We start from the raw sequence: 57,671 nt of genomic DNA on the forward strand, positions 1-57,671 counted from the left end.
AAATCTGTATCAGACTTTTGCTGTAAGTTTTTATAATTTTTATTATTGTCAGAATTAGTTAAAATCTTATCGAATAATTGTCGGTCTCTAACAATAAAGCCGCTTTTTAATAATTCACTTTCAATTGTGTTGAATAAATAATTATTTTGTTCTCTTTCTGTTACGTTATCGGTAATTAATCTTGAGTTTGTACGTAAAACTATTTTCGGATTTGGATTAGTTGAAAGATATTTTTTTAAGGATGGCGTTGTAGTAATTTCGTCGTTTTTTGGACTAAACTTTATAGTTTTAACTGTGTTGCAAGAAGCTAATAAAAGTGTAATTCCAATTCCTATAAGTATTCTTTTTTTCATTTTTATGGTTGGTTTTTTCTTGTGTTTTGGATAATTTCTATATATCTTCAAATATATACAACTATTTATGTTAAAACAAAAGGGAATAAAAACCCTTAAAAAATAGGCTAAAAATACTTCTGTTAGGGAGCTCTGTTTTTGTTGCTTTTTATAGCTTATAAATAAGTCATTTTTACACCATAATTAAACCATAGCTAAACTAAAATCAGCCCATTTTTTAGTGGACAATTTGTGGTCTCACCCTAGACTAGGTGTGGACTAGGTGTGGACTAGGTATGGCTTTGATAGGGGAAAAACATGACTAAAACTAAAGACTGGTTTTTCTTAAAATAATGGTATAAATAACGCGTAGATTTTATTATCGTTACAGGCTTGTTTTCTTTTAAAAAACAAGGCTCTTTTCGGCTGTTTTTTTAATCATTTTTATGTCAAGACAAAATGAAGAATTAATTAGCTACATTAAAGAGCTAATAAAAACTATAATGCATTGATAAATAGTTATTTATAAACCTAATGTTAATTTAATGTTACGTAAATGTTGATTTAATGTAAATATTAATTATATTTGTGATATATAAAAAAAATAGTTGATATGAAGAAGATCATGTTTGTATTTGCATTGCTAAGCGTAGCCTTAGTAACTGCACAAGAAAATAAGCCTGTTTTTGAAGAACAAGGAGGTTATGTAAAAGGTACATTTTTTTACGATAATGGAAATGTTTTACAAGAAGGAACTTATAAAGATGGGAAGTTAGACGGAAAATGGGTAATGTATGATGTGCAAGGAAACAAAAAAGCCATGGGCTTTTATCGTGCAGGTCAGAAAGTAGGAAAATGGTTTTTTTGGGAAGAAAAAGCTTTAACCGAAATAGATTATACCGATAACCAGATAGCCGCTGTGCTTTCATGGAAAAACGCAGAACCGGTTATTGTAAGTAAACAATGATAATTAGTTGAAAAGTGTTTATTTGTTATGTTATTGTTGCCCCTCGAAATTCGAGGGGTAATTTTTTGTGTAAAATGTTAACTACGTATAGAAATAAGAATATTTCAAGACAATTTGTATTTTTGAAACTTTACCCAGCTTAACGCTAAAATCCAAGCAAATGAGAAAAACAGTTTTATTATTAAGTATTTTATTAAGTGTGCAGTTTATGCAAAGCCAAGAAAAAATGTCGCCAGAGCTACTTTGGAGCCTCAATAGATTAGGCGTAATAGGTGTTGATGAAAACAAAGAAAACCTATATTACAAGCTTACAACCCCAAATGTAGAAGAAAATACATTTGATAAAACCTATTATCAACTTTCCTTAAAAAAAGGAAAACTACAGAAAATAGAAGAAAAAGCAGTAAAGGTTGTCGATAAAAATATTTCGCCTAACGGAGCATTTAAACTTTTCCATAAAGATGTTCAACTAGAAAATATTTTAAGTAAAGATATTTATAAAAACCTTTCAAAATCTGATGCTTATGTTTTTACAGATTTAGATAACCGCCATTGGGATAGCTGGAACACCGGAGCCTTTAGTCATGTTTTTTACAAGAAAACAAACGCTAAAGATGATGCCGGAATAGACATTATGCCTAACGAGCCTTATTACACGCCTCAAAAACCTTTTGGTGGCGATGAAGATTATATTTGGAGTCCAGATAGTGAAAGCATCTATTATGTAAGTAAAAAGCTAAAAGGTGCAGCTTACGCAACAAGCACCAATACCGATATTTATAAATACGACCTTAAAACAAAGCAAACCACCAACATTACAGCAGATAATAAAGGTTATGATGTAAGTCCTGCATTTTCGGCTAACGGAAAATTAGCTTGGTTACAAATGCAAACCGATGGCTATGAAAGCGATAAAAATGATATTATTGTTTTAGAAAACGGTATTAAACAAAACTTAACCGCAAATTGGGACGGGACGGTATTTAGTTTTTTATGGAAAGAAGATGGTAACGGACTCTATTTTACCGCTCCGGTAGATGGAACCATCCAACTGTTTGAGGTAAATCACCCAGGGAGAACGCGTATGATGCCTGTTGTAACGCAATTATCTGAAGGGGTATTTGATATTACAAAAATTATTGCAGAAGTTGACGGGAAGCTTATTGTAACCCGTACCGATATGAACCATGCTGCCGATATTTATAGCTTTGATGTTAAAAAGAAAAAATTTACACAGCTTACTCAAGTAAACAAAAAAGTTTACAATAAGCTAGACATGCCAAAAATAGAAAAACGCTATGTAACCACTACAGATGGGAAAGAAATGTTAGTCTGGGTTATTTTGCCTCCTAATTTTGATGCCACTAAAAAGTACCCAACATTATTATATACACAGGGCGGACCTCAATCGCCACTTTCTCAATTCTATTCCTTCCGTTGGAATTTTCAATTAATGGCATCTCAAGGATATGTTGTAGTAGCACCTAACCGCCGAGGAATGCCAGGTCATGGAGTGGCTTGGAATGAAGAAATAAGCAAAGATTGGGGCGGGCAAGTAATGGACGATTACCTTTCGGCTATCGATGAACTTGCAAAAGAACCTTATGTAGATAATAACAGATTGGCAGCTGTGGGAGCTAGTTTTGGAGGATACTCGGTGTTTTATCTTGCCGGAATCCACGAAAAACGTTTTAAAACTTTTATCTCTCACGATGGGGTTTTTGATTTGCGAACCATGTATGGAACTACCGAGGAGGTGTTTTTTATGAATCATGATATAGGAGGAAATTACTGGGACAAAACAAATAAAGCGGCACAAAAGGCCTATACCGAGTTTAACCCTATAAATTATGTGCAAAATTGGGACACCCCAATGTTTGTAATACAAGGAGGTAAAGATTTTAGAGTGCCAATAGAGCAAGGTCTAAGTGCTTTTCAGGCGGCTAAACTTAGAGGATTAAAAGCAAAATTATTGTATTTGCCAGAAGAAAATCACTGGGTGTTACAACCACAAAACGGACTGGTTTGGCAACATGAGTTTTTTAAATGGCTAAAAGAAACATTGTAAACTGTTACCGTGTTGAATAAAAAAGACTGCTTGCAAGCAGTCTTTTTTATATAGCTACGGGCTAGAATTAACAATAAGTAAGCCTACTTTGCTTGCTTGTAACCTTAAGTGTAGCTTCTGTTCCCAATATAAGTGCTTGGTTGTCCCAAATATGCCCTGCAGGGAAATTAAACGCTACCGGAAAGCTGTATTCGCTAATGCTCGATAAGATAATTTCTGTAGCAGTTTTTCCAAACGGAATTGTATTGTCGTTCATATCCGTCATCCCGCCAACAATTAAACCCGCCAAATTTTCTAGCATTCCATTTCTTTTTAGGTTTTGCATCATTCGGTCAATATGGTAAAGGTATTCATCTAGGTCTTCTAAGAAGAGTATTTTTCCTTTTGTATTTACGGCAGAATTGCTTCCGCATAATGAATATAAAACAGATAGGTTGCCACCAATAAGTGTTCCTTTGGCAGTTCCTATTTTATTGAATGCAGCATAGGGAAAGTTATAATGGGGTTTTTCTCCAAAAAGAATGTCTTTTAATGTTTCTCTGCTAGCTTTAGATTTGGTTTCTACATCTATACACATTTGTGCGTGTAAACTGGCAATACCTTGTAGGTGTAAATGTGCATGTAAGGCAGTAACATCGCTATACCCAATAATCCATTTAGGGGCTTGTTGCAAAGCAGAAAAATCTACTAAATCTAATATTCTAACGCTGCCATAACCGCCTTTAGCACACCAAATGGCTTTAATTTCTGGATTGTTTAATTGTTGTTGAAGATCTTTTGCTCGTTCTTTATCACTTCCAGCAAATTGATTTTCCGTTAGACCAATACTGCTGCCTATTACAGGGGTTAATTCCCATTTTTTTAATACAGCAATAGCGGGTGCTAAATCTATAGCGTTAACTTTTCTAGCAGTCGAAATGATGGCTACTTGGTCTCCTTTTTTTAATTTTTGCGGGAGTATATTCATGAGTTTTATTTGATGTAAAAATAAAAAATCCTCATTTTAAAATGAGGATTTTTAAAGGTTTTAACCTAAGGTATTCTTGTAGGTTATAACATTTTTTATTAAAATTACTTACGTAATTTATTTGACGAGAAAGCCACAGGCTCGTCATTTTCATCAAAATAAAATGTTTTTCCTTTATAGTAACCAGAAAACTCTTTTCCTCCTGCAATACCTTTAAAGCTTACTTCAAAAGTATTGGCGTCTATAATGTTAAGTTCTCCACTTGTTATCATATTTCCGTTTTCTGTTTCTTCATTTGTATTATTATAGTTTATAACAATAGATGAGAACTCAGAGAAAGTACCTGCTTGCTCGGTATCACTAAAAGTGTATTTTCCTTTTTTAAGGTCTTTACTATCACTAAAAGTTTCAAAATAAATCATAGAGAAAATATCATCTGTAGGGTTTTGACCTGCTGCATCTGTGCTAGATGTTATAATAGAGATATCGTGGTTGTGAATGCCTTCTCGCTCGCCAAAATAATCAACGCCAGCTGTTTTTAGCGTATAGGTTTTTCCGTCAAAGGTAAGTTGGTTGGCTTTTGAGCTATTATCATCATCGCTACTGCAAGAGAATAAAAACACACTAAGGCATAAAGCAAAAGAAAATTTTAGTAAATTTTTCATAAAATATAAGGTTTAGAATTTGACCGCAAATATAATAAAAGCGGTTAAAAAACAAACTATTTGTTAAAATATTAGTGCTTTGCTAATTGTGTTAGGGTTTCGTTCGTAAAAAACACATTTTCTTTATAATGTCCAGTAAATTATTTTCCTCCAGCAGTACCTTTAAAGCTTATTTTAAAAGTGCTATTGTTGAGCATGTTAAGTTCTCTGTTTTTTTATATCAAGGTGATTTCCACTATTTTATTACCCCTTAGAAGGTGGTTACAAAACTTATTGTTATTCTTTTCAAAGGCTCTGTGTTCTTTTAGTTTTAGTTATTCCTGTTGTTTAAATTTCGTTAATTTTAAAATTTGACAAAACAGAAAACCAAAATAGCTACAAATAGAAAAAAATCGACTTGCTTTTTTTACCTTTACCCTTTTAAAATTTAAGATATGAGTACACCAAAACGTTATACCATTACCGCAGCATTACCTTATACCAACGGGCCTATTCACATTGGGCATTTAGCAGGCGTATATGTTCCTGCCGATATTTATACCCGCTACTTAAGGCAAATGGGAAAAGATGTTGTTTTTGTTTGCGGAAGTGACGAGCATGGTGTGCCAATCACCATAAAAGCAAAGAAAGAAGGTGTTACACCACAAGATATTGTAAATAAATACGACGGGATTATCCGTGAATCTTTTAAAGATTTTGGGATTTCTTTTGATAATTATTCGAGAACCTCGCGCGAAATCCATCATAAAACCGCTTCAGATTTCTTTGAAAAACTATATGAAGAAGGGAAATTTATAGAAGAAGTTACCGAGCAACTTTACGATGAAGAAGCAAAACAATTTCTAGCCGATAGGTTTGTCATAGGAACTTGCCCAAAATGTGGTTCGGAAGAAAGTTACGGAGACCAATGCGAAAAGTGTGGAACATCACATAATGCAACAGATTTAATCAACCCAAAGTCAACTATTTCTGGGGCTACTCCTATTTTAAAAGAAACAAAACACTGGTTTTTACCTTTAGACCAGTATGAAACCTGGTTGAAAGAATGGATTGTAAAAGGGCATAAAAAAGATTGGAAAACCAATGTATATGGGCAATGTAAATCATGGATAGACGATGGTTTGCGTCCAAGAGCGGTAACACGCGATTTAGATTGGGGAATTCCTGTACCCGTAAAAGGTGCCGAGGGGAAGGTATTGTACGTGTGGTTTGATGCGCCTATCGGATACATTTCGGCAACAAAAGAATGGGCAGCAACAACTAATAAAGATTGGAAAACCTATTGGCAAGATGAAAACACTAAACTTGTGCATTTTATCGGGAAAGATAACATTGTATTTCACTGCATTATTTTTCCATCCATGTTAAAGGCACATGGCGATTATATTTTACCAGATAATGTGCCTGCCAATGAGTTTTTAAATTTAGAAGGAAGAAAATTATCTACTTCTAAAAATTGGGCAGTTTGGCTGCATGAATATTTAGCCGATTTTCCAGGAAAAGAAGATGTATTGCGTTATGTACTTACGGCAAATGCTCCCGAAACAAAAGATAACGATTTTACTTGGAAAGATTTTCAACAACGTAATAATAGCGAGCTGGTAGCCATTTTAGGGAATTTTATAAACCGAGTGGTTGTATTAACCAATAAATATTACGACGGTAAAGTACCACAACCAGCAAGCTTAACCTCTATTGATGAAGAAACATTGGCTGAGTTAAAGGCTTATCCTGCTGTAATTTCAAGTGCAATAGAGAAGTATCGTTTTAGAGAAGCACAAGCAGAAATGATGAATGTAGCTAGGCTAGGAAATAAATATTTGGCCGACGAAGAACCTTGGAAAACTTTTAAAACCGATAAAGAGCGTACCCAAACCGTAATGTATGTTGCCTTGCAAATTGCTTCGGCATTGGTAACTTTAACAGAACCTTTTTTACCTTTTACATCGGTAAAATTAAAAAACATGCTTAACTTAAAAGAGAACTGTTCTTGGGAAAAACTCGTTTCTACCGATGTATTGCTGCCTGCAAACCACCAAATAGGAAAAGCAGAATTGCTGTTTGCAAAGATAGAAGATACCGAAATCCAACACCAATTAGATAAATTGGAAGCTACCAAAAAAGCAAATGAGGCAGCTACAAAAGCCGTAGAGCCGCAAAAAGACTTTATTACGTTCGATGATTTTTCTAAGATAGATTTACGCGTAGGAACCATTATCGAAGCCGAAAAAATGCCAAAAGCAAAAAAACTTTTAGTGCTAAAAGTAGATACAGGTATAGATACACGTACAATTGTTTCGGGTATAGCAGAGCATTTTAGCCCTGAAGAGATTATAGGAAAAAAAGTGAGTGTAGTAGTCAATTTAAAGCCTATAAAATTAAGAGGCACTTTAAGTGAAGGCATGATTTTAATGACAGAAAATGCCGAAGGGAAACTAGTGTTTGTAAACCCAGACGAAAAAGGTGTAGCTAGCGGTACTACAATTGCATAGGTGCTAATAGGTTGTGTGTAGCCTACCAGCTGGTCTTAATAATAAACACAACCCATTGATTGAAGTAATGCGATGTTGAAAATTGCCTTTCACCCCTTGTATGTTTTGCCCTTGTTGGAAAAACACCGTTTCCCGATGGAAAAATATGAGTTGTTACCACAACAACTCATCTATGAAGGCACCTGTATATCGGATAATTTTTTTAAACCCGATTTACCTAACGATAAGCATATTGTTGCCCTTCATGACCTTGATTATTATTATAGTTTTTTAAACCTAACACTAGACCAAAAAGCGGTAAGGCGTATAGGTTTTCCGCTTTCAGAAGTATTGGTGGAACGAGAGCGATTGCTAGTACAAGGCACTATACAAGCAGCATTATATGCCTTAACTTATGGTGTAGCTATGAATATTGCAGGAGGTACACACCATGCTTATTCCGACAGGGGGGAAGGCTTTTGCATGCTGAATGACCAAGCCATTGCCGCTAATTATTTACGAACAGAGAAGTTGGCAAAACAAATTCTTATTATCGATTTAGATGTGCATCAAGGCAATGGGACGGCTGAAATCTGTAAAAATATTCCTGAAATTTTTACATTTTCAATGCATTGTGAGCGTAATTATCCATTTCAGAAAGAAAAATCGGATTTAGATATTGGGCTTCCCGAACATACCAACGATACCGATTATTTAACTATTCTAGAAGATACATTAGATAATTTGTTTCTGGAGCTTAAACCCGATTTTGTGTTTTATCAAGCAGGAGTAGATGTGTTAGCAACCGATAAATTAGGTAAATTAAATCTGAGTTTGTTAGGGTGTAAACAGCGTGATAATATTGTTTTTACAAAATGCAAAGCACAGCAAGTACCTGTGGTTTGTTGTATGGGCGGTGGTTATTCAGAAAACATTAATCATATCTTAGAGGCACACGCAAATACGTATAGGTTGGTACAAGAGATTTACTTCTAGGTTTTTTATTCGTTTAAAAACCTGTATCTTCCTAAAAAGATAAATTAGGTATGGAAAGTTTAAAAGTAAGCATTGTTCAGACTTCAATTTACTGGGAAGATCCACAGGCAAATTTAGCGATGTTAACAAAGAAAATAGAGGAGCTTCCGCAAACAAATCTTATTGTTTTGCCAGAAATGTTTACCACGGGCTTTAGCATGAATGCCGAAAAATATGCAGAGCAGCCTTCGGGAAATGGTTTTAAATGGATGCAACAACAAGCCAAACAAACCAAGGCGGCGATTGTTGGTAGCATAATGGTTAAGGAAGACGAAAACTACTATAACAGACTGTATTTTGTATATCCTAACGGAGATTTTATCACCTACAATAAGAGGCATTTATTTAGTTATGCAGGAGAAGATACGTTGTTTACCGCAGGGCAGGAACAATGTGTAATAGATTATTTAGGGTGGAAATTTTGTTTGCAAATTTGTTATGACTTACGTTTCCCGATATGGAGCCGAAACACGCAAGGATATGATGTGTTGTTGTATGTAGCAAGTTGGCCAGCAAAAAGGATAAAAGCTTGGGATAGTCTATTGCCAGCAAGAGCCATAGAAAATATGGCGTATGTAATAGGCGTAAACCGAGTGGGGGTTGATGGAAAAGGATATGTACACAACGGTCATTCTGTGGTTTATAACTGCTTAGGAGAGGCAATGCTCCCCATTACAGATATCGAACAATTAACTACGTTAAGTTTAACAAAAACCCACTTGGCAGAAACCCGTAAAAAGTTTCCTTTTCTTAATGATGCCGATAAGTTTACGGTAATGTAAGTGTTTCCGTATAATCCCAATTTGCTCTAATTTCTATAGGCTTTTTAAATATAAAGCTTTCTTCGGGCTGTTGCTTTTTTAAGAAATTTCCTGTATCCCAAACGCCGTTTTGGTTAGCGTCATAAATTACACGGATGTAATATGTGCTTGGGTTTATGTTTATAAAATCAAATTGGTTTCCATCGGTTTGGGTGTGGTATATTTCTTTTTGTACTTCATCTTTTGCATTTAGAAGTTGTAAGATTACCGGGAAGCTTTTTACATTCGTTAAATTGATGTATAAATTTCCGTAATCGGTATAAGCTTTGGTAGAAAGCCTAAAATTTAGCGTATCGTTGCTATGGGCATACATATCGGTAAAAGCTCCAGGGAGTGCTGTGATGCTATATTTTTGATTTTCTTCTTTTTCAAAATCTATGGTGTAGGCATTATATTTTTTATCGTAAACAAGTGTAAACGGAACGTTGGTTGAATCTGTTTTTTCGATAGAAATTTTACCTGCGTCTGCTTTTTCAAATGGAATATTTGCCGAAAGTTGGAAAGCTTCATCAAAATTAATATTGCCTTTGTGCGAAGTCTCAAATTGCAAGGAGTCTTTTTCTAGCGCTCTTAATTTGGTTACTAAGGTATCTTGGTAGTTTTGTTTTTTAATGAAGAAAACAAGGCTATCGGTTTTTATTTCTGGGGTAAACCAAAAATGTAAACTGTCGGTTTTTTTATCCTGAAAAATTCTATAAGAAAAATCATTAGGGGTATTGCTAAGCGTAGCTATTTCTAGGTTTTCAGGCGAACCTTCGTATCCGAAAATAATATGTTGTAAGCTTTCCTGCTTAGGGCGGAAAGCTTTAAACTCTAGTTTTTCTTTGAATAAACGCAAGGAGAAACTTTTATCGGTAGGAATTGTGATAAGCTCGTTATGGAAACCTATTTTATCTTGTTTGGGGTCGTAAGTATAATTATCGTTTTTATCTAATAGAGCAATAAGCTGGTATTTGCCTGCTTTTAGGTTGCTTAGTTCAAAGTTGTTGGTGCTGTCTTTGGTGTAAGATATGTACGTGGGCGGGGTTGTATAGACCAGTGAGTCGGTATAGTTTTCATCTGCTTCGTAAAGCAGTACAGAGACGTATTCTTCCGTTTCTCTTTTAAAAGCATCTTGTAAGCTTCCTTTTACTTCAAGCGAATCTACATAATTGCCTGTTGAGAAAACATATTTAAAAAACGGGTAGGGGTTTCCTTCGTTATTATCGGTAATGCTTTTACCAAAATTAATGCTATAGGTAGTGTTTTCTTTTAGGCTGTCGTTAAGAATAATTCGGATGTATTTATTTGCACTTCCTAATGGAGTTATGGCAGGCTTTTTTGTCATGGGGGGCGAAATAATAATTTGCCGTTGCGGATTATCTAGTTTTATATATTCGTTAAAATAGATACGAATTTCCTCTTTATTAAAATGGGTGCTGTAATTTTCTGGCAAAGCCTTAACAAACACGGGAGGGATTGTATCTTTTGGCCCACCTTCGGGCATTCCTCTTTTTGCACAGCGAACACTAGCACTTATTACAAGTAAACCGATTATTCCGTATAGAAAACGTTTTAGCATCATCCAAAAAAACTTTTATGCAAAGAAACAATTATTTTTAGTTAGTTACACAGTTAATGCCATACTAGCCACACTTAATTTGCTATTTTTGGCAGTTTTTAAAATTTTTCCGCAATTTTCTATGGTGGTGCCTGTGGTAATAATATCATCTACAAGAAGAATGTGTTTGCCTTGTAAATCTCGTATGTTTTTTAAATAGAAAGTGGCTTTATTTAACTCGGCTCTTCCCAAACGATTTTTAAAAACCTGTGTTCGTGAAGGTGTTTTTTTTACAAGATGTTGGGTTAAATAAGGAATATTGAATGTTTGTGCAATGCTTTTTCCGAAACCATCTACTTGATTATAACCTCGCTTTTTACGTTTTTTACGGTGTAAAGGCACGGGGATAATCGCGTCGATTTCTGTTATCCATTTTTGTTGTTTTAGATAAAAACAAGTCCATTTACCAAGGTAGTCACTAATTTCCTCTCTTCCTTTATATTTTAATTGGTGAAGTATTTTTTGTACATTCCCTTTCTTGGAGAAATATAATAAAGCAAAAGAATTTTCTATAGGTAGCCTACCCGAAAATACTTTTTTTATCATATTTTCGTTCTGTTGATGCATATTGGTAACAGGCATTTGGTGTTTACAAGTAACACAGAGAATACGTTCAGAGCGAGCCAATGTTTGTTGACAACAAGCACAAATACGGGGAAAGAATAAGGAAAATAAATCGGTTAACATACCTGTTTTTTTGATGACTATAAGTTACTCAAAAAAAATAACAATGCTATGACAGAAAAAAAGGCACAAAAAATATTAAGGATACTGATATTTGTTTTACTAGCTTCCTTATTGATTTTAGCTTTCTTCACATACAATTTTTACGACACTTCTGTTGTGAAAAATAAAGAGTTGAACCTACAACGGCAAGCACTTACAAAGGAATTAACGGCTTTAAAGAACAACTATAAAACGCTAGCAGAACAAAATACAAGCTTAAAGGAAGAGCTGAAAAATAAAGAGCAACAGGTAAAAAAAATAATAGACTCGCTTAACGGAGCTAAACTTAATCAGAGATTTTTTCAGCAATACCAATTTAAAGCCTCATTGTATTTACGAGAGAAACAAAAGTTAGCTTTACAAGTAGATAGTTTACTTCAAGAAAATAAAAGCCTGAAAACCGAAGTGCAAACGGTAGAGAATACAATACAAGCAAAAGCACGTATTGCAGACTCTTTGCGTATAGTGAATAAAAAATTACTGCAAAAAATAAACGAAACGCCAACCTTGCAGCTTATTGGTTTTGAACAAAAACTATTAAAAGCTGTTTCGGGAGATAAAACTACGTTAAAAGCCAAAAAAGTTAAACAGATAGAACTGTGCTTTCATGTAATTAGGAGTCCGTTTTATGAAGTAGCACAAGAAAAAATTTATATTCAAATTATCAACCCTAGCGGGAATGTTATCGGGGAGGTAGGTACCACAAAAATAAACAATCAAGTATTGCGGTATTCTTTCCATGAAACCATAAACATCTTAAAAATAGATGAGCAGCAATGTGTAGCGTTGCCCATAGAAGGCTTAACCCCAGGAACGTATTTTGTAAATATTTTTTCTAAAAACCAATTGCTTAAATCAACAAGTTTTACCTTAAACTAATAGCTTAGTATAATTTTTAGGCTTTAAGGAGCGTTTAATTACTTGTTTAGTATATTTGCCTTATGGCAAAACAACAAGATACTTTCAAACAGGTAATAGCTCATGCAAAAGAGTATGGATACATCTTTTCTTCGAGCGAGATATACGACGGACTTAGTGCTGTTTACGATTACGGGCAAAATGGTGCTGCGTTAAAGAAAAACATTAAAGAATATTGGTGGAAAAGCATGGTGCAACTACACGATAATATTGTAGGGCTAGATGCCGCCATATTAATGCACCCATCTACTTGGAAAGCCTCTGGGCATGTAGATGCATTTAACGACCCGCTTATTGATAATAAAGATTCTAAAAAACGTTATCGTGCCGATGTGTTGATTGAAGATTATGCAGAGAAAATCAATCAGAAAGCACAAAAAGAAATAGAAAAAGCAAAAAAGCGATTCGGAGAATCTTTCGATGAAGAGCAGTTTGTAAACACAAATCCACGTGTAATAAAATACAAAACTCAGCAAAAAGAAATTTTAGAGCGTTTAGGAAAATCGTTAACCGACGAGAATTTAGCCGATGTAAAAGCGCAAATTGAAGAGTTAGAGATTGCTTGCCCAGAAAGTGGTTCTAAAAACTGGACAGATGTTAAGCAGTTTAACCTTATGTTTAGCACAAAGTTAGGTGCTTCTGCCGATAGTGCGTTAGATTTATACTTACGTCCTGAAACGGCTCAAGGTATTTTTGTGAACTTTGCAAATGTGCAAAAAACAGGACGAATGAAAATTCCGTTTGGAATAGCCCAAATAGGAAAAGCATTTAGAAACGAAATTGTTGCAAGGCAATTTATTTTCCGTCAGCGTGAATTTGAGCAAATGGAAATGCAATTTTTTGTACGCCCAGGCGATGAGCTAACTTGGTTTGAACACTGGAAATCACTTAGGCAAAAATGGCATTATTCGCTTGGTTTAGGAGAAGAAAACTACCGTTTTCACGATCACGAAAAACTAGCCCATTACGCCAATGCCGCTACCGATATCGAATTTAACTTTCCGTTTGGTTTTAAAGAATTAGAAGGCATACATTCCCGTACCGATTTCGATTTAAAAGCGCACGAAGAACATTCGGGTAAAAAATTACAGTTTTTCGACCCAGAAATGAACAAAAGTTACACGCCTTATGTTGTTGAGACTTCTATCGGGTTAGACCGTATGTTTTTAGCCGTATTTTCAAGCGCGCTAAAAGAAGAAGATTTAGGCGATGGGAATACCCGTACGGTATTAAAACTTCCTGCAATTTTAGCTCCGATTAAAGCGGCAATTTTACCATTGGTAAAGAAAGATGGACTGCCAGAAATTGCGAAAGAAATTCAAGACGAATTGAAATGGGATTTTGATGTAACCTATGATGAAAAAGATGCTGTAGGACGAAGATACCGCCGCCAAGACGCTGCAGGAACGCCGTTTTGTATTACGGTAGATCACGATACAAAAGAGGATAAGCAGGTAACCATTCGTTATAGAGATACCATGGAGCAAAAAAGAGTACCGATTTCAGAATTAAAATCGATTATTCAAAAAGCTATCGATTTTAGAACTTGGATGGGGAAATAACAACCTCAGATAATATAACCAATAAAAAACCTGTTAAGTGATATTTTAAACTTAACAGGTTTTTTTATAATTTTAATTAGAACGACAAAGTCATTGCTGCCAACCAAGCAATACTTGCTAAGTTTAACAAACCTATGATTATAAAGGCTTTTTTGTTGTTTGTATTAAAAAATATACGATATAAGCTGTATAAGAAAGAACCTATCGTAAAGAGTATAAACGGAATAGTGATTATTTCATGTATAGCTCCGAATAGAGGAACATCTATAGTAAAATAAATCTGTACTCCAACCCATAAAAAATAAAGTAGAGCAATTCCGCTAATCAATAGTGTGTAAGAAGGAATGTTATTTGCCGCTTTTTTCATGGTTACTTTATTTTAAATCACTATATTTTCCGAAATATAGAAAATTATTACGAATATATTAACTTTTAAATAGAATTTAACTTAAACTTTTTAACCCGTTAAGCATAGCTTTTGTCATCGTGTTAAGGTCAAATTCGTGTTTCCAATTCCAATCGTTTTGGGCTTCGGTATCATCGATAGAAGAAGGCCAAGAGTCTGCAATTTCTTGTCTAAAATCAGGAGCGTAATCAATTTTAAACTCAGGGATTTCATTTTTAATAACGGCGGCAATTTCTTCTGGAGTAAAGCTTATTCCGCCCAAATTATACGATGACCTAATTTTTATTGCCTCCGCAGGTGCTTCCATAATACTTATGGTTGCACGTATGGCATCATCCATAAACATCATTGGGAGGGCGGTGTTTTTACTTAAAAAAGAGGTGTATGCTTTTTCTTCTAAGGCTTTGTGGTAAATTTCTACCGCATAATCGGTAGTGCCACCTCCAGGAGGTGTTTTGTAACTAATTAATCCTGGGTATCTTATTGAGCGTACATCTACACCATATTTGTTATGGTAGTATTCGCACCAACGCTCTCCGGTTTGTTTAGAAATACCATAAACGGTTGTAGGTTCCATTACCGTGGTTTGTGGAGTGTTTGTTTTTGGCGTACTTGGTCCAAAAACAGCAATACTAGACGGCCAGAATACTTTGGTTATTTTTTTGTCTTTAGCGAGGTTTAACACATTAAAAAGCGAATCCATATTTAAATGCCAACCGCGCATCGGAAATTTTTCGGCAGTAGCACTTAACATGGCTGCCATCAGGTAAACTTCGTTTACTTCGTGGTGTAAAACAATATCTTCTATGGCTTTATAATTGGTGGCATCTAGCGTTTCAAAGGGGCCAGAGTTCATCAATTCTTCATTTCCTTCCCGAATATCACTGGCAATTACTTGTTGGTTACCATGTTTTTTGCGTAGTGCTAAAGTTAGCTCTGTGCCTATTTGTCCGCAGGCTCCAATTATTAAAATTTTTTGTGCCATATTAGTTGTTTTAAAAATTCATGGTAAAGAAAAGATATTTTATGCGTTCATCAAAATATAAACACATCAATTGGAGTGTGTAAAAAAAACTGTATCTTGCCATGGTTTTTGTAAACCTATGAGAAATAAGTTTTTAGTACATAGTTTGTTGTTTTTTGGAGCTCTGCTTTTGGTTTCTTGTAAAGAAGAAGCAGCTAAAGAAGCTTTGCCTGTATTGGCAAAGGAACAATTAGAAAAAAAAGTAGTTTTAAGCACTAATTTTGAAGTGTTATTTAACCAAAAAAGTAAAACGGCTTTAAATAATTGGGCGTCATACCTTACTCTAGATAATGAGGTAGACCGAATTAAAAGCGCTACGGTAAAAGATATTTTAAGCAATAGTAACTCTTTACTTGTAGCGATAGATAGTGTTGCTGCTACCACCCCTACCGATTTTAAAAATAAGCCTATTGCTGCACGTATAAAAACCTTAAAAGTAAAGGCTGCAATATTAAATCAGTTAAATGATTTTCATGATTTTACACCAGAAGAAGTAGAGCAATATGCGCAAGAGGTTTATATTGCCTATCAAAATTTTCAGTTACAACTAAACGAAGTTTATCTTGAAGGCTTAAGAGATTTTGAAAAGAATTTTGATAGGATAGACAGCGGAGTGGCTTTAGATTCTGTTTCGCCAGCAGCGCCTTTAACACCGCCTCAAGTGCAAAATATCAACGCAATGAAAATAGAGCCCACCACTCGTAAAAAACAAAAGGGGAATACGATAAGGGTAAAAAAAGAGTAAAAAGTTGTAACATAAACCAACAAAAGATTACAGATTATAATAAATAAATATGATGAATAAATTTTTAACCAAAGGAGCTTTAATTACAGTTATAGCAGCTACTGCTGTAGGTTGTAAGACCGATAAAAAGGAAACGGCTCAAGCAGATGAAAAAGTACCAGGAATAGATTTACATTATATGGACACTTTAGTAAGCCCTAAAGATGATTTCTATAATTATGTGAACGGAACTTGGATGAAAGAAACCGAAATTCCTGCAGACAGAACCACTTGGGGAGGTTTTCAAGTATTACGTAAAAGCACAGACCAAGATGTTTTGGACATTATAAAAAATGCGCAGAAAGAAGGTAAGTATACCGCAGAAACCGACCAAGCAAAAGCAATATTTATTTATGAGTCTCAGTTAGATACTGTAACCAGAAATAAACAAGGAATATCGCCTATAAAACCAGCATTAGAAACCATAGAGAGTATAAAATCTGTTGCAGATTTACAAAAGGTGGTCGCAAAACAATATGCTACAGTTTCTAATCCGTTTTTTGGATTAGCGGTTTTCTCAAATCCTAGCGATAGCGATATGAACTCGGCTTATGTTGCACCAGGAAGCTTAGGTTTACCCGATAGAGATTATTATGTAAAAGATGATGCCGATTCTAAAAAAGTAAGAGCACAGTACGTGGCACACATCACCAGAATGTTACAGTTTTTGGGCGATACAGAGGCGAGTGCAGCTAAACAAGCCGAAACTATTTTAGCGTTAGAAACACGTTTGGCACAACCGCGTTTAGATAAAGTACAAAGCCGTGATTTTAGAAACTTTAATAACCCAAGAAGCATTGCAGCGCTAAACAAAATGGTACCAGCGGTAACTTGGGAAAACTATATTAAAGACCTAGGTGTAGAAAAACAAGTAGATACTGTTTTAGTGATGCAGCCTAAATACATGGAGGAGCTTCAAACAATCTTTACCGAAGCTAAAGTAAGCGATTGGAAAACCCTTATGCGTTGGGCAACATTTAATTCTGCGGCAAGCAAATTAACTACCGAAATAGAAAAAGCAAATTGGGATTTTTATAGCAAAACCTTAAACGGAGCTAAAAAACAACGTCCAGCAGACGAGCGTGCATTAGCAACAGTAAATAGCCGTGTAGGAGAAGCAATAGGACAACTTTATGTAGATGAAAAATTTCCGCCAGAAGCAAAAGAAAAAGCCGAAGCTATGATCGGGAATGTTATTGCAGCTTTCCAAACAAGAATAGAGAAGCTAGATTGGATGAGTGCAGAAACAAAAGAGAAAGCAATAGAGAAATTAGACCGATTTACTGTAAAAATAGGATACCCAGATAAATGGGAAGATTACAGTACGTTAAACGTAACAAAAGAAAACAATTTCTACCAAAATATGGTGGCTGTTTCTCAATGGAATTACCAAAAAGATTTAGCCGATATTAATGAGCCAGTAGATAAAACAAAATGGGGAATGTCTCCACAAACGGTAAATGCATATTTTAATCCGTTTTATAACGAAATTGTTTTTCCAGCAGCCATTTTACAACCTCCTTTCTATAATTATAAAGCAGACGATGCGGTTAATTATGGAGGAATAGGCGCCGTAATAGGTCACGAAATATCACATGCTTTTGATGATAGCGGGGCTCGTTTTGATGCTGAAGGAAACTTAAATAATTGGTGGACAGAAGATGATTTGGCTAAATTTACCGAAAGAGGAAACAAATTAGCAGAATTATACAGCAGCATAGAGGTGCTAGATAGTATCTATATAAACGGTAAGTTTACATTAGGAGAAAATATTGGAGATCTAGGAGGTGTACTTGGTGCTTATGATGGTTTACAAAGACATTTTAAAGAAAATGGACGTCCAGAAAACATCGATGGTTTTACACCAGAACAACGTTTCTTTATGTCTTGGGCTACCGTTTGGAGAACTAAGATGAGAGATGAAGCTTTAAAATCTAGAATAAAAACAGACCCTCACTCTCCAGGAATGTATCGTGCGTATGTACCGCTTCAAAATATCGATGCTTTTTACGAAGCATTTGATGTACAAGCTGGCGATGAAATGTATATCGCACCAGAAGATCGTGTAAGAATCTGGTAGAATAATTTATCACGAAACATAAAACAGCAGAAAACCTCTGCTGTTTTTTTGTTTCTATATAACTTGTAATGAGAATCTTCTTTACTTTCTAACATATTTTTTGATTCTGTATACTAAAAGATTTCATAGCTTTGCATCACCGTTACTCATCGAGCTTATCAAGTCTAAAACATAAGCAATGCATAGCAAAAGTTTTTTTACGCGCTTTTTAATTTGGAGGTATAAACATATTTCTGATAAAAACTTTACTTATTTTTTAAGTATCGTTGTAGGATTGGTATCTGGTTTGGCCGCAGTAACCTTAAAAAACCTAACACACCTTATTGCTTCTACGCTAGAGTCTTCTGAAACAATAGGTAATTACCACACTTATTTCTATTTTATTTTTCCTTTTATAGGGTTAGCCTTGGTGCTTTTTGTAAAAAAAGTACTTCTAAAACAAGAGGTAGGTCACGGTATTCCATTAGCCTTGTTTTCCCTATCGCAGCGCGAAGGAAAAATGAAACGTAAAAACCTCATCAGTTCTCTACTTACGGCTCCATTAACTGTTGGTTTTGGGGGTTCTGTAGGTTTAGAAGGACCCTCGGTAGCTACTGGAGCTTCCTTTGGGTCTAATATTGCTCAGCTTTTTCATGTAAAAGCACATACCCGAAAACTTTTATTGGTTTGCGCTGCAGCAGGTTCATTATCGGCAATTTTTAAAGCGCCTATTGCCGCTATCTTATTCGCTATCGAAGTATTTAGCCTAGACCTTACCTTTGCCTCTCTACTTCCTTTGTTGTTCGCTTCTGTTTCGGCAGTGGTTACGCGAATGCTTTTTATAGGAGAACAATATATTTTAGACTTCCACAACATACAAGGCTTCGAAATCATCGATTTGCTTTTTTATATTGCCTTAGGAATTCTTACTGCTGTTTTCTCCATCTATTTTACAAAAGTTTATTTTAGTACAGAAAAATATTTTTCAAGCATAAAAAACGATTATCTAAAAATAAGTATTGCTGGTATTTTACTAGGAGCTCTTATGTTTACAGTACCTCCATTATACGGAGAAGGGTTTAATTTTATCAATAATTTAATTTTTGAAGATACACAAACTGCTTTTCAGCATTTCTTCTTTCCAGAATGGCTAGGAGAGCCTTGGCTTGTTATCCTGCTTATTTTAGGTTTAATTTTATTAAAACCCCTTGCTACAGCCATTACCTTGAGCAGCGGAGGCGTTGGAGGTGTTTTTGCCCCTGTACTTTTTCTAGGTGCCGTTACCGGAAACTTTTTTGTAGCTATATGCAACCAATTAGGCTTTAATTTATCGGTTAGTAACTTTACAATGATAGGAATGGCAGGAATGATGGCCGGTGTATTGCATGCCCCGCTTACCGCAATGTTTTTAATAGCCGAAATTACAGGAGGTTACGAGCTTTTTGTACCACTAATGCTTACGGTAGCCATTTCTTTTATCATTTCTAAAACCAATACCGACTACAATATTTATACAAAAGAGCTAAAGGAGAAAAACGAACTCCTAACGCACGACAAAGACCATAATGTACTTACACTCTTAAAATTAGATTCAATTATAGAAAATAATTTTATAAGCATTACCCCTAAAATGTCACTTAAAGAAATTTTACATCATGCCGTGGCAAAGTCTAAACGAAACCTATACCCTGTATTAAATACAGAAAAAGAACTCATAGGCGTTATCACACTAGATGATATTAGAGAAATTATGCTAGACCCTAAACTTCAAGAAAGTTTACTCGCTGAATTTATCATGCACGATGCCCCTGGCTATATCTATTACGGCAAAGATAGCGCACGACAGGTGATGAATAAATTTGAAAATACCGCCGCTTGGAACCTGCCTGTAATAGACCAAAACGGGAAATATATGGGCTTTATCTCAAAATCTAAACTTCTTACAGCATATCGCCAAAAACTAATTACTTTTTAAACTCATGAAAAAACTAATTATCATTTTATTCTTTCTTATTCTGGCAACCTTACTTTCTGGGTTTTATGTACAATGGAATGAAGAAAACGAAAAACTTGCCCATTTACTTATTGGGCTTGCCGTTTTTAGCGGAAGCTTTATATTAATGCCTATATTTTTATACTATAGTTGGAAAGGAAAACGCTTAAAAGACTATACATTAACAAAAGAAAACCTAGAAAAAATGCGTAACAAGAAATAATTTTAATATTTAGTTACATTTTCTTCACTTATGAAAACAAAATATGTTTTATCTTCGAGAACTAATTAATATTATTTTTTTACAATGGAAGGTACAGTAAAATTTTTCAACGAGTCTAAAGGTTACGGCTTTATCACTAACGATGATACTGGGCAAGATATATTTGTTCATATCTCTGGTCTTGTAGACGAAACAATCGCTCAAGGAGATAAAGTGAGCTACGTTGAAAGCGAAGGAAGAAAAGGAATGAACGCTACAGATGTACGTGTTCTGTAATATATAGTTTTATTTTTTTTCTAAAAACCACTCTTAATCGAGTGGTTTTTTTATACCTTAAAAGAAAATTTATTCTGTGGCAGAACATAATCTCTTAGGAAATATAGGCGAAAACCTTGCCGTTAACTACCTTAAAAATAAAGGCTACCAAATTTTGGCTCAAAATTACCGCTACCAAAAAGCCGAAGTAGATATTATTGCCCAAACAAAGAATACATTATGTGCTATCGAAGTAAAAACAAGAAGCTCGGCCGATTTTGGTAATCCGCAAGATTTTGTAAAACCAAAACAAATACAACAGCTTGTTAAAGCTATGGATTATTACATTACCCAGAATAACATTAACCTAGAATTACGCTTTGATATTATTGCTATTATCAAAAACAAAAAACACACCACGATAGAACACATCAAAGATGCTTTTTTGTTCTTTTAAAATTTACATTTAGGTTTTTTTACTGCAAAGGTTTTAATGCTTTTAAAGCTTTTTCTACCGAATTTATATTCTTAAACGTAAGCAATAGGCGTAAACCATTTCGGGTTTCTTTTTCTTTCATCTCGCAGGTATGTGTGTTTGCCTGTACATATTTTAACACCTTGGTAAAACTAGCACTCTGGTAAAACTTAGATTGTTGGTCGGCAATAAAATAACCTACCATTCTTCCTTTCTTCAACACTAGTTTTTCTATTCCTATTTGTGCTGCAATCCATTTTATACGAACACTATTTAGTAAATCTTCGGCCTGAGCAGGTAACGCGCCAAACCTATCAACAAGGGCAGCTTCAAACTTCTGAAGCTCCTCTTCTGTTTTTAAAGCATTTAGTTCGGTATATAAGTTTAAACGCTCACTGATGTTGTTGATGTAATCATCAGGAAAAAGCACCTCTAAATCTGTATCTACCTGAATGTCTTTCACGTAAACACTTGTATCCTCTTCGCCTTCGGTTTGGTATAGCTCTTTAAACTCGTTTTCCTTAAGCTCATCTATAGCTTCGTTTAAGATTTTCTGATAGGTATCAAAGCCTATTTCATTGATAAAACCACTTTGTTCTCCACCCAGTAAATCTCCTGCACCACGAATTTCTAAATCTTTCATGGCAATATTAAAACCACTACCAAGGTCCGAAAATTGCTCTAATGCACTTATACGTTTCCTAGCATCTTCGGTCATGGCAGAATATGGCGGTGTAATAAAATAACAAAAGGCTTTTTTGTTGCTACGCCCTACACGACCTCGCATTTGGTGTAAATCTGAAAGACCAAAGTTGTTGGCATTGTTAATAAAAATGGTATTGGCATTGGTTACATCCAATCCGCTTTCGATAATGGTAGTGGCCACCAAGACATCAAACTCACCATTCATAAAACTCAACATAAGTTCCTCAAGTTTTTTTCCTTCCATTTGCCCATGCCCAACACCTATTTTGGCATCTGGCACTAAACGTTGCAGCATCCCGGCAACTTCCTTTATGTTTTCAATACGGTTATGAATAAAAAACACTTGTCCGCCCCGTTGAATCTCGTAGGTTACGGCATCTCTAATAATTTCTTCAGAAAAACGAACTACTTGAGTATCTATCGGGTACCGATTAGGCGGTGGCGTATTGATGGTAGATAAATCTCTTGCGGCCATCAAACTAAATTGTAACGTCCGCGGGATAGGAGTAGCGGTAAGCGTAAGTGTATCTACGTTTTCTTTTATGGTTTTTAGTTTATCCTTTACAGCCACACCAAACTTTTGTTCTTCATCAACAATTAGTAAGCCTAAATCTTTAAACTTTACGTTTTTATTTACCAGCTGATGTGTGCCAATTACAATATCTATTTTTCCGTTTTCTAAATTTTCTAAAACTTCTCTTTTCTCTTTGGCTGTTCTAAAACGGTTAAGATAATCTATGCTTACAGGAAATTCTTTTAAACGCTCGCTAAAAGTTTTAAAGTGCTGAAAAGCTAAAATAGTGGTAGGAACAAGGATTGCTACTTGTTTTCCATTATCTACTGCCTTAAAAGCCGCCCGAATGGCTACCTCTGTTTTTCCAAAACCTACATCGCCACAAACCAACCTATCCATAGGCTGCGGACTCTCCATATCCTGTTTTACTGCTTGGGTTGCCGTGCTTTGGTCTGGCGTATCTTCATATAAAAAAGAAGCTTCTAACTCATGCTGTAAATAAGAGTCTGGTGCATAAGCAAAACCTTTTTGTAAACGGCGTTTAGCATAAAGCTCGATAAGGTTATAAGCTATATGTTTTACACGGGCTTTGGTTTTCTTTTTCAGGGTTTTCCAGGCTTTGCTTCCTAGTTTATAAACTTTAGGGGCTTTACCATCTTTCCCGTTATATTTAGAAATTTTATGTAACGAATGGATGCTCAGGTAAAGCACATCGCGCTCGCCATAAATAAGCTTTATAGCTTCTTGTGTTTTGCCTTCTACATCTATTTTCTGTAAACCTCCAAATTTTCCTATTCCGTGGTCTATATGGGTTACATAATCGCCAATTTCTAGGTTGGTTAATTCCTTTAAGGTAATGGCTTGTTTTTTAGCATAGCCATTTTTAAGCCTAAATTTGTGGTAACGCTCAAAAATCTGATGATCTGTATAGCAAAGTATTTTTAACTCTTCATCGATAAAACCTTGATGCAAGGAGAGTACAACCGTTTTGTAAGGAACTTCGGTTTCTTGATCTTTAAAAATATCGTCAAAACGTTTTGCCTGTTGTGCCGTAGCACAAAAAATATAATTGGTAAAGCCTTTGTTGTTTTGAGCTTGAAAGTTTTCGATTAATAAATCGATATTCTTATTGAAAGAGGGTTGCGGTTTTACTGCAAAATTTAGGTTTATATCGATAGGTAAAAAGCTTTGCGAACCCACCTCGATAGTTGTAAAGTCTAATATTTCTTTTTTAAAGCTTTTTGCATTACAAAAAAGCTCTCCTGGACTACTGTGCTTAATATTTTCTGAAAGCTTCTCGAAAGCTTCTTCTGCCTTTACAAACAGCTTATCTAAACCCGCGGTTAAAACATCGAGGTTTTTGATAAACATACAGGTTTTTGGAGAGATATAACGCAGAAAACTTTCCCTTACCTCCTGTAAATTTTTATTTTCTACATTCGGCATGATGGATATCTTCTTCAGTTTTTGTGTAGAAAGCTGTGTTTCTACATCAAAGGTACGGATGCTTTCTACCTCGTTTCCAAAAAACTCGATACGATAAGGCTCATCGAAGCTAAATGAAAAAACATCAATAATTCCACCTCTTACCGAGAATTCTCCTGGCTCGGTAACAAAATCTACACGCTTGAACTGATACTCAAATAAAACCTCGTTTACAAAGTCTATTGATAGTTCATCCGCTAGCGAAATTTTTAAGGTATTTTTGTCCAATTCCTTTCGGGTAACTACTTTCTCAAAAAGGGCATCGGTATAGGTTACAATAAGTGCCGGTTTTTTTCTTGAGTTTATGCGGTTTAGCACCTCTGCACGCAGTAAAATGTTAGCATTATCGGTTTCCTCTATTTGATATGGCCTACGGTAGCTACCGGGATAAAAAAGCACATGCTTTTCTCCTACCAATTGTTCTAAATCGTTTAAGTAGTAAGCCGCTTCTTCTTTATCGTTAAAAACACAAAGAAAAGGCCTGTCGGCAGTTGCAAAAGCATCGGCAATAGAAAAGGAAAGTGCCGAACCTAATATGCCTTTGGCATGTAGCCTTTGGCGTTTGTCTTGTTGCCAAACCAAGGCTTCTTTTAACGATTGTTGTGCTGCTAATCGTGCTATTTTCTGTTGGATATCTGCTAAACTCATTCTGGCAAAGATAAGAAGCTTTTATATTTCGGATAAAACAAGAAAGTAATTATTATTTCTAAAAACAAGTGCTTTTTTAAAAAAGCTGCTGCAAAACCGCCAAGGATTTTGGTTTATAAAAACCTTGCAGATGAAGCTCATAATAGGACATTTGCAATTCTAAAAATGTGTTGCGTTGTACCGCGTTTAACTTTTTTTGTTGTACGGCAGAAAACGGCAATCCTATTATTGTAGCCAGTAATTCGGTACCCTCGTTTGCTATACAATAAGTGTTTTTTGTAGAAGTTTCAAAAATCCCTTCTAAAAGATTAAAATAAGAGGCTTCTACTTGCTTATCTGGATAAAAACCTAAGTATTGTGTGAGCTGTAAGCTAAACCATAGGTGGAAATTTGAAAACTGCTCAGCTTTATCTAGGGTTAAAATTCCTTCTTTTATAAACGAGAAGAGTCCAAGGTTTTGTTCTTCTTCCTGAATGGCATTTTTTAATAATTCTGCCAGAAACATTACCATTGCTGATTTATAAATATGCGTATGAAGGCTTGCCAAAGGTTGAGTTATTTTTACCTCTTTAAAACTTTGCAGCCCTCGGTTTGTTTTATGTAACGCCTCTATATCTAACAAACTTAGGGGCTGAAATAAAGAAGCCTTAAACTTTCCTCGTTTACTTTTTAACACCCCGCGTACCAAGTAACTTTTTAAACCTTCGGCTTGGGTGTAACATTTTACAATTAAATCGGCTTCACCATACCGTAAACTATGCAATACAATGGCTTGTGTAGTTACTAACATTAGCGTATTACCATTATTTTAGTAACTTTTGTTTCCATCTGATCTTCCGAGGTAATTAGTACCATATACACCCCAGAAGCCACTTTATGCTTTCCAAAGGCTCTGGTATCCCATTGAATGCTTCCTCCTGGAGAGGTTTCTTCGTAAACAAGGTTTCCTTCAATATCGGTTATTTTTACATTCGCTCCCTCCATAAGTCCATCGATGGTTACTAAACCCTCGTAATTAGGACGCACAGGGTTTGGAAAAGCGCGTACATTTGCAAGGCTTTGTGCCGATGCAGTGGCACTTCCGCGGTAAGCGACTAAACCTTTTGCTGTTGCAAAATAAACCATTCCTGTAATGGGGTCTATATCTATATCTACAATGGTATTGGTAGGTAATGGCGAATTGGATTTGGTAAAATGCTTTAGTAATTTTTGTCCGTTTGCCGATACCTGAAAGGCACCAACCTCTGTGGCTATCCATTTATTGTTATTACCATCTACAGTAATAGCGAAAATAGATAAGCCTGCCATAAGCTCTTGTGCTACCCCTTCTTCATCTTCAAAAATAATGGGATTTGCTTTTACATTGGCATTGGTAAATAGTTGTCCTGCTCCGTACAACACCCTTAATCCGTAAAAAGTTCCTATCCAGAGTTGGTTATTATTATCCATTGCGAGGCTTAAAACATTATCTGAAGGGAGTTCTGCGGCTCCTTCTCCTCCAGCTAACCTTCCAAATTGTTTTGTTCTAGGATTAAAGGCTATTACCCCGCCGCTTTTACTGCCAAAGTATAAATTACCTGAAGTATCTGGTACTAAATCTGAAAAACCACCATTGGTATCTTCGAGTCCTGGCATAATATCGCTCATGTCATAACCTGTAAAGCTACCAGATGGGCTTAATTTATAAAGTCCTTTTTTAACCCGAGTTAAGGTAAACCAAAAATTGTTTTGCGCATCGAAATAACCACTGTTTACCCGTACAGAGCGATAGTCTGGATATTGCGGATCTAGTAAAGAAGGCAACGGATTGAAAGGGGTATTGTAAGCATTTACAAGGGTATGGTTTTCTAGCTCGATAAGCCCTTGGTGAAACGAGTCTATAAAAACGTGGTTAGGATTTGCTGGATTAATAGTAGTTTTTACTAAAGTCCTGGTTTTACCTAAATCGTCGAAAGGAATATTTGTCCAATAATTATCAAAATAATGACTAACGCCTCTGGCATGGTTTATGGGCTCATAACTTAGTGAATAAGCCCCATAGGTAAGCCATACATGCCCTGGAGAAACTTCTACATCAAAAATATCATTATATAAAGGACTATTGGGGGTTAAATCACTAAGGTTGTTTGGAGTGTTAAAAAGCGTTTTGTGCAAGCCTGTATTGTGGTCTCCTATAAATATTTGCCCATTGCGATGAATTGCCGAGGAAACATTAGGTGGTAAACCTGGGAGATTGGTAATTTCTAACTGATTGTTTAATTGTGTATTTATCAGGATTACTTTGTTGGCAAAGCTTAATGTTAGGAAATTGGCATCGGGTTGTACGCTTGTTACCTCGTTGCTAAATTGGCGCTGCATAACAAAATTACCTGCGGTAAATTTTACTAAAGCATTGGTTTGCGAGATGGCATACAACTGATTATCAAACACAAAAATATTTTTATTGTTTGTAGCACTTATTTGTTGCCATTGGTTATAATCGATTAGGTTAGGCGCATCTTCAGTGGCTTTATAAACACCATTTTCTTGCGATATGGCGTAAATACTTCCATCAAAAACACAGATGTCTAATACTTTTATTTGGCTTCCATTAGGGCCTATAAAGTAAGTATCGCCAAATTCTAGGCGGCTTATATCAAAAACAGAAATTCCGTAGTTGGTAGTAATAAACAGTTTATCTTGTTTGATATAGAGTTTATTAATTTTTTTATTGCTTGGCGAGATGCTCTGTTTTTCTACAATATCTATTATAGTGAAAACTTTTTTGGTAGCGATATTATAAACATCTATCAACCCGTTTTGATAACCTATTATAAGGCTGTTGTTTTCTGGCGCAAAAGCTATCGCTGTAATTTTATCGGCTACTAAACCTTGTATAGAGGAAATGGTTTGTGTTTGATAAGTAGCCATATCGAACTCGATAATAGCATTTTCTGCCGCAGCATAAATTTTATTATTCCCTTGTGTAATCGTAGATACATTGTGATAGGAAAACATGCCTTCCCATGTGCTGGTATAATCTTGTGCACCTGCTGTTAGGGAAAGAAAAAAAGAAAAAAAATAGAAAATATATTTCATTATACTAAACTTATAGCCGTACAAAGATAAACAGATATCTGCTTATGCTTATGTAAGCGTCCAATAATAATTAAATACGGGCTTAATTATTGTTTCTGATAAAATTTGAAAAAAGTAAAGCCGTTTTACTCAAAAAGCAAAGCGGCTTTAACTAAATAACCAACCAAAAATCTATTATAATAACGTCTATGTTCTTATTTTAATTGTATATATTTTAAATTAAATATGTTAAAGTTATAGCTGAATTGTTTCCAATATCACTTAAAGTTTTTACCGTATAGTTATCTTCTTACAGCTGCGTGTTAGGCTTTAAACATAATTTAAAATACAACTTTAAAAATTTACTTACCTTTACCAAAAATTTTTCTATGAAAAATACGCCTGTATTTGCTGTTATAGGAGGAGGAAGTTGGGCTTCTGCCATTGTAAAAATGCTATGCGAAAATGCAGATAGCCTGTGGTGGTATATGCGTAATACTAATGCTATAGAATATATACTTACAGAAAAACACAACCCTAATTACTTAAGCTCTGTAGAATACAACACCGAGCAACTCATGCTTACTGCCAATATAAACGAAGCCATCGCAGAAGCTACACACGTTGTTTTTGCTGTACCTTCGGCTTTTTTACAAAATGAGCTCGAAAAGCTCACAACTAGCTTAGCAGGAAAAACCATTATTAGTGCCATAAAAGGGATTGTACCAGAAACAAGCCTTATTGTAGGTGAACATTTTAATGAATCTTACCAAATTCCGTTTGAAAAAATAGCGGTAATTACAGGGCCTTGCCATGCTGAAGAAGTAGCTCTAGAACGCCTATCTTACCTTACCATTGCATGTGCCGATGAAACTGAGGCAAGCCTTATTGCCAACTACCTAAGCAGCGATTATATAAAATGCAAAACTACCGAAGACATTATTGGTACCGAATATGCTGCTGTGCTTAAAAACATTTATGCCATTGCCGCAGGAATTGCACACGGCTTAGGCTATGGTGATAATTTTCAAAGTGTTTTAATGAGTAATGCCATCAGGGAAATGAAACGTTTTATAAAAAAACGTTATCAGATGAAACGAAACATTAACGACTCTGCTTACCTAGGCGATTTATTGGTTACGGGTTACTCTGTTTTTAGCCGAAACCGAATGTTTGGAAACATGATAGGAAAAGGCTATACCGTAAAAAGTGCACAATTAGAAATGAACATGGTTGCCGAAGGCTATTATGCTACAAAAAGCGCATACGCTATAAACACAGCCGCCGGAAAGAAAAAAGCTAAAACCCCTATTATTAATGCGGTCTATCAGGTGCTTTATGAAAATAAAAATCCTAAAAAAGTATTTGCAAAACTTACCGATAAGCTAAACTAACATCTACAAATGAAAAATGCAGCATTAAAAGGAGGCATCTTGGTAGGGATTGCAGCCGCCAGTTACGGGATGCTAACCACCTTTGTAAAAATGGCTTATAAAGAAGGTTACAACACCTACGAGGTAACCTTGGCTCAGCTGTTTTTAGGCTTTACAGGAATGCTTTTAATAAGCCTATTTTTAAAAACCCGAAAGACTCAGACAAAAGAAAAGATCCTTGTAAAAGATAGAACACAATTAATTATTGCAGGAAGCTCATTAGGGCTTACCAGTATTTTTTATTACCTCGCCGTGCAATATATCTCGGTTTCTATCGGGATTGTTTTATTAATGCAAAGCGTATGGATAAGTGTGGTGGTAGATGCCTTGATAGACAAAAAATTTCCTTCGGTAAAAAAAACAATAGCTGTTGTTGCTGTACTTACGGGTACATTGTTGGCCACCAATGTGCTTTTTGAAGAGTTTAAAGTAGATTACCGCGGACTTGGTTTTGGAATGCTTGCTGCTTTATCATACACCGCAACAATATTTACTTCCAACAAAATTGCCCCGCACCTGCATGCCGTAACACGCAGTACTTATATGTTGCTTGGCGGGTTTATTATTGTAGGACTTATTGTTGCTTTTAAACAGCAACCCATCGATTTAAGCGTATTTTTTCCTTGGGGGATTATTTTAGCCCTTTTCGGCACTATTCTACCGCCATTATTCATGACACTAGGAATGCCTAAAATAAATATGGGTACGGGTGCTATTATTACCGCTGTAGAACTTCCTGTAGCAGTTTTTATGGCGTTTTTCTTACTAGGAGAACGTATAAACAACTACCAATGGTTAGGAATTATACTTATTCTACTTGCCATTGTATTTATGAATTTAAAAAAGAAAAAGGCTACCCATTAGGTAGCCTCGATTCCTTGTTCTGTCATTATCGGGATTTCTCCTAAATTAGTCTCTTTTATACTGTTAGGAAGAAATTTAAAGTTCTTGTGAAACATTTTATTTTCTATAAAATAAGATACCGAAAACTCGTTGGTTAAACTTAATAATTCGGGTTGTAACAACTCTATTTTGGCATAGCTTTTTACAGGTAAAACCGCTAATTTATGCCGCATGGTAGAAGTAAGTGTACTCCCCTTGTAACCTTTACTTACAATAATAGCATCTGTAATTGGAAAGTTATTTTTGTTTACCAAAAACACATTCCAGTCGTGCATATTAAAAAATTTATTCCATTGTTTTACTGCAACAACATAAACACCTTCTACTTTAGGAATTTCAATGTCTTTTTTCATTTGCTATTTTTTAGATTCTTGAAAAAATAAAAAATTTATACAATTGATTTAAATTGCTCTAAGAAGCGTACATCATTTTCATAAAACATTCTGATATCTCCAATTTGATATAACAGCATTGCAATACGCTCTATTCCCATCCCAAAAGCAAAACCTGAATACTCTTCTGGGTCTATATTACAATTTTTTAATACGTTAGGATCTACCATTCCGCAACCTCCTATCTCTAGCCAACCTGTACCTTTAGTGATCCGGTAATCGGTTTCGGTTTCTAGGCCCCAATAAATATCTATCTCGGCACTAGGTTCTGTAAAAGGAAAATAGGATGGACGTAAGCGTATTTTTGATTTCCCAAACATCTCTTTTGTAAAATAAAGCAAGGTTTGTTTTAAATCGGCAAACGAAACATTTTTATCTATATACAAACCTTCTACCTGATGGAATATGCAGTGTGAACGGGCCGAAATAGCCTCGTTTCTAAACACACGCCCAGGAGAAATGGTTCTAATAGGTGGTTTGTGCTCGTCCATATAGCGTACTTGCACGCTAGAGGTATGGGTGCGCAATAAAATATCTTCAGGATTTTTCTGGATAAAAAAGGTATCCTGCATATCTCTTGCGGGGTGATACTCTGGTAAATTAAGTGCAGAGAAGTTATGCCAATCGTCCTCGATTTCTGGCCCTTCAGAAACATTAAACCCAATGTTAGAAAACACTTCTATGATCCTGTTTTTAACAATAGATATTGGATGCCTGCTTCCTAGGGTTACGGGTTCTCCTGGGCGAGATAAATCTCCATAAATGCCGTTTTCTTCTTGTGCATTTTCCCAAGCTTCTTTTAACAAAGTAACTTTTTCTTGCGCTTTGGTTTTTAATTGATTAATAACTTGCCCATACTCTTTTTTTGTTTCGTTAGGAACATCTTTAAAAGCTGCAAAAAACTCGTTTAAAATTCCTTTTTTTCCTAAATATTTAATACGAAACTGTTCTATTTCTTCCATATTATCAGAAACAAAACGTTCTACATCGGCAATATGGTTTTTTATTTTATCAATCATCATAACTAAAATTATCAGCTTGGCAAAGGTATAAATTTGTTGGCTTTAGGCAATAAAATCTTTCTCTAGAAAATAATTCACAACGGCTTCTTTCATCATGATCGCTTGTTCGCCTGCTTTTAGGTTAGGTAATTTATCTAAAACTTTATAATGTGGCCAGCCGTCGTCATCAAAATAATCAAATTCATAATACCCGTAAGGTTCTAATAACCTGCATACAGCAATATGCATAAGGTCTATTTTCTGATCTTTTTTAAAGCGTCTATGCAATTGCCCTAATTCTTGCACACCAATAAGGTAGATAATAGCATCTAGCTCAAGGAGTTCTCCTTCGGCAAATTGTGTAGATAGTTTTTGCTGAACTTCTTCCCAACGGCGTTTTAAATCTTCATCTCTTGTCATACCGCAAAGATAATAAACACATTTTTTAATTTTAACCTATATTTGAAATATGAATGGAATTGATATTGTATTTATTGTTTTACTCCTTATTGGGCTTATACGTGGGCTAAGTAAAGGTCTTATTATTGAATTAAGCTCGTTAATTGCTCTTTTAGGAGGGGTTTATGCTGCGATAAAGTACGCTTACTTTATGCAAAATATTCTTATTGGGTACACTAACTGGAATGAAAATATCATAAAAATTATTGCTTTTAGCCTTACTTTTATTGGGGTTTTTATTGTGATTGCTTTTTTAGGAAAACTCTTAACAAAGCTTGTACACTTTGTTGCACTAGGCTTAGTTAACCGCATATTGGGAGGACTTTTTGGGGTTTTAAAAATTGCTTTACTCTTAAGTATCCTAACGTTTGTTTTTGAAAAAATAAACAACAGCACAGCTTTGGTTACCGAAAGTTTATTAAGCGAAAGTATTTTGTACGAACCTATTAAAAGCCTTATTCCAGAGGTTATCCCAGCGGTAAACGATTTTTTGGAAACTCAGGAGGAGTCTCCAAGCACCAACACATCGGTTTCTGAAGTTATCTAGCAAAATAATTTTACAGAAAAGCCCCTCCTGGTAGTAGGAAGGGCTTTTTTAAGCATAACTAGCAACTGTCTTTTTTATAAAGTAAGCTTATGTGTTTTTACAAGCTGATTTATATTAGACATGTCTATTTCTAAATCATTTATCCCGCCAGAGCCAATATCATACACCCATCCATGAACGGTTAGGCTTTGTTTATTTGCCCATGCTTGTTGCACAATAGATGTTTCTGCCACATGGCTTACTTGTTCTTGCACGTTAAATTCTACAAATTTATCCCAACGTTTTTGCTCATCAGGAATTGCATCTAACTCTTGTTGGTGTATTTTATAAACATCGCGTATGTTTCTAAGCCAATTGTCTATTAACCCCACACTAGAATCGCTCATAGCGGCTTTAACACCTCCGCAACCATAATGCCCGCATACAATAATATGCTCTACTTTTAGGGCATTTACAGCATAATCTAACACACTTAATAAATTCATGTCTGTATGTATTACCATATTGGCAATATTACGGTGTACAAATACTTCTCCTGGTTCTGCCCCTAACAGCGTATTGGTAGGCACGCGACTATCGGCACAGCCTATCCACAACAATGGCGGCTCTTGTCCTTTCTCTAATCGTTTAAAATATGCTTTATCTTGATCTGTTTTTGCAGCAATCCAAGTTTTATTGTTCTCTAATATTTTTTTATAAAATGCTTTTCCCATAATATTTTTATTTAAGCGGATATTTTATTACTAAAAAACGCACTGTAACTAACAGGGTTTTCAATAATTCCTTTTTCTGAAATTAATTTAATTGTGATGTTTTTTTCTTTTGCTCTAATGGAGAATTCGTCTAAAATTTCGATAATATCGTAATCTAATGCTTTGGTTTTTGTAACATTAAATTCTAAAAACGAATTATTAGGCAGGTTATGTAACTCTCTAGAGATTGCGCCTTTATTTAAAAAGGTAACCTCCTCGGCCAATGTCATTTTATATTTACCATCGTTTACTTCGTAGCCTTCTTTATGAAGGAAATGAGAATTTCTATAGCTATTTAATAAAATAATAACCACCCCAACGGCGAGCCCTAAACCTATTCCTGTTAGTAAATCTGTAAAAACAATTCCTAACACCGTAATTAAAAAAGGTAGAAATTGACCTTTCCCTAGGCTATACATTTGTTTAAACAAACTTGGCTTTGCCAGTTTATATCCCACAATAAGTAATATTGCGGCTAAAACGGCTAACGGAATCAAGTTTAATAATACAGGAATAGTAATAATGGAAAGTAAAATAAAAAGTCCATGTAAAATTGCTGACATTTTTGTTTTTCCTCCCGATTGCATATTGGCCGAACTCCTTACAATTACTTGCGTAATTGGCAAGCCTCCTATAAGACCCGAAATAATATTTCCTGCTCCCTGTGCAAATAATTCTCTATTGGTAGGTGTAACGCGTTTTTCTGGATCAAGTTTATCGGTAGCTTCTACACAAAGTAAAGTTTCTAAACTTGCAACAATGGCAATGGTAATTCCAACTACCCAAACTTGAGGATTGGTAATCACAGCAAAATTAGGAAGTGTAAACTGCCCCAAAAAGCCCGATATACTATCTGGTACAGGTACTTGCACCAAACTACTTGCAGGAATGGCTAAAGCTCCGTGTGCCGAAAATGTAACTTGATAAAAAATACCTACCGCTACGGCTACCAAAGGCCCTGGAATAATGGTAAATAGTTTACTCTTTTTCACCAATATTTTCTCCCACAATAACAATATAGCTAGTGAGACAACTGTAACCAGTATGGCTCCCGGAGTAATATAACTAGCAAAATTACCCATAACGGCTAGCAGGTCTGTGCTAGCTACTTCTTGGGTTAATGCATCTGCATCAACTCCCAGTGCAAAAGGCAACTGCTTTAAAAAAATAATAATCCCTATCCCAGCAAGCATTCCTTTAATTACCGATGAAGGAAAATAATACCCAATAACTCCTGCTTTTAAAACGCCTAAAATTATTTGAAAAACCCCACCGATAACAACAGCTACCAGAAAATTCTCAAAGCTTCCAAGGGTGGCAATAGCGCCTAAAACGATTACAGCAAGTCCTGCTGCGGGTCCGCTTACGCCAAGTTGCGAACCGCTAATTGCACCAACAACAACACCGCCTACTATTCCTGCTATTAAACCAGAAAACAAAGGCGCTCCACTTGCTAAGGCTATTCCTAAACACAGCGGAAGTGCAACAAAAAACACTACCAAACTCGCTGGCAGGTCTTTATTTAAATATTTAAACATACTCAATATAAGTTTTGGAAATAACTACAACGCAGTTACTTCTTATTAAAAAAATAATTAATAACACTTGTTAGTTATGATAAAGAATAAGCATACAAAGCCTAAGCATGTCCTTACAAAAAGTTGCTTCTAAAGGAAACTTAGCTAAGCCTAGAGTTACTAATTCTTTTACCTGTAGCTAACAAGTTAGCTTATGTGCGTATGAAATTCGGGAGGTGGCGACAACAAATCGAAATATATTTGTTGTGCATGAAGTAAGTAAATAAAGTTATTGGATGCTTTTTCGATGCCTAAATAAAAAGAGGCATTGGTGTTTTGAAAAAAGTTTTTATCTAAATGATCTAAACCTACTTTTTTCTCTGAAGAGTTAGAAGAGTTCTCCTCTTCTTCGGCAAGGTTAAACACATACGAAATATCTGCTTCTTCATCTATAATTGTCACCAAAGTTGGCAATATAATAAATGAAGTAAAAACAAAAAATAAGACGTAGGCAATATTAGCTTTCACAAAAAAGTATTTTGGCAAAAATAAAAAAATTGAGTTTTTACGATGTTAAGACTCTGCTAATTTACAATTGCTTAACGGCTTTTTCTGTAATCCAACCTTCACGGCCATCGGCCAAAGCTATTTTTACAAAAGTATTGAAGCTATCTAAAACTTCAACCTTTGTTCCTGCATGAAGTAAAAACGCATTACTGCTCGAGTTATTAGGCTCAGACTTCACACTAACTTCTTCTTCAAAAACAATAGCATAGGTATTGGCTTGGAGGTATTGCTGTTGCTGAAAAGCTACCACCGATGTTAAAACACCCAAAAAGAAGCTTAACATACTAAAACTAAAAAATAAGCGCTTTTTAAACGAACTTCCTGTAAAGAAATAAACCCCTATACATAGGCTTCCTAATAGCATAAACAAAATACTTAACCACGCCCAAGTAGTGGTATCAAAAATACTTGATAGCTTATCATATATCCTTGTTAAACCTGTTTTGGGTTGCTCCTCGATAGCATCAAGCGCCATGTTTTTAGCAAAACTTAAATTGTTATGTATATCTTTATCATTAGGCGATAATTGCAAGGCTTTCTCGTAATAATAAATACTTTCTGCTACCTGATTTAATTTATAATATGCATTTGCCAGGTTATAATATAAAGCAGCAGAGGTTTGCCCCTGTTCTAAAAGCTGATTATACGTTGCAATAGCTTTATCGTAGGCTTCATCAGCATAAGCTTGTGTGGCCTGATTAAACAAATTTTTAGGAGAAGTATCCTGAGCTTTACCACTGAAACTCACTCCTAAAAACAACAGGATATAGAGTATTGTTTTCATTTTAAATTTCTTTATCGAGTTTTGTGATTACTTGAACTGCTGCACTATAATCTTCCTGTATTGCAGTGCTAGATGTGGGTGCATATCGTGCAAATTCGCAACTTTTAAGCAACTTAATAAACTGCTGAATAGTTATTGTATCCACGCCTTTTTCTTCCAGCAAACCTTCTATTTTCTCTTTGCTCATTTCTGCTGTAGATAGGCTTAGTTTGGCTTTTAAATAATTATGTAATGCTTTTTCTAAAGCGATATAAAACGCCTGCGAATCTCCTAAATTCTTTTTTGCAGCAGATAAATATTTTTTTGCCAACTTATCGGCTTTTTTAGAAGCATTTACAGATTCTGGTGTTTTTACAGCCGCTTTTTTACGAAGCATAAATAAGATTGGAATACTCCCTAAGGAAAGAAGCATAAGCCCCCAATACGTATAACTTCCTAAAAATGCCTCTTCTTTTTTATCAGATAAATTCCCATCTAATTTAATATATTTAAATTGCTTCCCAGCAGATACTACAGGTTGTTTTTGTACAGAAGTGTTATTTTCTTCCCCAGTGTATTGTGGTGTACTGCTCGCTAACGGGCCATTTTCTACGGTGATAAGAATTTCTTTTGAAGTTAATGTTTTGTACGTTTTAGAGTTTACATCAAAATACGAAAAAGAAATAGGCTGAATAGGGTATTTCCCTTTTTGCTGAGGTACAATGGTATAAGCATTGGTAATATTACCATACATTCCTCGCTCGTTTGTATTAACATTTTCGAGGTGTTCGGGTTCATAAACCTCTAGCGAGGCAGGTGTTTTTAACCTTGGTATTTCAAAGAGTTTAAAGTTCCCCTTTCCCGAAACCCTTACTTTTGCTTGTAGCGACTCTGTAGCATCTAAACTTGTTCTAGAAGCAGTTACACTAAAGTCAAAACTCCCGACTGCTCCCGTAAAATTGGCAGGCTTATCCTTTTCTGGTAAAGGTTGTACATCTATGGTACGCTCGGAAGCTGCAACGGTTTTGTCTATGGTTTCATATAGTCGTCTCCCAAAAATATCTCGCCTATTTGAAGGCACACCAACCCCAAGCGATATTGCCAATGGCTCTATTTTTAGTTTCCCCGTTTTTTGTGGATATAGTACCGATTTTTGCAGCACCACTTTTCTATATGGCTCTCCATTATAAGTGCTGTTTATAAAATTTAAACTTTTTATGTTTATTTCTTGACTCCAAAAATCTGCAAATTTAGGAGAGTCTATAATGTTGTAATTCGATATTTCTACCTTTGGACTTACATAGAGTACATATTCTACCAGAATACCTTCGTTTAAGTAAGGTTTTGTTTTAGACACTTTGGCTATTAGGTGGATATCTGTATCGGATAAAATTTCTTGATTATCCCCATCGGTAGGTGTGCTTACGGCAGCTGTAACGTTTATAGGTATTGGTGTTGTTTTATATAACTCTCCCTTAATCTCTACTGTAGCTTGCCCTATGGTAAAGTTTCCTCTTGCATTAGGTTTTAAGTAGTAGGTATATGTTTTTTCGAAGCTACGTTTTCCGTTTACCCAGCTATTTCTGATAGATTGACTAGGTCCTGCTACTACCGAAAAGCCTCTAAAGTCTGGCGGATTAAAATTATCGCCATTTTCGGTCATCGTAAAATCTATACGTAAACGTTCGTTAATCCCTAATTTTTCACGATTTGTTTTGGCTGTAAATCCTACCTCTTGGGCAAACGTAAAGCTTGCCAGTAGTAAAAAAAGTATACTTAGCAATTTTGTTTTCATTTACCAATCTTTATCTGTAGTTCGTTTTTGTCCTTTACTTTCTCGTTTTGCATTTATTTTCTCTTGCACTTTGCGTTCTTGGTTTTCCATCGCTTCTAGCAAGTTTTTAATTTGCTGTTCAGACATTTGCCCTTGTATGGGTTGTGGCTGCTTGTTTTGAGAAGCTTCGTCTTGTTCAGGTTTATTTTTTTCCTCGTTCTCATCGCCTTCTTTTTGCTGATTTTCTTTGTTATCAGCATCATCATTCTGTTTTTTATCTTCTTTATCCTGATTTTCGTTTTTATCCTGTTGATCTTTATTTTTATCGGCATCTTTTTTATCGCCACCTTCTTTATTATCCTTCTTATCTTGATTATCTTGTTGGTCTTGATTTTGATCTTTATTCTTATCGTCTTTGTCGTCTTTCTTATCCTCGTTCTTATCTTTATTTTCTTCTTGTTCCTGCTTTAGTTTTTCTCTAGCCAAAGCATAGTTATACCGTGTTTCATCGTCGGTAGGGTTATTTCTTAAAGCTTCTTTATAGGCTTCTACTGCTTGTTCGTACTGCTTTTGTTTCATAAATGTGTTTCCTAAGTTATGAAACGCACGATGTTTTGCAGCTTTATTTTGGGTTACTTTTGTGCTTCCGTGCAAACGTTGCCCGGCTTCCTTATTTTTTTCTTTTGTATAGTAAAGGTTACCCAAGTTGTATACTATATCTGGGTTATTCGGGTCTTTAGAAATTGCTTCTCTATACTTAGCTTCGGCTTGTTCAAAATTACCTTCTGCTAGGGCTTGCTGAGCTTCGGCAGCTAAACGCTGAGCTTCTTTTTGTTGCTGATTAGGTTTGGTTTGCGCATTTGCAAGATTCCCCGTACAAATTCCTAATAATATTATGATTATAAAGTTAAGCTTCATCTTCTTTCTTTTCATTAAACAAATTCAGCTTTGTAATCCACGCTGTTTTTCTATCAAGTGTAAGTACTTCTAGGAGTAAAAAGAAAATTCCTATTGCTAAAAACCATTGAAATTGGTCTTTATAATCGGCATATTTTTTAGTCTCCGATTCAGACTTTTCTATCGTTGCTAGGAATTTTTTTAGTTCCTCTGTTACTTGTTTTGTATTGGTTCCGTCAAGATAAATTCCGTTTGTTTCTTGGGCTATTTTTTTTAGGGTATTTTCGTCTAAACGTGTAATTACGGTTTCTCCGCTTCGATCTTTTTTATAGGTTCGGGTTACGCCTCTTTCTTTAATAGGAATTGGCCCTCCTTTTTTTGTACCTACTCCGATGGTTACAATTTTTATTCCTTTTTTGGCGGCATCTTCTGCATAAGCTTCTATATCGCCTTCGTGGTCCTCTCCGTCACTAATTAAAATAAGTACTCTGTTGGTTTGAGAATCATCATTATAATAGGTTTCTGCTAGCTGAATTGCCTCGTAAATGGCTGTTCCTTGGCTTGATAGCATATCGGTATTTAAACTTTGCAGAAACAACCTTGCCGAGCTATAATCTGTAGTAATAGGTAGCTGCGGGAAGGCACTTCCGGCATAAGCAACAATACCTATGCGGTCGCTAACCAGTTGATTGATAATTTGATTAACCAATTGTTTAGATTTTTCTAATCGGTTAGGGGCTATATCTTCGGCAAGCATACTTTTAGAAACATCCATAGCAAAAACAACGTCTACTCCTTCACGTTTCATGGTCTCCATACGTTCTCCCATCTTTGGATTTACCAAAGCAATGGTTAAAAATCCTAAAGCAAGGCATAACCAAGCTAATTTCAAAAAAGCTTTAAACGATGATTTATTAGGGCTTAATTTTTTAAGTAGTTCTGCCGAAGCAAACTTTTTTTGTGTTTTTTTACGCCATAAAACCAATAGCAGATAAACCAAGATTACCAAAGGTAAACTTAGTAGAAACCAAAAATATATTTTTTCTTCTAATACAAACATTTATACAAAACTTCTAAAAATTGTATTTCTTAATAAAACTTCTAGTATTAACAACAACAAAGCAAGAATAACAAGAGGCCTATACTTTTCATCGTAATTATAATATTTAAACTCTTCGATGTCGGTTTTTTCCAATTTGTTAATTTCGTCGTATATTTTCTGAAGCCCATCGTTATCGGTAGCCCTAAAATATTTTCCTTTAGTTACGCTTGCAATTTGCTGAAGTAATTTCTCGTCTATTTCTGTTTTTACTCTCGCATAACGAAATTTACCATTTGGATAAACAGCTACAGGAGTTAACGCATAACCATTTGTTCCTATACCTATGGTGTAAACTTTTATGTTGTATTCTACTGCCAATTCTGCGGCAATTTTAGGGTCTATAACTCCAGAGTTATTTACCCCATCGGTTAGCAAGATAATTACTTTGCTTTTTGCCTTACTATCTTTTAATCGGTTTACAGAAGATGCCAGCCCCATTCCTATAGCAGTACCTCCCTCTAAGATTTCAGAATACTTAATGTCTGCCAATGCGCTTTGTACAATGGTTTTATCGCTTGTAATGGGTGTTTTTGTATAGCTTTCGCCAGAATATACCACCAGACCTATCCTATCGTTAGGTCTTCCTTTTATAAAATCGGAAGCTACTTCTTTTAATGAACTTAAACGATCTGGTTTTAAATCTCTTGCCAGCATACTTGCCGATACATCTATTGCCATAACAATATCTATCCCTTGCATATTTTTTGTACGTGTAGAAACATCTACTGTACGAGGTCTTGCCATAGCGATGATAAGCAATGATAGGGCAATAAGTTTTAACAAGAATAATAGCGGCTGTAATTTAGGTAACACCCCTTGAGCTGTACGAAAACCTTTGGTGCTAGAGATATAAACCGCTGCCCGTTGTTTTTTACGTTTAAAAAAGTACCACAAAATAAGTAATGGTAAAAGTAAAAATAACCAAAACCATTGTGGGTGCTCGAAAGTAAAATTACTAAAATTAAACATTAATTATCATTTTTAAAATCTACAGAATTTACTATTCTGCTAGCTATCTCATCGGCAGCTTCATCATTATCGTTATAAATTACAATTACTTGCTCAAAACCGCCTTTCTCCCCAAAGTTTAAAATTTGGTAAGCTTTTTTTATCGTTTTTTTAGTTAGCGGATTCAATATATTAAATGAGCCTGTAATACGTATTCCTTCTATACCGCTATTGGTGGTAAAATTTTCATCTTTTACCATAATATTTTCTGCCCCTTGTTGCTCCATAAAGGCATAAACCCCATCTACGGTTTTAGAAAGGTCTATTTCTAATTGCTCAGCACTACTAATGGTGTTGACCATTACATATAAATTGTGCTGAATTTCGCCGGAAGAGAAACTCTCTATACTTGTACTGGCATTTTGTTTAATAACTTCTTGTGCATCCTCCATGCCTTGCCGTATCAACACTTCTGGCGTTGTTAGAGAAACTCCTGGAAAACCATAAGTACTGCTTATCCAATTGGTTTGTAAAAGCTCTTTGGTGGAAGTTCCTAAAAATTTTTGTTTTACAAAATTAACTCCGCTAACGCCTAAATAGGTTAACAAGCCAAGAACTACAACGGCAATAACGCTTATTGTAATGATGAGTTTACGGCGTTTTTTTCGTTTTTGTTGCAATGCCTCTTGGTAAACCAAATCCTGCGCTAATTCTTCTGGGGTTGGTGGCGGAATTGCATCACGCAAAGCTTCAATATGCTTTTCTGTACGGCTACGGTCTTCTTTTGCTGTTATTCTATCCGAAAAAACAGCCGCAAATTTTGCCAAATCGGCACGTTTAAGAATGGCTTCTAATTCTGCCAACACCTCATCGGTAATAAGCAATTTATTTTGTTCTTTTTGTGCTTTTAAACTTGTTATCAACTCGTTTGTTGTGCTTTCTAAAGCGCTATCGTCTATCTTCTCATCTATGTAGCGTTTTACCGCTTCTGTTAATACAGAATAGTAGGTTTTAATGTCGCCTTTTTCAAGCGTGTTATTAGCATCTAACTGGCTCAAAGCTTTTATTGCGTACTCGTAAGGAGGGAGTTTGCGTTTTTTTTCTTCTATAATTTTCTTTCTTTTTAATAAGAAAAGAACAAGTGCCGCAAGTATTCCCAGGCCTAACAATACCCATAAAATCCACCAAGGAAAACTTGATGGCGGATTTATTGCTACCGATGTTTTTATAGGAAACATTTCCTGCTTGGTTGTATCTACTTTTACGCTATTTACCAATACTTGTATAGAATCGGTTTGGAATTTCTGATTTCCAATGATTACTTTTTGTGGCGGAATTGTATATTTTCCAGAATCAAACTGTGTAAGTTTATATGGTTTCTGTATTTTATATGTTCTCCCTGAAAAAGTTGTATCGGGTTTAAGCGATGTTACCATTTCTAAGGGTAAAAATGTTTGCGATTCGGGGAAAACAACAACTTTACTGGTATCTGCTTCGGCAGTTAACCAATAGGTAATTTGCTCTCCTATTTTAAAGGCTGTAGAATCTACCCCTGCGTTTACTTGTTGTGCTTTTCCTGTAAAAGATACGAGTAAAAACACCAAGCCTATCAATACGGTATGTAAATGCGTAATCTTTTTCATCTTAAGCACGTTGTTTAAAATAACCCAATAGCTTTTTAACATAATTTTCTCCTACACAAGTATTTACCACGCCTGCACCACTTAACCTAAAACTGTTTTTAAAATAAGCTTCTCGTTCTTTAAAATATTTCTCGTACGCTAACCTAACTTTTTTAGAACCTGTATTTACCAAAGTAGTCTCTCCTGTTTCTTGATCTAGCATGCTTACCAAACCTAAATTCGGCATTTTTTGTTCTCGGATATCGTAAACTCTTATCCCAGTAACGTCGTGCTTTTTACCTAGAATTTTTAAGGGTTGTTGGTAATTATCGTCTATAAAATCTGACAACACAAAAACAATAGCTTTCTTTTTAAGCACGTTTTGTAAGTGTTTAAAAGCTAAAGAAATATCGGTTGCTTTGTGTTTTGGTTTAAATTCTAATAACTCTCGAATAATTCGTAATACGTGCGAGCGTCCTTTTTTGGGCGGAATGTATAACTCTGGTCTGTCTGAAAAAAGGAGTAACCCTATTTTATCGTTATTCTGAGTGGCCGAAAAGGCAAGCGTTGCGGCAATTTCGGTTAAAATTTCTTTTTTAAAACGTTCTTGTGTCCCGAACAACTGAGAGCCAGAGACATCGACCAACAGCATCATGGTGAGTTCTCTTTCTTCTTCAAAAACTTTTACATAAGGTTCGTTATAGCGCGCCGTAACATTCCAATCTATATTACGCACATCGTCGCCAAATTGATATTGGCGTACTTCACTAAAGGTCATCCCGCGTCCTTTAAAAGTAGAATGGTATTCTCCTCCAAAAACGTGGTTGCTTAACCTTCGTGTTTTAATTTCTATTTTTCGAACTTTTTTAAGTAACTCTTTCGTATCCATAATTTATCTAGTCATTTCCTTAACAGAGAATCGCTTTTTCTTGAAAAAACAACAATGGTAAAATGACGTTTCTTATGGCACTTCGATTTCGTTGACGATTTTCCCTACGATATCTTCCGAGGTGATATTTTCGGCCTCAGCTTCGTAAGTTATACCGATACGATGCCTTAATACATCGAGTACCACTGCGCGTACATCTTCTGGAATCACAAAACCTCTTCGTTTAATAAAAGCGTAGCATTTTGCTGCTTTTGCCATATTGATGCTACCACGAGGGGAAGCTCCGAAGGAAATTAACGGACTTAAATCTGAAAGGTTATAACGGTCTGGATAACGTGTAGCAAAAATAATATCTAGGATGTATTTTTCTATTTTCTCATCCATATACACCTGATTAACGGCCTCTTGTGCTCGCAATATTTGCTCAACAGAAATCACAGGATTTACACTACCAAAACTTCCGTTTAGGTTTGCTCGCATTACCAATTGTTCCTCGTTTAGTTTAGGGTAATCGATAACGGTTTTTAGCATAAAACGGTCAACTTGAGCTTCTGGAAGCGGATAAGTTCCTTCCTGCTCTACAGGGTTTTGGGTTGCCATTACTAAGAATGGTTTATCTAAAACAAAGGTTTTATCGCCAATAGTTACTTGCTTTTCTTGCATGGCTTCTAACAATGCCGATTGTACTTTGGCGGGCGCACGGTTAATCTCGTCGGCCAATACAAAATTAGCAAAAATAGGTCCTTTTTTTATGCTGAAATCATTTTCTTTAGCATTATAAATCATGGTTCCTATAACATCTGCGGGTAATAAATCTGGTGTAAATTGAATTCTACTAAAGCTTCCTTGTACTGCTTTAGAGAGGGTGTTAATCGCTAAGGTTTTTGCTAACCCAGGAACTCCTTCTAATAGAATATGACCTTTTCCTAGCAGTCCTATTAAAAGTCGTTCTACCATGTGCCTTTGCCCTACAATAACCTTATTCATTTCTGCGGTAAGCAAATCTATAAAAGCACTTTCTCGCTCTATTTTTTCATTTAAGCCGGCAACATCTACCGTAGTGTTGGTATCATTCATTTTACTTCAACTTTTAGCAATTTTGTTCTTTTTTACAGCTATGCAAATTGTAAAAATATTAATAGTTTCTTTGTTAACGATTGGTTAAATATAAAAAGATATTAGTTTTATCTTCGTATTGATTAGGATAATTTAATTTCTTATCACTTCTTAACCGCCCTTAAGAGACGACTGAAAAATTAAAATGTGACAACTTTTTCTTTATCTATTATTAATATGTTTTTTCAGAAAGCATTTGTACTTTAGTGGTTATAAACTTCGTTTTTAATTATTTAAAACCTTATGCTTAACAAACGTTTGCTTATAAAAAATTTATTGGCGCATAATGCGGAAAACAGTTTTTATGATAAGAAACGAAAAATAAATTTTAACGAGCGCGACGGGAAAGCCAAATTCCTTAAACACGTTTGTGCTCTTGCCAATAGCAACCCCGAAAACAACAGCTATATTGTAATTGGTGTTGAGGATAAAGACAACACCATTGTTGGGGTAGATTTTTTTGATGATAGCAAAATCCAGAACCTGGTTAATGCTTACCTTGTAAACCCTCCGTATATTACTTACGAAAACATTTTATTCCCCAACCTTCCCCCAGAAAAAGTGGTAGGCTTGGTATGCATAAAACCAAACCACGGGAAACTATGTTCGCTTAGAAAAAATATTTGGAAATATTACGGCGGGATGGTTTTCTTTAGGGAAGGAAGCATTAGCGCACCTAGAAGTTTTGATATTGAAATTAAAGATTTAAACTCCGCTCAAGTTAAAGCGATTGAAGACAACTCTCAAAACAATGTAAAACATACCCTTGATGGGGTTTTTGATTTTTTTAAACAAAATGAAAATTACCATCCCAACTATTATGTTTTTAAAGAATATTTTGTGGTGTGTTGGGCAGGAAAAAAAAAGCATACCCCTACACAAGATTACTACTCTCGTGTTAATATTGAACTTATTAATGAACATGTAAAACTGTTTTATTCGGCATTAGATGAAGTCCAAATCAACATTACCGAAAATGAATTTACCATTATAGAGTATGTACATTTAGGGCTGTATGAAACCTACAAATACTATCCTTTAGAAAAATTAACCATACGCTTTAAAAACAACATGAGCTACGAGCTAGATAGTGAGATGTTATTTAATCCGCCTCAGTTTTCAAAAAGAACACTACATCATATTTACAACATCAATATTAGCTTACTGCAAAAACTAGAAAACAACACTAAACTTACAGAAACGCAAAAAGCAGATTTACTTAAGCTCCCTGCAACATTGCTTTTATGCTACTTTAATGGCTTTGATAAGGCCTTAACAATACTAGAAAACGCCAAACTTTTACTTAAAAATCACAGTGCAGAAGTTTATATGCGTTATAAAGAAAGTATGCGAATTTCACGTAAGATAAAATACAATTAATCATGCCTAAAACTTATGCCATTGGCGATATTCATGGCGGCTTTAATGCGCTTAAAGAACTTATAGAAAAACTTCCTTTACAAACTCAAGACACCTTGATTTTTCTTGGTGATTATGTAGATGGGTGGAGCGATTCTCCTAAAGTAATTTCCTACCTAATGCAATTAAAAAACAACTATACTTGTATTTTTATAAAAGGAAACCACGACCAGTTATTGTTGGATTATTTCAAGAATAATTCGATGCCAGAACAATGGTTACATCATGGAGGAAAAAGCACGATAGACGCCTACAAAAACATAGATTCTAAAACAAAAAAGCAACATCAGGAGTTTTTAGAAAACTTAACGCCTTATCATATCGATGCCAAAAACAGGCTTTTTGTTCACGCGGGTTTTACAAATATAAAAGGACCTTCATTAGAGTATTTTCCCGAGATGCTTCATTGGGATCGCACATTGTGGGAAACCGCCTTGGTAACATCAAACAGTATAAATCTAGAACAAAAAATTTATCCTAAGCGCCTGCTTTTATTTTCAGAAATTTATATTGGGCATACACCTACAACCCGCATAGACCAATTTAAGCCCATGAAGGCTGCCAATGTTTGGAATATAGATACTGGTGCTGCATTTAAAGGAAGCTTATCTGCCATAGAAATAGGACACAAAACTATTTTCCAAAGTTCGCCTGTTTATAAACTCTACCCCAACGAAAAAGGCAGAAATTAACTTCAAAAAAAGAAAATGAAGTTGTTTTAAGAAGATTATTATATTTGCAACAAAATTAAAAAACCATGAAAAAATTTAGTCTTTTATTCCTTGCTGTATTTCTTTTTCAAGCAGCAAAAGCTCAGGTAGCCGATTATCCGAAAAATGAAATTAAATTCAATATTGCTAACGTAATGATTATCGCTTCTGCAGAAATTGGATATGAGCGCTTTGTTGCAGAAAACCAATCGATAGAATTTATTGCCCTTATTAACGACCGTATTAACTACCACTCTGAGAAAGGCTCTAGAAAATTTAAAACAAATAGCTTTAAGTTAGGATATAACTATTATTTTGGTAGCGAAACAGCAGGTTCTGGAATTTACGCAAACCCTTTTATAAAATTACGAACAGGTGATTTTGAAGAGCGCAAAAACATAGAAGGAACAGCTACTAAAATAACAACCAACATGGATGCTTTTATTATTGGTTTTGGCGTTGGGTATAAATGGAATTACGGAGATAAGTTTGTTTTTGGCCCCTATGCAAACATTGCCAGAAATTTTAGCGACAATACTAAAGACCGTTTTACCGCTTTTGAATTTAACACAGGTATAAGTATAGGTTACCGTTTTTAAGAAAATGTTTTCCTTAAAAAATAAAAGCACGACTCTTTGTTAAAGAAGTCGTGCTTTTTTGTTTTTTATACTACAGTTAAAACAAGCCCTCTACAGACAAATAGCGCTCACCTGTATCGTAATTAAAGGTAAGTACTTTTGCATTTTCGGGAATCTCTGGAAGTAATTTTGCTACCGCAGCTAGTGAAGCTCCTGTAGAAATCCCTCCCAATAAACCTTCTTTCAAAGCTACTTTCTTTGCATAATTAAAAGCCTCTTCTTTCTCTACGGTTAGCACCCCATCTATTAAAGAGGATTCATAAATACTTGGTTCAAATCCTGCTCCTATCCCCTGTAATGGGTGTGGCCCTGGCTCCCCACCAGATAAAACAGGCGATTGTGCTGGTTCTACGGCATAAACTTTTAGCGTCGGAAATTGTTCTTTCAGAACTTTTGCTACACCTGTAATATGCCCGCCTGTTCCTACACCTGTAACAAGATAATCGATTCCTTCTGGAAAATCTTTAATAATCTCCTGAGCTGTTGTTTGCCTATGAGCCTCAACATTTACGCTATTATCAAACTGTTTTGGGGACCATGCCTTAGGGTTTTCTGCCACCATAGCCATGGCTTTTTCTATTGCCCCTTTCATCCCTTTTTCTTTTGGGGTAAGCACAAACTCAGCTCCATAAACCTCCATTAACTTACGACGTTCTACACTCATAGATTCTGGCATTACCAAAATTACTTTATAGCCTTTTACCGCACCTACCATTGCTAAACCTATACCTGTATTTCCTGAGGTTGGCTCAATTATTACGCCGTCTTTTTGCAACGCCCCGTTCTGCTCTGCATCTTCAATCATCGCCAATGCAATACGGTCCTTAATGCTTCCGCCTGGATTGTTCTTTTCTGTTTTTATCCACACATTAGGGTGGCTTTCGTAAGTTCTCTTTAAATTTACAACTGGGGTATTCCCAATAAGTTCTAAAATGCTATTTGCTTTCATAATTATTTATATTTAAATGTATTTATATAACAAAATTGATGGGAGGAGGAAATGGTGCATTATCTTTTACAATTACCTCACTTTTATGATAAACTACCGTATAACTAGGTAATGAATTTGTAAGCCATACGTTTCCGCCTATAATGCTATGATCTCCTATTTTGGTTTCTCCGCCTAGAATAGTTGCATTGGCATAAATAGTTACGTGGTTTCCTATGCTAGGGTGTCGCTTTTGTTTTGCTAGGTGTTTAGCAACACTTAAAGCACCTAAAGTTACCCCTTGGTATAATTTTACATCGTCGCCTATAACGGTAGTTTCTCCAATTACAATTCCTGTACCGTGGTCTATAAAAAACTTTTTTCCTATTTGTGCTCCGGGGTGAATATCGATGCCTGTTTTTGAGTGTACGTACTCTGAAATTAACCGTGGTATCACAGGAATCTCTTGTTTCCAAAGCCAATGCGCTATCCTATAAAATGTAACGGCAAAAAAACCAGGATAAGAGAGTAGTATTTCACTACGGCTTTGCGCTGCTGGATCAAAATTATAGACAACCTCCAAATCTTCTTCCAAAATATCATGAAGGCTTGGAAGCTTCTCAAAAAAACGATACGCCTCTTGCTTTGCTTGTTCCTTGTCTGTTACACTTGCTAAAATTTCAAACAGTTGTTTTTTTAGCTTTTCTTCTTCCTTTTTAAAGTTGGTATATGTTATATAGGTTTCGTCTATGCCATAAAACCAGTAGAAAAATTGCTCTATCCATTTTTCTGTATTCTGTTTTGCGGGTAAGCAGCACGACCACTTTTTATTTTTTTCGAAAATAGTTTTACTCATTTCATTCGTATAAAAAAAGCCCCTCAATAATATAATTGAAGGGCTTTAATGATTTGATATTTTTAGAATTATCACCATAACAGTATTGCCCTATAAATAGGGAAGCAACAAGTCTGTTTTAACGATAATGTTTTCATTATTAAGTAATTTTATACGGCAAATATAGAATTTGTTTTACACGAAAAAAACAAAATTTAAAATTTTAAAATAATTATAACAAAAAACTCAGGTAACTTAATAGCTCCTGAGTTTTATTTTTCATTGCCTAAGTTAGGTTATTTCAAAACTTTTTACAAGTCAAATTTTATTCCTTGCGCCAAAGGCAACTCGGTTGTATAGTTGATTGTATTTGTTTGACGTCGCATATAAACCTTCCACGCATCAGAACCAGATTCTCTTCCACCTCCAGTTTCTTTTTCGCCTCCAAAAGCGCCGCCTATTTCTGCTCCAGAAGTTCCGATATTTACATTGGCTATACCACAATCTGATCCTTGTGTAGATAAGAAAAGTTCTGCTTCTCTAAGGTTGTTTGTCATAATTGCTGAAGATAAACCTTGGCGAACACCATTTTGTACTTCGATTGCATTTTCTACACTTCCTGAATATTTTAATAAGTATAAAACAGGGGCAAAAGTTTCGTGTTGTACAATTTCAAATTCGTTTTTAGCTTCTGCAATAGCTGGTTTTACATAGCAACCGCTTTCGTAGCCTTCGCCTTCTAACACACCGCCTTCTACCAAAATATTTCCGCCTTCGGCCACTACTTTTTCTAAGGCTTGCTGGTAATTTTTCACCGCATCCTTATCAATTAATGGTCCTACATGGTTATTCTGGTCTAACGGATTTCCTATGCGTAATTGTTTATAAGCATCTACCATAGCTGTTTTTACTTTATCGTAAACATCCTCGTGTACAATTAATCGTCTGGTAGATGTACAACGTTGCCCGCAAGTTCCTACCGCTCCAAATACCGCTCCTATAACTGTATTTTTGATATTTGCATCTGGTGTTACAATAATGGCGTTGTTTCCGCCCAATTCTAATAAGGTTTTCCCTAAGCGTCCTGCTACTTCTTTAGCTACAATTTTTCCCATTCGGGTAGATCCTGTTGCTGAGATTAATGGCACACGTTCATCTTTTGTCATAAACTCTCCAACGGTATAATCTCCTGTAATTAAACAAGAAATTCCTGCCGGCACGTTATTCTCTTCAAATACACGGGCTGCAATATTTTGACAAGCAACTGCTGTTAATGGGGTTTTTTCTGAACCTTTCCATACACAAGCATCTCCGCAAACCCATGCTAAAGCGGTATTCCAAGACCACACCGCTACAGGAAAGTTAAATGCCGATATGATACCTACTACCCCTAGCGGGTGATATTGCTCATACATTCTATGCCCTGGACGCTCAGAATGCATAGTTAATCCGTGTAATTGACGAGAAAGTCCTACGGCAAAATCACAGATATCTATCATTTCCTGTACTTCTCCTAAGCCTTCTTGATAGGATTTTCCCATCTCGTAAGAAACTAACTTTCCGAGTGGTTCCTTTAATCTTCGCAGTTCATCATTAAATTTTCGAACAATTTCTCCTCTTTGTGGAGCAGGCATTGTTCTCCATTCTTTAAAACCTGCAGAAGCTGTTGTAATTACTTTTTCGTAATCTTCGCGGGTAGTCGCTTTCACTTTCCCGATAAGTTGCCCGTCTACTGGAGAGTAAGATTCGATTATTTCTCCATTAGAAAACCAATCTGCTCCGGTAGAGGTACCGTTATTTATTTCTTCTATACCTAAAGCTTTTAGCGCTTCAGTTATACCAAATTCTGTTGCAATTTTACTCATAAATTGTTTGTTTTTAGTTTAAGGTTTGGTTTAGCTGCCACGAAAATACTAAAATAAAATGGCTATTCCACACCGGTAACAAAGCGTTTATCTGCTTGCATTACTGAACTACAGTTTTTACAAGTACGTAAATTTTTGTCTGAGTAGAAATGATTAAAATGTTGCAGAAAATCTGTTTCTATATTATTTAACGGAAAATAAACTTCGTGAAGTTTATGGTTGCAAGTGTCGCAAAACCATAACAGCCCATCTTTCCCTTCTAAATCTATACGTTTACGCTCTATGACTAAACCTATAGAGTTTTCTTTACGTACTGGAGAGTGAGGTATTTTTGCCGGCAACAAAAACATATCTCCTGGACCTAACTTCATGGTTTTTTTCTTGCCATCTTCTTGGATATGTACTTCTATTTCTCCTTCTAATTGATAAAATAATTCTTCAGTTTCATTATAGTGGTAATCCTTTCTGGCGTTAGGTCCTGCCACAATCATTACAATATAATCTCCTGCATCTTTATATAAGTTTTTATTTCCTACGGGAGGTTTAAGCTCTTCTTTGTGATCGGATATCCACTGGTGTAAATTAAAAGGTTTTTGTATTGGCATAATAAGTTTTTTAGACTCTAAAAATACGAAAACCTTTTTAATCTATAGGAATTAAAAATTGATACGCTAAAATATATTAATATTTTTTTAACCTTTTTTTAGTTCGGCATTAACCGAACCAACTATATATTTGTCGAACAAATTAAACAACCAATCGATGAATCAGATTTCAACAGAAAAGAAAAAGCAAATAGAAACCATAGGTTTATATTTTGAAAAAGAATTAGACCTTACGCCACTTACAGCAAGAATTCTCGGGTTGCTTATTGTTGCCTCATCAGATGGATTGTCGTTTGATCAGATTACAGAGGTAAGTTGCGCCAGCAAAAGCTCTGTTTCCACTAGTGTAAATTTACTATTACAACTTAAAGCTATAGAATATTTCACAAAGCCAAACGATAGAAAACGTTATTTCAGGGCAAGCTCAAACCATCTATACCTCATGCTTATTGATGAACTCGATGAAGTAAATAAAGGAATAGATATTATTGATACTATTATAGATTATAATAAAGAAAAAAAGGTAGAAAGATATCAACAAATTCGTCTAATATTCAGGGAATACTTATCGAAGCATCAAAAAAACATTCAAGAAACTTTAGATAAAATTTCAGCTATAAAAAACAACTAAATCAAATATAAAAAACCTATGAAAAATAAATTTGTACTATACACAGGGTATTGTTTAGCAGGTGCTATTGCCTTTATCGCTATTAGTTGCGGAGGTAAAGAAAACACGCAAACCGCTAAAGCACAAAAAGCCTTACCTTTTCCTGTTACTAAAGCAGAAAAAAGAGATGTAACTACATATAACACCTATCCAACACGCTTACAAGGAGAAGTAAGTAGTGATGTGCGTCCTAAAGTTGCTGGATATATTCAAGATGTACTGGTAGATGAAGGACAAGAAGTTAAAGCAGGACAATTACTGTTTAAACTAGAAACTCAAAGTTTAAGCCAAGATGCCGCGGCTGCAAAAGCTAACGTAAATGCCGCTCAAGTAGAAGTAGATAAACTAAAACCGCTTGTTGAGAAAAACATCATCAGCTCGGTACAATTAGAAACCGCAAAAGCTAAACTAAAACAAGCAGAAAGCAATTTAAGTGCTATTCAGGCAAATATTGGCTATGCTAATGTAAAAAGCCCTGTAAATGGTATTATTGGAAAAATAAATTACCGTAAAGGAGCTTTGGTAAGCGCACAAGACCCTTTGCCAATTACCACCGTTTCTGCCATTAAAAATGTCTATGCATACTTCTCTTTAAACGAAAAAGATTTCTTAGACTTTATGACGGAAAACCAAGCCAATACAAACGATTTAAGCAAACTTCCTGAGGTAAGTCTTGTTCTTGCTAACGGAAAAGATTATCCGCATAAAGGAAAAATAGAAACCATTTCTGGGAGTATCGATAAACAAACAGGAACCGTAACCTTTAGGGCCAAATTTAAAAACAATAATAATTTACTTAGAGATGGTGCTAGCGGAAAAGTACTTTTACCTATCCCTCATAAAAACGCAACTGTAATCCCTATCGCTTCAACATTCGAGCAACAAGGAAAAACTTTTGTCTATGAAGTATTAAAGGACAGCTTGGCAGTAAAACCGGTAACCATTACTACCGAAGCTGGAAAAGTTTATGTTATAGAGGACTTTGAAGAAGGAACCACCATTCTAGGTTCTGGCTTAAATAAAGTTAGGCCAGGAACTAAAATTACTCCTATTCCTACGCCCTTAGATAGTATCATCAATTCATTCAATACTGTTTTTAAATAAGAAAATATATGTTTAATAAATTTATAGAAAGACCTGTATTATCTACCGTAATTTCAATTATCATTGTTATTCTGGGGATACTAGGACTTACGCAATTGCCCGTAACGCAATACCCAGATATTGCCCCGCCAACCGTTCAGGTAACTGCCACATATCCAGGAGCAAACGCCGAAACCATTCTTGAAAGTGTAATTATACCTATCGAAGAACAAATTAACGGGGTTGAAGGAATGACCTACATGACTTCTACCGCCAGTAACGATGGTAGTGCAACGATCCAAGTGTTTTTCGAGCAAAGCTACGACGCCGATATTGCAGCAGTAAACGTACAAAACAGGGTAGCTCGTGCCAATGCTCTGCTTCCTGCAGAAGTAATTAGAGCTGGGGTAATTACAGAAAAACAGCAAAACTCTGCCTTGATGTTTGCCTCGGTATACTCTGAAAACCCAGAGTATGATGACACCTTTATACAAAACTACATTAACATTAATGTAAAACCAGAGCTACAGCGTATTAATGGGATTGGAGCCGTTCAAGTTTTTGGAGGTAAAGATTATTCTATGCGTGTTTGGATCGACCCCGAAAAAATGGCAAACTATGGGCTTTCTACCAACGAAGTTGTTGCTGCAATTAACGAGCAAAGTTTAGAAGCTGCCTCGGGATCTTTAGGACAAAACGCAGGAGAAGCATTTGAATATGTTATTAAGTATTCAGGAAGATATAAAAACCCTGAGCAATACCAAAACATCATTATCAAAGCATTAGGAAACGGACAGTTTCTACGCCTAAAAGATGTTGCCAAAGTAGAAATGGGCGCTTTTTCTTACTCTACCGTTTCAAAATCTAAAGGAAATCCAGCATTAAGTTTTGGACTTTTCCAGACACCTGGCTCTAATGCCCAAGAAATTATAGAAGAAATTTATGTTACCCTAGACAGGCTTTCTGAAGATTTTCCAGAAGGGGTAGATTACATTATAAACTATGATACAAACAAGTTCTTAACAGCTTCTATCGATAAAGTTAAAACCACCCTTATCGAAGCTTTTTTACTGGTGTTCTTGGTGGTGTTTATTTTCTTACAAGATTTTAAATCTACCTTAATCCCTGCAATAGCAGTGCCCGTATCTATTATAGGAACCTTCTTTTTCTTAGGAGTTTTAGGGTATTCTGTAAACCTTTTAACGCTTTTCGCTCTTATCCTTGCTATTGGTATTGTGGTAGATGATGCCATTGTAGTTGTCGAGGCCATACATGCTAAACTAGAAGAAGGAGCAAATAGCGCCATGAAAGCCTCTAAAGATGCCATGAGTGAAATTAGTGGTGCCATTATTTCTATTACCTTAGTAATGGCTGCCGTTTTTATTCCAATTACTTTTATACAAGGACCTTCTGGAGTTTTTTATGAACAATTTGGTGTAACTTTAATTGTAGCTATTTTAATTTCTGCTATTAATGCCTTAACTTTAACTCCAGCACTTTGTGCTATCTTTTTAAAGCCACATTCATCACATGAGGAAGGAAAGAAAAAAGGTTTATTAAAACGTTTCTTTACCGCATTTAATACTGGTTTTAACGCTACCACAGCACGTTATACACAATCTCTAGGTTTCTTACTTAAGCACAAATGGCTAACCTTTGTTTTATTGGGAGCTTCTGCAGCAGCTATTTTCTATTTTAACAAAACAATTCCTACTGGTTTTGTACCTTCGGAAGATAGAGGAGTACTTTTTATCAATATAGAACTGCCTGCAGGTTCTTCTATGGATCGCTCTTTCCATGTTACCGAAAAATTATATGCCGCAGCTAAAGATATTCCTGGGGTAAACACCGCTACTTTAATTAGTGGAAGAAACTTTTTCTCTGGAGCAGGAAGCTCTTATGCAATGGGTTTCATTATTCTTGAAAATTGGGACAAAAGAGATACTGAAGCAACCTCTGTGAATGCTATCTTAGGGCAGCTATATGCAAAAGCTGCAATGATTCCTGAAGCAAATATTATTTTCTTCTCTCCTCCTAGTGTACCTGGTTTTGGTAGTGCCGATGGTTTTGAAATGAGAATTTTAGACCGAAATGCTCGTCCGTTAACAGAGCTAGATAAAACAGCTTCTGCTTTTGTTGGAGCCTTAAATCAGCGTCCAGAAATTGCTTATGCCTCAAACTCGTTTAGCACCAATTTCCCTCAATTACAATTAAATATAGACATCCCTAAGGCAAAAGAAGCTGGAGTTTCTGTAAGTAATATTCTTAGTACTTTACAAGGATATATCGGAGGGTTTTACGCCGCAGATTTCAGTAAGTTTGGTAAACAATACCGCGTTTTTGTGCAGTCGTTACCAGAAAACCGAATCGATAAAAACAGCCTTGACGGCATGTTTGTAAAAACACAAACAGGAGAAATGACACCCGTATCACAGTTTATTGAATTAGAACGTGTTTATGGACCTCAAACCGTAAATCGTTTTAACTTATTTAATTCTGTAACGGTAAACGGAGCTTCTGCTCCTGGATATAGCTCTGGAGACGCTATCAAGGCAATTAACAGCTTAGCAAAAGAACAACTTCCTACCGGTTATGAAGTTGCTTACTCTGGTATAACAAGAGAAGAAATTGCTTCGGGAGGGCAAGCAGGTATCATCTTTGCCTTAAGTATTATATTTGTATACTTCTTACTCGCAGCACAATACGAAAGCTATATTTTACCATTAGCCGTAATACTTTCGTTACCAGTAGGGGTTGCAGGAGCCTATTTTACCACCATGTTAGCTGGTTTAGAAAACAACATCTACTTCCAGATTGCATTAATTATGCTTATTGGTCTATTAGCCAAAAATGCTATTCTTATCGTTGAGTTTGCTATTCAACGTAGGCAACAAGGTTTAAGCATTTTAAATGCCGCCATAGATGGAGCTAAGGTTCGTTTGCGTCCTATTTTAATGACTTCCTTTGCTTTTATTTTAGGGCTATTGCCTTTAGTTCTTGCAAAAGGAGTGGGTGCAGAAGGAAACAACTCTATTGGTACGGGTGCTGCCGGCGGACTTGCTATCGGAACAATTTTAGGCGTTTTTATAATCCCTGTTTTGTATGCTATTTTCCAATGGATACAAGAAAAAATTACAGGAGAACCCGAGTTTGAAACAGAAACAACCACCACTCAAGAATCTTAATCTATGAAAACAAGAAGAATATATAGCCTCTTTATGCTAGTAAGTGTACCTTTTTTATTGGTGTCTTGCTTTGCCGCTAAAGAGTATGAACAACCCGATATTGTAGATGAAACTTACTTTAGAACCGATCAGATTTCTACAGACTCTACAAGTATTGCAGATGTTTCTTGGAAAGAAATATTTACAGATCCTCAATTAGTTTCATACATCGATAAAGGACTAAATAATAATATTGATATTAGGGTAGCCCTGCAGCAAATTATCGCTGCAGAAGCTTACTTTAAACAAGGTAAAGCAGGTTACTTTCCTACGTTAGGAGCCAATGCCAGTGTAACCCACCAAGAGTTGGCTAAAAACAGTCAATTTGGCTCGTTCTTTAATGGAAGTATCGACCAATATGAGCTTACAGGAAACCTTTCTTGGGAAGCTGATATCTGGGGAAAAATACGCAGCCAAAAAAGAGCTTTCCAGGCAAGTTATCTGCAAACTACCGCAGCACATCAAGCTGTAAAAACTCAACTTGTGGCGAATATTGCAGCCACATATTATCAGCTTTTAGCAGTAGATGAGCAAATAAAAATAACTCAAGAAACAATTGCAAACCGCCAGAACAGTGTAGAAACAACCAAAGCATTAAAAGATGCTGGTAATGTAACCGAAGTTGGTGTAAAGCAAACCGAAGCTCAACTTTATACGGCACAAGCTATTTTATTAGATTTAAAAAACCAGCAACATTTACTAGAAAACACCATTGCTATTTTGCTTGGCGAAGAACCTCATGCAATAGAAAGAGGAGAACTAAAAAATCAAGAGATTACTACCTCACTAAAAACAGGAGTTCCTATGCAATTACTTAGCAACCGTCCAGATGTAGTTGCTGCAGAATATCAATTACGCAATGCTTTTGAACTTACTAATGTTGCACGAAGCAGCTTTTATCCTTCGCTAACACTTACAGCAAGTGGAGGACTACAAAGTTTAGATTTAGGTGATTTATTTAATACCAACTCGCTTTTTGCCAATATTATTGGAGGGCTTACACAACCTATTTTTAACGGTAGAAAAATAAAAACCCAACACGAAGTTGCAAAAGCACAACAAGAGCAAGCAAGGTTACAATTCCGTAAAGCTTTCCTTACCGCTACAAAAGAAGTTTCTGATGCATTATTTGCCTACGAAACTGCAAGCGAAAAAATATTGGTAAAAGAAAAAGAATTTAACGCCTATAAACAAGCAACCAATTACTCTGAAGAGTTATTAAATTATGGCTTGGCTAACTATTTAGAGGTGT

General features: G+C 35.5%; 51 protein-coding genes (2 of these 51 running past the window's edge). 23 read left to right on the forward strand and 28 right to left on the reverse strand.

Annotation, left to right across the window (positions count from 1 at the left end):
* A protein-coding gene (locus GGR32_RS02685; protein WP_183476109.1) for a hypothetical protein crosses the window boundary here: on the reverse strand, positions 1-353 show its 5' portion. The gene continues 346 nt to the left of window position 1, outside the view; only the first 353 of its 699 coding nucleotides appear in the window; its start codon is at positions 351-353; its stop codon lies beyond the left edge, outside the window.
* A 592-nt stretch (positions 354-945) separates the two neighbouring features.
* On the opposite strand from GGR32_RS02685, the gene GGR32_RS02690 reads away from it, so the two are divergent.
* Together GGR32_RS02690 and GGR32_RS02695 are read left to right on the forward strand one after the other, a co-directional pair.
* The gene (locus GGR32_RS02690; RefSeq protein WP_183476111.1) at positions 946-1,299 is read left to right on the forward strand and encodes a toxin-antitoxin system YwqK family antitoxin; all 354 of its coding nucleotides are present in this window, start codon (positions 946-948) and stop codon (positions 1,297-1,299) included.
* Positions 1,300-1,459: 160 nt separating this feature from the next.
* Positions 1,460-3,367 carry a S9 family peptidase gene (locus GGR32_RS02695; RefSeq protein WP_183476112.1) on the forward strand — a complete coding sequence of 636 codons (1,908 nt, stop codon included), beginning with the start codon at positions 1,460-1,462 and terminating at the stop codon, positions 3,365-3,367.
* A gap of 67 nt (positions 3,368-3,434) precedes the next feature.
* Here the strand turns inward: GGR32_RS02695 and GGR32_RS02700 are convergent, their stop codons facing one another.
* Positions 3,435-4,334 carry a S66 peptidase family protein gene (locus GGR32_RS02700; protein ID WP_183476114.1) on the reverse strand — a complete coding sequence of 300 codons (900 nt, stop codon included), beginning with the start codon at positions 4,332-4,334 and terminating at the stop codon, positions 3,435-3,437.
* A 104-nt stretch (positions 4,335-4,438) separates the two neighbouring features.
* Positions 4,439-4,999 (reverse strand): hypothetical protein, encoded by a 561-nt coding sequence (locus GGR32_RS02705; RefSeq protein ID WP_183476116.1) that lies wholly within the window; start codon positions 4,997-4,999, stop codon positions 4,439-4,441.
* Between the two features lie 434 nt (positions 5,000-5,433).
* Between GGR32_RS02705 and metG the strand changes: the two genes are divergently transcribed.
* From metG to GGR32_RS02720, 3 genes are all read left to right on the forward strand, one after another.
* Entirely contained in the window at positions 5,434-7,491 is a 2,058-nt protein-coding gene (gene metG, locus GGR32_RS02710; RefSeq protein ID WP_183476118.1) for a methionine--tRNA ligase, read from the forward strand.
* Positions 7,492-7,563: 72 nt separating this feature from the next.
* Complete coding sequence (locus GGR32_RS02715; RefSeq protein ID WP_183476120.1) at positions 7,564-8,466, forward strand: histone deacetylase family protein; 903 nt, start codon at positions 7,564-7,566, stop codon at positions 8,464-8,466.
* Between the two features lie 50 nt (positions 8,467-8,516).
* The gene (locus GGR32_RS02720) at positions 8,517-9,287 is read left to right on the forward strand and encodes an amidohydrolase (RefSeq protein WP_183476122.1); all 771 of its coding nucleotides are present in this window, start codon (positions 8,517-8,519) and stop codon (positions 9,285-9,287) included.
* On the opposite strand, the gene GGR32_RS02725 is transcribed toward GGR32_RS02720, so the two are convergent.
* Positions 9,274-10,890 (reverse strand): Ig-like domain-containing domain, encoded by a 1,617-nt coding sequence (locus GGR32_RS02725; protein WP_246415161.1) that lies wholly within the window; start codon positions 10,888-10,890, stop codon positions 9,274-9,276. The two genes, GGR32_RS02720 and GGR32_RS02725, sit on opposite strands and share 14 nt — an antisense overlap.
* Positions 10,891-10,932: 42 nt before the next feature.
* A complete protein-coding gene (locus tag GGR32_RS02730) occupies positions 10,933-11,613 on the reverse strand; it encodes a ComF family protein (protein ID WP_183476125.1) in 681 nt (226 codons plus the stop codon).
* 48 nt (positions 11,614-11,661) lie between these two features.
* Between GGR32_RS02730 and GGR32_RS02735 the strand changes: the two genes are divergently transcribed.
* Together GGR32_RS02735 and GGR32_RS02740 are read left to right on the forward strand one after the other, a co-directional pair.
* Positions 11,662-12,531, forward strand: coding sequence for a hypothetical protein (locus GGR32_RS02735; protein ID WP_183476126.1), 870 nt, complete (start codon positions 11,662-11,664; stop codon positions 12,529-12,531).
* A gap of 62 nt (positions 12,532-12,593) precedes the next feature.
* Positions 12,594-14,132: a glycine--tRNA ligase gene (locus tag GGR32_RS02740; protein ID WP_183476128.1), complete on the forward strand. Its 1,539-nt coding sequence runs from the start codon at positions 12,594-12,596 to the stop codon at positions 14,130-14,132.
* Between the two features lie 76 nt (positions 14,133-14,208).
* Here the strand turns inward: GGR32_RS02740 and GGR32_RS02745 are convergent, their stop codons facing one another.
* Complete coding sequence (locus GGR32_RS02745; protein ID WP_183476130.1) at positions 14,209-14,499, reverse strand: hypothetical protein; 291 nt, start codon at positions 14,497-14,499, stop codon at positions 14,209-14,211.
* A 76-nt stretch (positions 14,500-14,575) separates the two neighbouring features.
* Positions 14,576-15,523 carry an NAD-dependent epimerase/dehydratase family protein gene (locus tag GGR32_RS02750; protein WP_183476132.1) on the reverse strand — a complete coding sequence of 316 codons (948 nt, stop codon included), beginning with the start codon at positions 15,521-15,523 and terminating at the stop codon, positions 14,576-14,578.
* A gap of 118 nt (positions 15,524-15,641) precedes the next feature.
* Between GGR32_RS02750 and GGR32_RS02755 the strand changes: the two genes are divergently transcribed.
* From GGR32_RS02755 to GGR32_RS02780, 6 genes are all read left to right on the forward strand, one after another.
* Positions 15,642-16,307 (forward strand): hypothetical protein, encoded by a 666-nt coding sequence (locus tag GGR32_RS02755; RefSeq protein WP_183476134.1) that lies wholly within the window; start codon positions 15,642-15,644, stop codon positions 16,305-16,307.
* A gap of 52 nt (positions 16,308-16,359) precedes the next feature.
* A complete protein-coding gene (locus GGR32_RS02760) occupies positions 16,360-18,426 on the forward strand; it encodes a M13 family metallopeptidase (RefSeq protein WP_183476740.1) in 2,067 nt (688 codons plus the stop codon).
* 178 nt (positions 18,427-18,604) lie between these two features.
* The gene (locus GGR32_RS02765) at positions 18,605-20,380 is read left to right on the forward strand and encodes a chloride channel protein (protein WP_183476136.1); all 1,776 of its coding nucleotides are present in this window, start codon (positions 18,605-18,607) and stop codon (positions 20,378-20,380) included.
* A 4-nt stretch (positions 20,381-20,384) separates the two neighbouring features.
* Positions 20,385-20,621: a hypothetical protein gene (locus GGR32_RS02770; RefSeq protein ID WP_183476138.1), complete on the forward strand. Its 237-nt coding sequence runs from the start codon at positions 20,385-20,387 to the stop codon at positions 20,619-20,621.
* An 84-nt stretch (positions 20,622-20,705) separates the two neighbouring features.
* Complete coding sequence (locus tag GGR32_RS02775) at positions 20,706-20,897, forward strand: cold-shock protein (RefSeq protein WP_183476140.1); 192 nt, start codon at positions 20,706-20,708, stop codon at positions 20,895-20,897.
* A 76-nt stretch (positions 20,898-20,973) separates the two neighbouring features.
* Positions 20,974-21,333 (forward strand): YraN family protein, encoded by a 360-nt coding sequence (locus GGR32_RS02780; RefSeq protein WP_183476143.1) that lies wholly within the window; start codon positions 20,974-20,976, stop codon positions 21,331-21,333.
* 19 nt (positions 21,334-21,352) lie between these two features.
* Here the strand turns inward: GGR32_RS02780 and mfd are convergent, their stop codons facing one another.
* The 3 genes from mfd to porZ all read right to left on the reverse strand — a co-directional run bounded on the left by mfd (position 21,353) and on the right by porZ (position 27,781).
* A complete protein-coding gene (gene mfd / locus GGR32_RS02785; protein ID WP_183476146.1) occupies positions 21,353-24,703 on the reverse strand; it encodes a transcription-repair coupling factor in 3,351 nt (1,116 codons plus the stop codon).
* A gap of 76 nt (positions 24,704-24,779) precedes the next feature.
* Positions 24,780-25,493, reverse strand: a complete 714-nt coding sequence (gene recO / locus GGR32_RS02790; RefSeq protein ID WP_183476149.1) for a DNA repair protein RecO — start codon at positions 25,491-25,493, stop codon at positions 24,780-24,782.
* Positions 25,493-27,781 (reverse strand): type IX secretion system anionic LPS delivery protein PorZ, encoded by a 2,289-nt coding sequence (porZ, locus tag GGR32_RS02795; RefSeq protein ID WP_183476153.1) that lies wholly within the window; start codon positions 27,779-27,781, stop codon positions 25,493-25,495. Before porZ ends, recO begins: the two co-directional genes overlap by 1 nt.
* A 368-nt stretch (positions 27,782-28,149) precedes the next feature.
* Between porZ and GGR32_RS02800 the strand changes: the two genes are divergently transcribed.
* Together GGR32_RS02800 and GGR32_RS02805 are read left to right on the forward strand one after the other, a co-directional pair.
* On the forward strand, positions 28,150-29,154 hold the full coding sequence (locus GGR32_RS02800; protein ID WP_183476154.1) for an NAD(P)H-dependent glycerol-3-phosphate dehydrogenase: 1,005 nt from the start codon (positions 28,150-28,152) through the stop codon (positions 29,152-29,154).
* 9 nt (positions 29,155-29,163) lie between these two features.
* The gene (locus tag GGR32_RS02805) at positions 29,164-30,057 is read left to right on the forward strand and encodes an EamA family transporter (protein ID WP_183476157.1); all 894 of its coding nucleotides are present in this window, start codon (positions 29,164-29,166) and stop codon (positions 30,055-30,057) included.
* Here GGR32_RS02805 and GGR32_RS02810 read toward each other — a convergent pair.
* The 3 genes from GGR32_RS02810 to GGR32_RS02820 are packed head-to-tail and all read right to left on the reverse strand — an operon-like array spanning position 30,054 to position 31,909.
* The gene (locus GGR32_RS02810; RefSeq protein ID WP_183476160.1) at positions 30,054-30,449 is read right to left on the reverse strand and encodes a hypothetical protein; all 396 of its coding nucleotides are present in this window, start codon (positions 30,447-30,449) and stop codon (positions 30,054-30,056) included. The genes GGR32_RS02805 and GGR32_RS02810 overlap by 4 nt on opposite strands.
* A gap of 35 nt (positions 30,450-30,484) precedes the next feature.
* Entirely contained in the window at positions 30,485-31,507 is a 1,023-nt protein-coding gene (gene pheS, locus GGR32_RS02815; RefSeq protein ID WP_183476742.1) for a phenylalanine--tRNA ligase subunit alpha, read from the reverse strand.
* 45 nt (positions 31,508-31,552) lie between these two features.
* On the reverse strand, positions 31,553-31,909 hold the full coding sequence (locus GGR32_RS02820; protein WP_183476163.1) for a hypothetical protein: 357 nt from the start codon (positions 31,907-31,909) through the stop codon (positions 31,553-31,555).
* 49 nt (positions 31,910-31,958) lie between these two features.
* Between GGR32_RS02820 and GGR32_RS02825 the strand changes: the two genes are divergently transcribed.
* The gene (locus GGR32_RS02825; RefSeq protein ID WP_183476165.1) at positions 31,959-32,495 is read left to right on the forward strand and encodes a CvpA family protein; all 537 of its coding nucleotides are present in this window, start codon (positions 31,959-31,961) and stop codon (positions 32,493-32,495) included.
* 74 nt (positions 32,496-32,569) lie between these two features.
* Here the strand turns inward: GGR32_RS02825 and GGR32_RS02830 are convergent, their stop codons facing one another.
* The 11 genes from GGR32_RS02830 to GGR32_RS02880 all read right to left on the reverse strand — a co-directional run bounded on the left by GGR32_RS02830 (position 32,570) and on the right by GGR32_RS02880 (position 44,403).
* Positions 32,570-33,208: a carbonic anhydrase gene (locus GGR32_RS02830; RefSeq protein ID WP_183476167.1), complete on the reverse strand. Its 639-nt coding sequence runs from the start codon at positions 33,206-33,208 to the stop codon at positions 32,570-32,572.
* Between the two features lie 11 nt (positions 33,209-33,219).
* Complete coding sequence (locus GGR32_RS02835) at positions 33,220-34,785, reverse strand: SulP family inorganic anion transporter (protein WP_183476169.1); 1,566 nt, start codon at positions 34,783-34,785, stop codon at positions 33,220-33,222.
* Between the two features lie 186 nt (positions 34,786-34,971).
* The gene (locus GGR32_RS02840; protein WP_183476171.1) at positions 34,972-35,292 is read right to left on the reverse strand and encodes a hypothetical protein; all 321 of its coding nucleotides are present in this window, start codon (positions 35,290-35,292) and stop codon (positions 34,972-34,974) included.
* A 61-nt stretch (positions 35,293-35,353) separates the two neighbouring features.
* Positions 35,354-36,115 (reverse strand): SH3 domain-containing protein, encoded by a 762-nt coding sequence (locus GGR32_RS02845; protein WP_183476173.1) that lies wholly within the window; start codon positions 36,113-36,115, stop codon positions 35,354-35,356.
* 1 nt (position 36,116) lies between these two features.
* Positions 36,117-37,889, reverse strand: a complete 1,773-nt coding sequence (locus GGR32_RS02850; protein WP_183476175.1) for a BatD family protein — start codon at positions 37,887-37,889, stop codon at positions 36,117-36,119.
* Positions 37,890-38,801 carry a tetratricopeptide repeat protein gene (locus GGR32_RS02855; RefSeq protein ID WP_183476177.1) on the reverse strand — a complete coding sequence of 304 codons (912 nt, stop codon included), beginning with the start codon at positions 38,799-38,801 and terminating at the stop codon, positions 37,890-37,892.
* Complete coding sequence (locus tag GGR32_RS02860; protein ID WP_183476180.1) at positions 38,776-39,825, reverse strand: VWA domain-containing protein; 1,050 nt, start codon at positions 39,823-39,825, stop codon at positions 38,776-38,778. The genes GGR32_RS02855 and GGR32_RS02860 overlap by 26 nt, the downstream gene beginning before the upstream one ends.
* A complete protein-coding gene (locus GGR32_RS02865; protein ID WP_183476183.1) occupies positions 39,826-40,836 on the reverse strand; it encodes a vWA domain-containing protein in 1,011 nt (336 codons plus the stop codon). It lies immediately after the preceding gene.
* Positions 40,836-42,458: a DUF4381 domain-containing protein gene (locus GGR32_RS02870; protein WP_183476186.1), complete on the reverse strand. Its 1,623-nt coding sequence runs from the start codon at positions 42,456-42,458 to the stop codon at positions 40,836-40,838. Before GGR32_RS02870 ends, GGR32_RS02865 begins: the two co-directional genes overlap by 1 nt.
* A 1-nt stretch (position 42,459) precedes the next feature.
* Positions 42,460-43,326, reverse strand: coding sequence for a DUF58 domain-containing protein (locus GGR32_RS02875; protein WP_183476189.1), 867 nt, complete (start codon positions 43,324-43,326; stop codon positions 42,460-42,462).
* Between the two features lie 72 nt (positions 43,327-43,398).
* Complete coding sequence (locus GGR32_RS02880) at positions 43,399-44,403, reverse strand: AAA family ATPase (protein WP_183476192.1); 1,005 nt, start codon at positions 44,401-44,403, stop codon at positions 43,399-43,401.
* A gap of 282 nt (positions 44,404-44,685) precedes the next feature.
* Here GGR32_RS02880 and GGR32_RS02885 point away from each other — a divergent pair, with 282 nt between their 5' ends.
* The 3 genes from GGR32_RS02885 (at position 44,686) to GGR32_RS02895 (ending at position 47,170) form a co-directional block, all read left to right on the forward strand.
* Positions 44,686-45,822 (forward strand): ATP-binding protein, encoded by a 1,137-nt coding sequence (locus tag GGR32_RS02885; protein ID WP_183476195.1) that lies wholly within the window; start codon positions 44,686-44,688, stop codon positions 45,820-45,822.
* Positions 45,823-45,824: 2 nt separating this feature from the next.
* A complete protein-coding gene (locus GGR32_RS02890) occupies positions 45,825-46,553 on the forward strand; it encodes a metallophosphoesterase family protein (RefSeq protein ID WP_183476198.1) in 729 nt (242 codons plus the stop codon).
* Positions 46,554-46,618: 65 nt separating this feature from the next.
* Complete coding sequence (locus GGR32_RS02895) at positions 46,619-47,170, forward strand: autotransporter outer membrane beta-barrel domain-containing protein (RefSeq protein ID WP_183476201.1); 552 nt, start codon at positions 46,619-46,621, stop codon at positions 47,168-47,170.
* Positions 47,171-47,246: 76 nt separating this feature from the next.
* On the opposite strand, the gene cysK is transcribed toward GGR32_RS02895, so the two are convergent.
* The 4 genes from cysK to GGR32_RS02915 form a co-directional block, all read right to left on the reverse strand.
* Positions 47,247-48,158: a cysteine synthase A gene (cysK, locus tag GGR32_RS02900; RefSeq protein WP_183476204.1), complete on the reverse strand. Its 912-nt coding sequence runs from the start codon at positions 48,156-48,158 to the stop codon at positions 47,247-47,249.
* A 22-nt stretch (positions 48,159-48,180) separates the two neighbouring features.
* A complete protein-coding gene (epsC, locus tag GGR32_RS02905; protein ID WP_183476206.1) occupies positions 48,181-48,993 on the reverse strand; it encodes a serine O-acetyltransferase EpsC in 813 nt (270 codons plus the stop codon).
* Positions 48,994-49,283: 290 nt separating this feature from the next.
* Complete coding sequence (gene amaB, locus GGR32_RS02910; protein WP_183476209.1) at positions 49,284-50,837, reverse strand: L-piperidine-6-carboxylate dehydrogenase; 1,554 nt, start codon at positions 50,835-50,837, stop codon at positions 49,284-49,286.
* A 62-nt stretch (positions 50,838-50,899) separates the two neighbouring features.
* A complete protein-coding gene (locus tag GGR32_RS02915) occupies positions 50,900-51,442 on the reverse strand; it encodes a 3-hydroxyanthranilate 3,4-dioxygenase (protein WP_183476212.1) in 543 nt (180 codons plus the stop codon).
* A gap of 157 nt (positions 51,443-51,599) precedes the next feature.
* Here GGR32_RS02915 and GGR32_RS02920 point away from each other — a divergent pair, with 157 nt between their 5' ends.
* The 4 genes in view from GGR32_RS02920 to GGR32_RS02935 are tightly spaced (at most 18 nt apart) and all read left to right on the forward strand, a layout consistent with a single transcriptional unit that may run on beyond the window.
* Positions 51,600-52,073 carry a GbsR/MarR family transcriptional regulator gene (locus GGR32_RS02920; protein WP_183476215.1) on the forward strand — a complete coding sequence of 158 codons (474 nt, stop codon included), beginning with the start codon at positions 51,600-51,602 and terminating at the stop codon, positions 52,071-52,073.
* Positions 52,074-52,091: 18 nt separating this feature from the next.
* Positions 52,092-53,216: an efflux RND transporter periplasmic adaptor subunit gene (locus GGR32_RS02925; RefSeq protein WP_183476218.1), complete on the forward strand. Its 1,125-nt coding sequence runs from the start codon at positions 52,092-52,094 to the stop codon at positions 53,214-53,216.
* Positions 53,217-53,224: 8 nt separating this feature from the next.
* A complete protein-coding gene (locus GGR32_RS02930; RefSeq protein WP_183476220.1) occupies positions 53,225-56,380 on the forward strand; it encodes an efflux RND transporter permease subunit in 3,156 nt (1,051 codons plus the stop codon).
* Positions 56,381-56,383: 3 nt separating this feature from the next.
* A protein-coding gene (locus tag GGR32_RS02935) for an efflux transporter outer membrane subunit (protein WP_183476223.1) crosses the window boundary here: on the forward strand, positions 56,384-57,671 show its 5' portion. 113 nt of this gene lie beyond the right edge of the window; only the first 1,288 of its 1,401 coding nucleotides appear in the window; the start codon lies at positions 56,384-56,386; its stop codon lies beyond the right edge, outside the window.

This window comes from Mesonia hippocampi, assembly GCF_014197445.1.
Lineage (GTDB): Bacteria > Bacteroidota > Bacteroidia > Flavobacteriales > Flavobacteriaceae > Mesonia > Mesonia hippocampi.

Coding starts and splice junctions, on each gene's coding strand:
- GGR32_RS02690 (WP_183476111.1), top strand. CDS start 946: ATGAAGAAGATCATGTTTGTATTTGCATTGCTAAGCGTAGCCTTAGTA.
- GGR32_RS02695 (WP_183476112.1), top strand. CDS start 1,460: ATGAGAAAAACAGTTTTATTATTAAGTATTTTATTAAGTGTGCAGTTT.
- GGR32_RS02700 (WP_183476114.1), bottom strand. CDS start 4,334: ATGAATATACTCCCGCAAAAATTAAAAAAAGGAGACCAAGTAGCCATC.
- GGR32_RS02705 (WP_183476116.1), bottom strand. CDS start 4,999: ATGAAAAATTTACTAAAATTTTCTTTTGCTTTATGCCTTAGTGTGTTT.
- metG (WP_183476118.1), top strand. CDS start 5,434: ATGAGTACACCAAAACGTTATACCATTACCGCAGCATTACCTTATACC.
- GGR32_RS02715 (WP_183476120.1), top strand. CDS start 7,564: ATGTTGAAAATTGCCTTTCACCCCTTGTATGTTTTGCCCTTGTTGGAA.
- GGR32_RS02720 (WP_183476122.1), top strand. CDS start 8,517: ATGGAAAGTTTAAAAGTAAGCATTGTTCAGACTTCAATTTACTGGGAA.
- GGR32_RS02725 (WP_246415161.1), bottom strand. CDS start 10,890: ATGATGCTAAAACGTTTTCTATACGGAATAATCGGTTTACTTGTAATA.
- GGR32_RS02730 (WP_183476125.1), bottom strand. CDS start 11,613: ATGTTAACCGATTTATTTTCCTTATTCTTTCCCCGTATTTGTGCTTGT.
- GGR32_RS02735 (WP_183476126.1), top strand. CDS start 11,662: ATGACAGAAAAAAAGGCACAAAAAATATTAAGGATACTGATATTTGTT.
- GGR32_RS02740 (WP_183476128.1), top strand. CDS start 12,594: ATGGCAAAACAACAAGATACTTTCAAACAGGTAATAGCTCATGCAAAA.
- GGR32_RS02745 (WP_183476130.1), bottom strand. CDS start 14,499: ATGAAAAAAGCGGCAAATAACATTCCTTCTTACACACTATTGATTAGC.
- GGR32_RS02750 (WP_183476132.1), bottom strand. CDS start 15,523: ATGGCACAAAAAATTTTAATAATTGGAGCCTGCGGACAAATAGGCACA.
- GGR32_RS02755 (WP_183476134.1), top strand. CDS start 15,642: ATGAGAAATAAGTTTTTAGTACATAGTTTGTTGTTTTTTGGAGCTCTG.
- GGR32_RS02760 (WP_183476740.1), top strand. CDS start 16,360: ATGAATAAATTTTTAACCAAAGGAGCTTTAATTACAGTTATAGCAGCT.
- GGR32_RS02765 (WP_183476136.1), top strand. CDS start 18,605: ATGCATAGCAAAAGTTTTTTTACGCGCTTTTTAATTTGGAGGTATAAA.
- GGR32_RS02770 (WP_183476138.1), top strand. CDS start 20,385: ATGAAAAAACTAATTATCATTTTATTCTTTCTTATTCTGGCAACCTTA.
- GGR32_RS02775 (WP_183476140.1), top strand. CDS start 20,706: ATGGAAGGTACAGTAAAATTTTTCAACGAGTCTAAAGGTTACGGCTTT.
- mfd (WP_183476146.1), bottom strand. CDS start 24,703: ATGAGTTTAGCAGATATCCAACAGAAAATAGCACGATTAGCAGCACAA.
- recO (WP_183476149.1), bottom strand. CDS start 25,493: ATGTTAGTAACTACACAAGCCATTGTATTGCATAGTTTACGGTATGGT.
- porZ (WP_183476153.1), bottom strand. CDS start 27,781: ATGAAATATATTTTCTATTTTTTTTCTTTTTTTCTTTCCCTAACAGCA.
- GGR32_RS02800 (WP_183476154.1), top strand. CDS start 28,150: ATGAAAAATACGCCTGTATTTGCTGTTATAGGAGGAGGAAGTTGGGCT.
- GGR32_RS02805 (WP_183476157.1), top strand. CDS start 29,164: ATGAAAAATGCAGCATTAAAAGGAGGCATCTTGGTAGGGATTGCAGCC.
- GGR32_RS02810 (WP_183476160.1), bottom strand. CDS start 30,449: ATGAAAAAAGACATTGAAATTCCTAAAGTAGAAGGTGTTTATGTTGTT.
- pheS (WP_183476742.1), bottom strand. CDS start 31,507: ATGATTGATAAAATAAAAAACCATATTGCCGATGTAGAACGTTTTGTT.
- GGR32_RS02820 (WP_183476163.1), bottom strand. CDS start 31,909: ATGACAAGAGATGAAGATTTAAAACGCCGTTGGGAAGAAGTTCAGCAA.
- GGR32_RS02825 (WP_183476165.1), top strand. CDS start 31,959: ATGAATGGAATTGATATTGTATTTATTGTTTTACTCCTTATTGGGCTT.
- GGR32_RS02830 (WP_183476167.1), bottom strand. CDS start 33,208: ATGGGAAAAGCATTTTATAAAAAAATATTAGAGAACAATAAAACTTGG.
- GGR32_RS02835 (WP_183476169.1), bottom strand. CDS start 34,785: ATGTTTAAATATTTAAATAAAGACCTGCCAGCGAGTTTGGTAGTGTTT.
- GGR32_RS02845 (WP_183476173.1), bottom strand. CDS start 36,115: ATGAAAACAATACTCTATATCCTGTTGTTTTTAGGAGTGAGTTTCAGT.
- GGR32_RS02850 (WP_183476175.1), bottom strand. CDS start 37,889: ATGAAAACAAAATTGCTAAGTATACTTTTTTTACTACTGGCAAGCTTT.
- GGR32_RS02855 (WP_183476177.1), bottom strand. CDS start 38,801: ATGAAAAGAAAGAAGATGAAGCTTAACTTTATAATCATAATATTATTA.
- GGR32_RS02860 (WP_183476180.1), bottom strand. CDS start 39,825: ATGTTTGTATTAGAAGAAAAAATATATTTTTGGTTTCTACTAAGTTTA.
- GGR32_RS02865 (WP_183476183.1), bottom strand. CDS start 40,836: ATGTTTAATTTTAGTAATTTTACTTTCGAGCACCCACAATGGTTTTGG.
- GGR32_RS02870 (WP_183476186.1), bottom strand. CDS start 42,458: ATGAAAAAGATTACGCATTTACATACCGTATTGATAGGCTTGGTGTTT.
- GGR32_RS02875 (WP_183476189.1), bottom strand. CDS start 43,326: ATGGATACGAAAGAGTTACTTAAAAAAGTTCGAAAAATAGAAATTAAA.
- GGR32_RS02880 (WP_183476192.1), bottom strand. CDS start 44,403: ATGAATGATACCAACACTACGGTAGATGTTGCCGGCTTAAATGAAAAA.
- GGR32_RS02885 (WP_183476195.1), top strand. CDS start 44,686: ATGCTTAACAAACGTTTGCTTATAAAAAATTTATTGGCGCATAATGCG.
- GGR32_RS02890 (WP_183476198.1), top strand. CDS start 45,825: ATGCCTAAAACTTATGCCATTGGCGATATTCATGGCGGCTTTAATGCG.
- GGR32_RS02895 (WP_183476201.1), top strand. CDS start 46,619: ATGAAAAAATTTAGTCTTTTATTCCTTGCTGTATTTCTTTTTCAAGCA.
- cysK (WP_183476204.1), bottom strand. CDS start 48,158: ATGAAAGCAAATAGCATTTTAGAACTTATTGGGAATACCCCAGTTGTA.
- epsC (WP_183476206.1), bottom strand. CDS start 48,993: ATGAGTAAAACTATTTTCGAAAAAAATAAAAAGTGGTCGTGCTGCTTA.
- amaB (WP_183476209.1), bottom strand. CDS start 50,837: ATGAGTAAAATTGCAACAGAATTTGGTATAACTGAAGCGCTAAAAGCT.
- GGR32_RS02915 (WP_183476212.1), bottom strand. CDS start 51,442: ATGCCAATACAAAAACCTTTTAATTTACACCAGTGGATATCCGATCAC.
- GGR32_RS02920 (WP_183476215.1), top strand. CDS start 51,600: ATGAATCAGATTTCAACAGAAAAGAAAAAGCAAATAGAAACCATAGGT.
- GGR32_RS02925 (WP_183476218.1), top strand. CDS start 52,092: ATGAAAAATAAATTTGTACTATACACAGGGTATTGTTTAGCAGGTGCT.
- GGR32_RS02930 (WP_183476220.1), top strand. CDS start 53,225: ATGTTTAATAAATTTATAGAAAGACCTGTATTATCTACCGTAATTTCA.